The 57671-nt window shown below is 41.2% G+C and carries 49 protein-coding genes and 2 pseudogenes (1 of these 51 running past the window's edge); 31 read left to right on the forward strand and 20 right to left on the reverse strand.

Features of this window, described 5'->3' with window-relative positions; all coding sequences use genetic code 11:
- Window positions 1-71: 71 nt before the first annotated feature.
- From Q0L00_RS03610 to Q0L00_RS03650, 9 genes are all read right to left on the reverse strand, one after another.
- On the reverse strand, window positions 72-1358 hold the full coding sequence (locus Q0L00_RS03610; RefSeq protein ID WP_297335501.1) for a citrate synthase: 1287 nt from the start codon (window positions 1356-1358) through the stop codon (window positions 72-74).
- A gap of 243 nt (window positions 1359-1601) precedes the next feature.
- Window positions 1602-2024 carry a BrxA/BrxB family bacilliredoxin gene (locus tag Q0L00_RS03615; protein ID WP_297335502.1) on the reverse strand — a complete coding sequence of 141 codons (423 nt, stop codon included), beginning with the start codon at window positions 2022-2024 and terminating at the stop codon, window positions 1602-1604.
- Between the two features lie 20 nt (window positions 2025-2044).
- Window positions 2045-2383, reverse strand: a complete 339-nt coding sequence (locus tag Q0L00_RS03620) for a DUF59 domain-containing protein (RefSeq protein WP_092794291.1) — start codon at window positions 2381-2383, stop codon at window positions 2045-2047.
- Window positions 2384-2385: 2 nt separating this feature from the next.
- The gene (locus tag Q0L00_RS03625; protein WP_297335503.1) at window positions 2386-2814 is read right to left on the reverse strand and encodes a SufE family protein; all 429 of its coding nucleotides are present in this window, start codon (window positions 2812-2814) and stop codon (window positions 2386-2388) included.
- Window positions 2811-4034, reverse strand: coding sequence for a cysteine desulfurase (locus Q0L00_RS03630; RefSeq protein ID WP_297335504.1), 1224 nt, complete (start codon window positions 4032-4034; stop codon window positions 2811-2813). The genes Q0L00_RS03625 and Q0L00_RS03630 overlap by 4 nt, the downstream gene beginning before the upstream one ends.
- A gap of 5 nt (window positions 4035-4039) precedes the next feature.
- Window positions 4040-5308, reverse strand: coding sequence for a Fe-S cluster assembly protein SufD (sufD, locus tag Q0L00_RS03635; RefSeq protein ID WP_297335505.1), 1269 nt, complete (start codon window positions 5306-5308; stop codon window positions 4040-4042).
- 18 nt (window positions 5309-5326) lie between these two features.
- Entirely contained in the window at window positions 5327-6091 is a 765-nt protein-coding gene (gene sufC / locus Q0L00_RS03640; RefSeq protein ID WP_297335506.1) for a Fe-S cluster assembly ATPase SufC, read from the reverse strand.
- A gap of 46 nt (window positions 6092-6137) precedes the next feature.
- Window positions 6138-7583 carry a Fe-S cluster assembly protein SufB gene (gene sufB, locus Q0L00_RS03645; RefSeq protein WP_297335507.1) on the reverse strand — a complete coding sequence of 482 codons (1446 nt, stop codon included), beginning with the start codon at window positions 7581-7583 and terminating at the stop codon, window positions 6138-6140.
- A gap of 233 nt (window positions 7584-7816) precedes the next feature.
- The gene (locus tag Q0L00_RS03650) at window positions 7817-8293 is read right to left on the reverse strand and encodes an Lrp/AsnC ligand binding domain-containing protein (RefSeq protein WP_092794311.1); all 477 of its coding nucleotides are present in this window, start codon (window positions 8291-8293) and stop codon (window positions 7817-7819) included.
- Window positions 8294-8831: 538 nt separating this feature from the next.
- Between Q0L00_RS03650 and Q0L00_RS03655 the strand changes: the two genes are divergently transcribed.
- The 3 genes from Q0L00_RS03655 to Q0L00_RS03665 all read left to right on the forward strand — a co-directional run bounded on the left by Q0L00_RS03655 (window position 8832) and on the right by Q0L00_RS03665 (window position 14075).
- Window positions 8832-9242 carry a hypothetical protein gene (locus Q0L00_RS03655; protein WP_297335508.1) on the forward strand — a complete coding sequence of 137 codons (411 nt, stop codon included), beginning with the start codon at window positions 8832-8834 and terminating at the stop codon, window positions 9240-9242.
- 89 nt (window positions 9243-9331) lie between these two features.
- Window positions 9332-11251, forward strand: coding sequence for a M14 family metallopeptidase (locus Q0L00_RS03660; RefSeq protein WP_297335509.1), 1920 nt, complete (start codon window positions 9332-9334; stop codon window positions 11249-11251).
- Between the two features lie 10 nt (window positions 11252-11261).
- The gene (locus Q0L00_RS03665; RefSeq protein WP_297335510.1) at window positions 11262-14075 is read left to right on the forward strand and encodes a prolyl oligopeptidase family serine peptidase; all 2814 of its coding nucleotides are present in this window, start codon (window positions 11262-11264) and stop codon (window positions 14073-14075) included.
- 101 nt (window positions 14076-14176) lie between these two features.
- On the opposite strand, the gene Q0L00_RS03670 is transcribed toward Q0L00_RS03665, so the two are convergent.
- Window positions 14177-14908, reverse strand: a complete 732-nt coding sequence (locus Q0L00_RS03670) for a DUF1080 domain-containing protein (RefSeq protein WP_297335639.1) — start codon at window positions 14906-14908, stop codon at window positions 14177-14179.
- 195 nt (window positions 14909-15103) lie between these two features.
- Here Q0L00_RS03670 and Q0L00_RS03675 point away from each other — a divergent pair.
- Window positions 15104-15439, forward strand: a pseudogene (locus tag Q0L00_RS03675) (neutral zinc metallopeptidase); the annotation flags it as partial.
- 461 nt (window positions 15440-15900) lie between these two features.
- A pseudogene (locus Q0L00_RS03680) lies at window positions 15901-16347 on the forward strand (neutral zinc metallopeptidase).
- 40 nt (window positions 16348-16387) lie between these two features.
- Here the strand turns inward: Q0L00_RS03680 and Q0L00_RS03685 are convergent.
- The 6 genes from Q0L00_RS03685 to Q0L00_RS03710 all read right to left on the reverse strand — a co-directional run bounded on the left by Q0L00_RS03685 (window position 16388) and on the right by Q0L00_RS03710 (window position 23925).
- Window positions 16388-17308 carry a universal stress protein gene (locus Q0L00_RS03685; RefSeq protein WP_297335511.1) on the reverse strand — a complete coding sequence of 307 codons (921 nt, stop codon included), beginning with the start codon at window positions 17306-17308 and terminating at the stop codon, window positions 16388-16390.
- Between the two features lie 442 nt (window positions 17309-17750).
- Window positions 17751-19226 carry a polysaccharide biosynthesis C-terminal domain-containing protein gene (locus Q0L00_RS03690; protein WP_297335512.1) on the reverse strand — a complete coding sequence of 492 codons (1476 nt, stop codon included), beginning with the start codon at window positions 19224-19226 and terminating at the stop codon, window positions 17751-17753.
- A 167-nt stretch (window positions 19227-19393) separates the two neighbouring features.
- Complete coding sequence (gene feoB, locus Q0L00_RS03695) at window positions 19394-21529, reverse strand: ferrous iron transport protein B (RefSeq protein WP_297335513.1); 2136 nt, start codon at window positions 21527-21529, stop codon at window positions 19394-19396.
- 6 nt (window positions 21530-21535) lie between these two features.
- The gene (locus Q0L00_RS03700) at window positions 21536-21757 is read right to left on the reverse strand and encodes a FeoA family protein (protein WP_297335514.1); all 222 of its coding nucleotides are present in this window, start codon (window positions 21755-21757) and stop codon (window positions 21536-21538) included.
- Window positions 21758-21854: 97 nt separating this feature from the next.
- On the reverse strand, window positions 21855-22481 hold the full coding sequence (locus Q0L00_RS03705) for a hypothetical protein (protein ID WP_297335515.1): 627 nt from the start codon (window positions 22479-22481) through the stop codon (window positions 21855-21857).
- Window positions 22482-22659: 178 nt separating this feature from the next.
- Complete coding sequence (locus Q0L00_RS03710; RefSeq protein WP_297335516.1) at window positions 22660-23925, reverse strand: FAD/NAD(P)-binding oxidoreductase; 1266 nt, start codon at window positions 23923-23925, stop codon at window positions 22660-22662.
- Window positions 23926-24115: 190 nt separating this feature from the next.
- On the opposite strand from Q0L00_RS03710, the gene Q0L00_RS03715 reads away from it, so the two are divergent.
- The 6 genes from Q0L00_RS03715 (at window position 24116) to Q0L00_RS03740 (ending at window position 28390) form a co-directional block, all read left to right on the forward strand.
- Window positions 24116-24772, forward strand: a complete 657-nt coding sequence (locus Q0L00_RS03715) for a Crp/Fnr family transcriptional regulator (RefSeq protein WP_297335517.1) — start codon at window positions 24116-24118, stop codon at window positions 24770-24772.
- 231 nt (window positions 24773-25003) lie between these two features.
- Window positions 25004-25807 carry a universal stress protein gene (locus Q0L00_RS03720; RefSeq protein WP_297335518.1) on the forward strand — a complete coding sequence of 268 codons (804 nt, stop codon included), beginning with the start codon at window positions 25004-25006 and terminating at the stop codon, window positions 25805-25807.
- A gap of 231 nt (window positions 25808-26038) precedes the next feature.
- Window positions 26039-26848 (forward strand): sulfite exporter TauE/SafE family protein, encoded by an 810-nt coding sequence (locus Q0L00_RS03725; protein WP_297335519.1) that lies wholly within the window; start codon window positions 26039-26041, stop codon window positions 26846-26848.
- 12 nt (window positions 26849-26860) lie between these two features.
- A complete protein-coding gene (locus tag Q0L00_RS03730; RefSeq protein WP_297335520.1) occupies window positions 26861-27739 on the forward strand; it encodes a sterol desaturase family protein in 879 nt (292 codons plus the stop codon).
- Window positions 27718-27984 carry a hypothetical protein gene (locus Q0L00_RS03735; protein WP_297335521.1) on the forward strand — a complete coding sequence of 89 codons (267 nt, stop codon included), beginning with the start codon at window positions 27718-27720 and terminating at the stop codon, window positions 27982-27984. The genes Q0L00_RS03730 and Q0L00_RS03735 overlap by 22 nt, the downstream gene beginning before the upstream one ends.
- 70 nt (window positions 27985-28054) lie before the next feature.
- Window positions 28055-28390 carry a rhodanese-like domain-containing protein gene (locus tag Q0L00_RS03740; RefSeq protein ID WP_297335522.1) on the forward strand — a complete coding sequence of 112 codons (336 nt, stop codon included), beginning with the start codon at window positions 28055-28057 and terminating at the stop codon, window positions 28388-28390.
- 339 nt (window positions 28391-28729) lie between these two features.
- Here the strand turns inward: Q0L00_RS03740 and Q0L00_RS03745 are convergent, their stop codons facing one another.
- Window positions 28730-29014, reverse strand: a complete 285-nt coding sequence (locus Q0L00_RS03745; RefSeq protein WP_297335523.1) for a TIGR03643 family protein — start codon at window positions 29012-29014, stop codon at window positions 28730-28732.
- 39 nt (window positions 29015-29053) lie between these two features.
- Here Q0L00_RS03745 and Q0L00_RS03750 point away from each other — a divergent pair, with 39 nt between their 5' ends.
- Together Q0L00_RS03750 and Q0L00_RS03755 are read left to right on the forward strand one after the other, a co-directional pair.
- Complete coding sequence (locus Q0L00_RS03750; RefSeq protein ID WP_297335524.1) at window positions 29054-30523, forward strand: deoxyribodipyrimidine photo-lyase; 1470 nt, start codon at window positions 29054-29056, stop codon at window positions 30521-30523.
- Between the two features lies 1 nt (window position 30524).
- The gene (locus tag Q0L00_RS03755; RefSeq protein WP_297335525.1) at window positions 30525-30671 is read left to right on the forward strand and encodes a DUF2256 domain-containing protein; all 147 of its coding nucleotides are present in this window, start codon (window positions 30525-30527) and stop codon (window positions 30669-30671) included.
- Here the strand turns inward: Q0L00_RS03755 and Q0L00_RS03760 are convergent.
- Window positions 30659-31309: a sulfate ABC transporter permease gene (locus Q0L00_RS03760; RefSeq protein WP_297335526.1), complete on the reverse strand. Its 651-nt coding sequence runs from the start codon at window positions 31307-31309 to the stop codon at window positions 30659-30661. The two genes, Q0L00_RS03755 and Q0L00_RS03760, sit on opposite strands and share 13 nt — an antisense overlap.
- A 76-nt stretch (window positions 31310-31385) precedes the next feature.
- Here Q0L00_RS03760 and Q0L00_RS03765 point away from each other — a divergent pair, with 76 nt between their 5' ends.
- The 4 genes from Q0L00_RS03765 (at window position 31386) to Q0L00_RS03780 (ending at window position 35224) form a co-directional block, all read left to right on the forward strand.
- A complete protein-coding gene (locus tag Q0L00_RS03765; RefSeq protein WP_297335640.1) occupies window positions 31386-32588 on the forward strand; it encodes a tol-pal system protein YbgF in 1203 nt (400 codons plus the stop codon).
- Window positions 32589-32798: 210 nt separating this feature from the next.
- On the forward strand, window positions 32799-33281 hold the full coding sequence (locus Q0L00_RS03770; protein ID WP_092794366.1) for an Lrp/AsnC family transcriptional regulator: 483 nt from the start codon (window positions 32799-32801) through the stop codon (window positions 33279-33281).
- 61 nt (window positions 33282-33342) lie between these two features.
- Entirely contained in the window at window positions 33343-33885 is a 543-nt protein-coding gene (locus Q0L00_RS03775; RefSeq protein WP_297335527.1) for an NUDIX hydrolase, read from the forward strand.
- Between the two features lie 4 nt (window positions 33886-33889).
- Window positions 33890-35224: an MATE family efflux transporter gene (locus Q0L00_RS03780; protein WP_297335528.1), complete on the forward strand. Its 1335-nt coding sequence runs from the start codon at window positions 33890-33892 to the stop codon at window positions 35222-35224.
- A gap of 241 nt (window positions 35225-35465) precedes the next feature.
- Here the strand turns inward: Q0L00_RS03780 and Q0L00_RS03785 are convergent, their stop codons facing one another.
- Window positions 35466-36008, reverse strand: coding sequence for a hypothetical protein (locus Q0L00_RS03785; protein WP_297335529.1), 543 nt, complete (start codon window positions 36006-36008; stop codon window positions 35466-35468).
- A gap of 219 nt (window positions 36009-36227) precedes the next feature.
- Here Q0L00_RS03785 and Q0L00_RS03790 point away from each other — a divergent pair, with 219 nt between their 5' ends.
- Entirely contained in the window at window positions 36228-37586 is a 1359-nt protein-coding gene (locus Q0L00_RS03790) for a M24 family metallopeptidase (protein ID WP_297335530.1), read from the forward strand.
- A gap of 32 nt (window positions 37587-37618) precedes the next feature.
- Here the strand turns inward: Q0L00_RS03790 and Q0L00_RS03795 are convergent, their stop codons facing one another.
- Window positions 37619-38794, reverse strand: coding sequence for an MFS transporter (locus Q0L00_RS03795; RefSeq protein ID WP_297335641.1), 1176 nt, complete (start codon window positions 38792-38794; stop codon window positions 37619-37621).
- Between the two features lie 296 nt (window positions 38795-39090).
- Here Q0L00_RS03795 and prfB point away from each other — a divergent pair.
- The 13 genes from prfB to Q0L00_RS03860 form a co-directional block, all read left to right on the forward strand.
- Window positions 39091-40192, forward strand: a protein-coding gene (gene prfB / locus Q0L00_RS03800; protein WP_297335531.1) for a peptide chain release factor 2 whose coding sequence is annotated in 2 segments (ribosomal slippage) — window positions 39091-39150 and window positions 39152-40192 — 1101 coding nt in all. Because the reading frame shifts where the segments join, the coding sequence is not laid out codon by codon here.
- A 513-nt stretch (window positions 40193-40705) separates the two neighbouring features.
- Complete coding sequence (locus tag Q0L00_RS03805) at window positions 40706-41518, forward strand: polysaccharide biosynthesis/export family protein (RefSeq protein WP_297335532.1); 813 nt, start codon at window positions 40706-40708, stop codon at window positions 41516-41518.
- A 5-nt stretch (window positions 41519-41523) separates the two neighbouring features.
- On the forward strand, window positions 41524-43968 hold the full coding sequence (locus Q0L00_RS03810) for a polysaccharide biosynthesis tyrosine autokinase (protein ID WP_297335533.1): 2445 nt from the start codon (window positions 41524-41526) through the stop codon (window positions 43966-43968).
- A gap of 545 nt (window positions 43969-44513) precedes the next feature.
- Window positions 44514-44987, forward strand: coding sequence for a nucleoid-structuring protein H-NS (locus Q0L00_RS03815; RefSeq protein ID WP_297335534.1), 474 nt, complete (start codon window positions 44514-44516; stop codon window positions 44985-44987).
- Between the two features lie 24 nt (window positions 44988-45011).
- The gene (locus tag Q0L00_RS03820; protein WP_297335535.1) at window positions 45012-45590 is read left to right on the forward strand and encodes a hypothetical protein; all 579 of its coding nucleotides are present in this window, start codon (window positions 45012-45014) and stop codon (window positions 45588-45590) included.
- Window positions 45587-46432 carry a hypothetical protein gene (locus Q0L00_RS03825; protein ID WP_297335536.1) on the forward strand — a complete coding sequence of 282 codons (846 nt, stop codon included), beginning with the start codon at window positions 45587-45589 and terminating at the stop codon, window positions 46430-46432. The genes Q0L00_RS03820 and Q0L00_RS03825 overlap by 4 nt, the downstream gene beginning before the upstream one ends.
- Window positions 46419-48872, forward strand: coding sequence for a leucine-rich repeat domain-containing protein (locus Q0L00_RS03830; protein ID WP_297335537.1), 2454 nt, complete (start codon window positions 46419-46421; stop codon window positions 48870-48872). The genes Q0L00_RS03825 and Q0L00_RS03830 overlap by 14 nt, the downstream gene beginning before the upstream one ends.
- Before the next feature lie 885 nt (window positions 48873-49757).
- The gene (locus Q0L00_RS03835; protein ID WP_297335538.1) at window positions 49758-50264 is read left to right on the forward strand and encodes a winged helix-turn-helix domain-containing protein; all 507 of its coding nucleotides are present in this window, start codon (window positions 49758-49760) and stop codon (window positions 50262-50264) included.
- Window positions 50265-50656: 392 nt separating this feature from the next.
- A complete protein-coding gene (locus tag Q0L00_RS03840) occupies window positions 50657-51814 on the forward strand; it encodes an MraY family glycosyltransferase (protein ID WP_297335539.1) in 1158 nt (385 codons plus the stop codon).
- A 397-nt stretch (window positions 51815-52211) separates the two neighbouring features.
- The gene (locus Q0L00_RS03845) at window positions 52212-53351 is read left to right on the forward strand and encodes a DegT/DnrJ/EryC1/StrS family aminotransferase (protein WP_297335540.1); all 1140 of its coding nucleotides are present in this window, start codon (window positions 52212-52214) and stop codon (window positions 53349-53351) included.
- A complete protein-coding gene (locus tag Q0L00_RS03850) occupies window positions 53326-53970 on the forward strand; it encodes a sugar transferase (RefSeq protein WP_297335541.1) in 645 nt (214 codons plus the stop codon). Before Q0L00_RS03845 ends, Q0L00_RS03850 begins: the two co-directional genes overlap by 26 nt.
- Window positions 53971-54326: 356 nt before the next feature.
- On the forward strand, window positions 54327-56237 hold the full coding sequence (locus Q0L00_RS03855; RefSeq protein WP_297335542.1) for a nucleoside-diphosphate sugar epimerase/dehydratase: 1911 nt from the start codon (window positions 54327-54329) through the stop codon (window positions 56235-56237).
- 262 nt (window positions 56238-56499) lie between these two features.
- Window positions 56500-57671, forward strand: partial view of an FAD-dependent oxidoreductase gene (locus Q0L00_RS03860; RefSeq protein WP_297335543.1) — the 5' portion only. The gene runs 415 nt beyond the window's last position; only the first 1172 of its 1587 coding nucleotides appear in the window; the start codon lies at window positions 56500-56502; its stop codon lies off the right edge, out of view.

A 57671-nucleotide genomic window follows, 5' to 3' on the forward strand; every position in this document is an offset into this window, starting at 1 on the left:
GTACGGTGGTGTGAGAGGACAGGTAGGGAAATAATCCCTACCTTCCTACTCGATTTATCTCAAATTAAGATTTATCGCTTGTTCATGGATACGTAGTCTCGCTCATTGGCACCTACATACACTTGGCGTGGTCGACCAATCGGTTCCCCATTTTCCCTCATTTCTTTCCACTGGGCGATCCAGCCCGGCAGACGTCCTAAGGCAAACATCACCGTAAACATATCGGTTGGAATTCCCAAGGCTCGATAAATAATACCGGAATAGAAATCCACATTGGGGTAAAGCTTACGATCCACAAAATACTGATCATTCAAGGCTGCGTATTCCAGTTCTTTGGCAATTTCCAAGACAGGATCTTTGACACCGAGTTTTTCCAACACGTCATCAGCTGCTTTTTTGATAATTTTAGCTCTAGGGTCAAAGTTCTTGTAAACCCGGTGTCCAAAACCCATTAAGCGGAAAGGATCATTTTTGTCTTTGGCTTTGTCCAGGTATTTTTTAGCATCTCCACCATCTGCTTTGATTGCTTCCAGCATTTCAATGACCGACTGGTTTGCTCCTCCATGAAGTGGTCCCCAAAGGGCGTTGATTCCTGCTGAAATGGATGCATAAATCGAAGCTTGAGAGGATCCAACGATCCTTACTGTTGAGGTGGAACAGTTTTGCTCATGATCGGCGTGAAGGATCAGTAACGAATCCAAAGCCTTTGCAACTACTGGATCTACATCATATCGCTCAGCGGGCAAAGCAAACATCATTTTGAGGAAATTGGAGCAATAATCCAGCGTATTGTCTGGATAATTTACCGGATGCCCCATTTCATTTTTGTAAGCCCAAGCGGCAAAAGTCGGCATTTTGGCGATCAATCGAATGATGCTCAAATTAATCTCTTCTTCGCTTCTATTGGGATTGAGTGATTCCGGATAAAATGCCGATAAAGAGCAAATTAAAGAAGAAAGCACGCCCATTGGGTGGGCATTGGATGGAAAACCATCAAGTATTTTTTTAATGTCTTCATGAACCAGGGTGTGGTGGGTCACTTCACTTGTAAATGCCTCATATTGCGCTTGAGTTGGAAGCTCTCCGTAAATTAATAGATAGGCTACCTCCAAAAACGTGGACTTCTCGGCGAGATCTTCGATTCGATATCCCCGGTATCGAAGGATTCCTTCTTCGCCATCCAGAAAAGTAATCCCACTTGTAGTTGATCCCGTATTTTTATAACCAGGATCGATAGTAATTAATCCAGTAGCGCTTCTGAGTTTGGCTATATCAATTGCTGCTTCTTGCTCGGTTCCCGTAATTACCGGAAACTCAAAATCTTGTCCATTGTAGGACAACTTGACGGATTCAGACATATAGTTATTTTTTGTATTGCTTGGTAAAAAACCTTAAAAGATGGCCTTAAGTTAATAAAAACCCTGCTTTTTTATTGATTTTTTGTACAATGGGTGATATAATATTTCAAATAGAGAAGAATAAGATTTGATCTTTTTCTCTTTGGTAATCGTAGTCTATTTTAAATTAAAGTGGGACTAAAGAGAAATTTTGTCAACTCATTCACTAGCACAATTTTATAAAAAAAGCCCCGAAGGGCTAATTTAGTCACAGAAATGCTCAAATACCTCTACTAGATGTTCACCGATCATTTTCGCATTTCTTCCTTCAATATGGTGACGCTCAATAAAGTGTACCAATTCTCCATCCTTAAATAAGGCCATGGCCGGGGAGGAGGGAGGATAAGGAAGTACAATCTCTCGGATCTTGGCTACCGCTTCACGGTCATTTCCTGCAAAAACGGTAGCAAGGGTAGTTGGTTTTTTACTTGCATTTTCCAAAGCAAACCGTACTCCCGGCCTAGCTGCTCCGGCAGCGCATCCGCAGACCGAGTTAACCACCACAAAGGTTGTTCCCTTGTGATCTGGACCTAAGTGTTCGCTTACTTGCTCGGCTGTCCTAAATTCTTGAAAGCCTACATCTGAAAGTTCTGCTCGCATGGGAGCAATCAGTTCTTCGGGATACATATCTATGGTAATTTTTAAATTTATAAGAAACCTAATTCAAGTTTTGCAGCTTCGGACATCATGTCCTGTGAATAAGGCGGATCAAAAGTGACTTCTACTTCCACATTATTGATTCCCTGAACCTGCTGGATTTTATCTCGGACTTCAGTGGGGATATATTCTGCTGACGGACAGTTGGGGGAGGTCAACGTCATCAGGACAAAGACATTATTGACCGGATAAACGGTGATTTCATAGATCAAGCCCAACTCGTAAACGTCCACCGGAATCTCCGGATCATAGACTTGCTTGATGGCTTGAACCACCTTTTCTTTTAAATTGGCAATTTGACCTGTTGAGGTACTGTTTTCAGTTTCCATGATCAGGTGTTAAGTTTGGTTTGAAAGGCGATGGCATAAAGTTTCATTTGCTTGATCATCGAGGCCAGCCCATTGGAACGCTGACTGCCGATGATGTTACCCATTCCTATTCTATCGATAAAGTTCAATTCTGCATGAATGATTTCTTCAGGAGTCCGAAGATTCAACACCCGAATCAATAAAGAAATCAATCCTTTGGTGATGTCGGTATTGGAATCGGCCAGGTAGTGGACTTTACCGTCACTTTCCTCAGCGGTAAGCCAAACTTTCGATTGACACCCTTTGATGATGTTTTCATCTTTTCGCTGGCTTTCGGGGAATTCTTTCAAATTTTCTCCCAATTCCATGATGTAAAAGATCGTCGATTCACGATCTTCTCCGAGGATTTCAAATTCACTAACTATTTCTTCCTGAACTTCTTCTATGCTCATTTATTTTTGATTTTGGCGATCCTGGCGACGGCTTCAGCCCATGTTTCGATTTCCGTTTTGGAATTATAAACAGAAAAAGAGGCTCTCACAGTTCCTTCGATACCGAATCTTTGCATCAAAGGTTGGGTGCAATGATGTCCAGTCCTGACGGCAATGCCACGTGCGTCTAGCATTTGACCTATGTCAAACGGATGCATGCCTTTAATGATAAAAGAAAAGACACTTACCTTTTCTTTAGCCGTACCGATGGGCTCAACCCCTTTAATCGGGAGTAATAAGTCATTGGCATAGGAAAGAAGTTCGTCTTCGTGGGCTTTAATTGATTTTTTTCCTAATCCTGTAATGAAGTCCAAGGCAGGTTTGAAGGCAATTACATCAGCAATATTGGGAGTTCCTGCTTCAAATTTGAAAGGAATGTCATTGAAGGTAGTTTTTTCAAAACTCACCTCTTTAATCATTTCTCCTCCTCCGAGAAAAGGAGGCATGGCTTCAAGAAGTTCTCTTTTACCATATAAGATCCCCAATCCGGTAGGACCATATAATTTATGGGCTGAAAAAGCCAGGAAATCACAATCCAGATCTACTACGTTGATTTCCAAGTGAGAAGTGGATTGAGCACCGTCTAACAGAACCTTTGCCCCATAACGATGAGCCGCTTCGATGATGGATTTGACCGGATTGATCGTGCCCAGCGCATTGGAAGCATGAACTACACTGACTAATTTGGTTTTGGTAGAAAGTAGGCGCTCAAATTCTTCAAAAATGATTTCTCCGGAATCCGTTATCGGTATGATTTTTAGGATAGCCCCTTTTTCCTCGCAGAGCATTTGCCAGGGGACGATATTGGAATGGTGCTCCATGGTGGAAATGATGATTTCATCTCCTTGTTCAATAAACTTTCTGCCAAATGATTGCGCCACCAGGTTGATGCTTTCGGTGGTGCCCTTGGTGAATATGATTTCAGCTGACTCTTGTGCTCCGATAAAATTTTGGACCGTCTCTCTTACCTGTTCATACTCACGAGTGGCTCGATCGGCTAGGGTATGAGCTCCCCGATGAATATTGGAATTATCCAGTTCATAATAAGAGCGGAGTTTATCCAATACCGCCTTAGGTTTTTGGGTGGTTGCGGCGTTGTCAAAATAAATCAAGGGCTTGCCGTGTACTTCTTGGTGAAGTACAGGAAACAAGCCCCTGATCTGATCTATGGTTAAGTTCATGGGTTTCAGAATTTACTTCCCAGGCGATCGCTTACCAGCGAAATACAATAATCTCTAAAGCTTTCCTCTTCAATGTGTTCCAAAACTTCTCCGGCAAAAGCATAAAGTAATAACCCTTTTGCCTGTGTTTTGTCAATTCCTCTTGCCCGTAAATAAAATAAGGCTTCTTCATCCAACTGTCCGGTAGTACATCCATGCGAGCATTTCACGTCGTCCGCCCAAATCTCCAACTGAGGTTTGGTGTTGACCACCGCATCTTCTGAAAGTAAAATGTTATTGTTTTGCTGGAAGGCATTTGTTTTTTGAGCATCCTGACGGACAAAAATTTTCCCATTGAAAACTCCCCGCGATTGATCTGCCAAAATTCCTTTGTAGAGTTCATTGGATTCGGCATGCGGAATCGTATGATCTACATTGGTATGATTGTCCACGTGAGTTTTTCCATTGAGTAGATACAAGCCGTACATATTGCCCTCTGAATTGCTACCGATCAAGTTGAGGTTAAGGTTATTTCTTACCATATCTCCGGATAGGGAAACATTCACAGAGGTAAATCGACTGTGTTCTCTAATATCCGTTTCAAGCGTGGATACTTCAATCGCGTGGGCTCCTTCATTTTGAATGCGGTAATACCCAAGTTGGGAATTAACTCCACCTTTGATTTCTACCACTTTATTGATGAAATAGGGAGAATCGTCCATGCTAACGGAATGATCGATGAAACTAGCTTCTGCAAAATCTCCCGCCTCAATCCATACTCGGGGTTGAATAACCTGCCCTTCATTGGATTTATTAAAAGAAAGAAGTAAAACAGGTTTTTCGATTTTCACTTTCTTGGCCACAGAAATAAAGACGCCATCTGGGAAGCCAGCCTGATTGAGTCCTACGAAAGGATCTTTTTCAGCTTTGGCAATACTTCCTAAGGGTAAATCTTGCTGATCCGAGATTTTGGATATACTCAAATTCTCATCATAATTGGAGAGCTCTAAATTTAGTCTTCCATTGGTAAAGACTAAAACTGACCCATCAAATCCCGGGAAAATGGATTGATTCACCTGGTCGCGATCCAAATCAAAAACATGGGCATTCCTAATGTCGGAAATTGTCTGTTCGATCTTCTTTCTGATCAGGGTGAATTTATATTCCTCAGCTTTCAGTGCGGGCAACCCCTGGGTAAGGTATTGGTCTTTTCCCTGAAGTCTTTGCTCAAGAAAATTGGAGGGCGCTGATTCTAATATCGGAGTAAACGTATCTTGGGTAGTCAAGGTACTCATGCTTATTTTTTAAGTGGTTCAGACGATGGCTTTGGACTCAACTTCTTCTTTGATCCAGTCATAGCCTTTTTCTTCGAGCTCCAGGGCCAAATCTTTGGTTCCTGATTTGACAATCTGACCTTTGTAAAGAACATGAACATAATCCGGTACAATGTAATCCAAAAGCCGCTGATAGTGAGTCACCACAATGGTTGCATTTTCAGCAGATTTAAGCTGATTAACTCCATTTGATACCACTTTCAATGCATCGATGTCTAAACCAGAGTCGGTTTCGTCCAGAATGGAGAGTTTGGGCTCAAGCATCGCCATTTGGAAAATCTCGTTACGCTTCTTCTCTCCTCCTGAAAATCCTTCATTCAAGGCTCTGCTTAACAGTTTCTGATCTATTTCGACAAGTTTCATTTTTTCTTTCATCAAGGAAAGAAACTTGACCGCATCCAACGCTTCTAAACCCCGATGTTCGCGAACTTGATTTACAGCGGTTCTTAAGAAATTGGTGGAAGAAACGCCAGGGATCTCCACAGGATATTGAAAAGCCAAAAAGACACCTTCTCGGGCTCTTTCTTCAGGTGCCATTTCCAAAAGGTCTTTTCCTTGGAAGAGCACCGCTCCCTCAGTGACTTCGTATTCTTCTCGTCCAGCTAAAACAGAAGCTAAGGTAGATTTACCTGAACCATTTGGGCCCATGATTGCGTGAACTTCTCCGGCTTTAATTTCCAGATTAATCCCTCTTAATATAGGGGTACCCTCTATAGAGGCATGAAGATTTTTTATTGATAGCATGATTCTAATTTTACAAATTTAATAGTGCATTTCTCCGGGTCGAGATTTATCCCACAGAACCTTCTAAGGTCAAGGCAAGGAGTTTCTGGGCTTCTACTGCAAATTCCATTGGCAATTGGTTTAAGACCTCTTTGGCGTAACCGTTGACAATCAAAGCTACTGCGTCTTCAGTGGCGATTCCCCGCTGATTGCAATAGAAAATCTGATCTTCCCCGATTTTTGAGGTGGTTGCCTCATGTTCCACCTTTGCGGTTGGATTATGGATGTCGATGTAGGGGAAGGTATGAGCGCCACAACGATCTCCCATCAATAAGGAGTCACACTGAGAAAAATTCCTGGCATTGGTTGCTCGCTTCATCACCTGAACCTGACCCCTGTAGGAGTTTTGAGATTTTCCCGCAGAAATACCTTTCGAGACAATCCGTGATTTGGTGTTTTTACCAATATGAATCATTTTGGTTCCGGTATCGGCCTGCTGATAATTGTTGGTAACTGCTACGGAGTAAAATTCACCGATGGAATGGTCTCCCTTGAGAATGCAGGAAGGATATTTCCAGGTTACTGCTGATCCCGTTTCTACTTGCGTCCATGAGATTTTGGAGTGATCTCCCGCGCAAATTCCACGCTTAGTGACAAAATTGTAAATTCCCCCTTTTCCATTTTTATCTCCAGGGAACCAGTTTTGGACTGTGGAATACTTTACTTCCGCATGAGCTCCGGCATAAATTTCCACCACCGCGGCATGAAGTTGGTTTTCGTCTCGCTGCGGGGCAGTACAACCTTCAAGATAACTCACGTAGGATTCATCTTCGGCAACGATTAAAGTCCGTTCAAACTGACCCGTATTTGCCGCATTGATTCGGAAATACGTGGATAATTCCATTGGACATCGAACCCCTTTGGGAATGTAGCAGAAGGAACCGTCAGAAAATACTGCCGAATTCAAAGCGGCATAGTAATTATCTGTGATGGGCACCACAGAGCCCAAGTACTTTTTAACCAACTCAGGGTGTTCTTTGACCGCTTCGCTAAACGAACAAAATACGATTCCAAGCTTGCTAAGCGTCTCTTTAAATGTAGTCGCTACCGAAACCGAATCCAATACCGCATCCACAGCTATGCCTTGAAGCCTTTTTTGCTCATTTAACGAAATACCGAGTCGCTCATAAATTGCAAGCAACTCAGGATCCAATTCGTCTAAACTCTTTGGCTTGCTTTTTTGCTTCGGTGCTGAATAGTATTTTAAAGCTTGTAAGTCAATTTTGGGATACTGGACATTTGCCCACTCGGGCTCGGTCATCGACTGCCAAGTTTTGAAAGCTTTTAGCCGCCATTCGAGTAACCATTGGGGTTCCTCTTTTTTGACAGAAATCCAGCGTATAATATCTTCGTTTAATCCGACAGGGGCTTCATCGGCCTCGTAATTAACGGACCATCCGTGTTCGTATTCTTTGGAAGTAAACTCTTCTAAAATTTGGTTGTCTTTGCTCATGGGCTGAGTTATTTAGACTAATTACATTTTGCTTGCGAAGGTACAACATATAATCAAAATATTATGTTCGGAATGATCGGAAAAATCTATCAAAGATTCATTCCTTCAATAAAAAACGGTCCAAGCAGCTATTTTTTCGATAGTTTACCCGCTAATCAAAACGTATTGTTTTTGTTCAATTTAGTTGGGATTAAGCTAAATTTATTTATTTAGATTTAATCCAGATAGACTTTTTATTTCTTTTCCTTATCAAAAAATTGGATAGGACGGTTGATGCTTTCTTCCAGTACAATGAGCGTTTCGGTCCGATCTATACCATCCACTTTTTGGATTTTGTCCAATACTATTCTCAGGTGATTGGTATCTCTGCAGATTATTTTTGCAAAAATTGAATAATTACCCGTGGTGTAGTAGGCACTGACTACCTCTGGAATTTCCTTTAGTCGCTCGATTACATTATCGTAAAGGGAGCTTTTTTCGAGATATATTCCCAGAAATGCAGAAATGTCATAACCCAACTTTGAAAAATCGATATTTAACGTGGCGCTTTTGACCACCCCCATATCCTCGAGTTTTTTCATTCTGACATGTACCGTACCCGAGGAGACAAATACTTTTTTGGCTATTTCGGTGTAAGGAGTCTTTGCATCTTCATTGAGAAGAGAAATGATTTTTAGGTCTATGTTATCGATATCTAAAATTTTATCCATTTTTATGAGGTGGATTTAGCTGATTTATAATGAAGTGATCGGTAAATTAGAGATTGTTCAAAATATTGCAAAATTTTTTTTTCAATTTGTAATTTTTGACAAAATACATTTACTTTGAGGTCGGCTTCAAAAGCTATAAGAATATTTGGTGAAGATTTGATTTGAAAAAATTAAAAACCGATATTTCGATCTCAGCCAAATTTCAAGCCGGACAATAATTCGAAACTTTTAATCTCTAAAGTTATATTTGGGTTTATATTCTGAAAAGAGTCTCGCTTCTGGCGAGACTTTTTTGCTTTCCGATCGGTGCTGCCCTAGTTTTTTAAACCAATGATTCCCACTCCTCCTATGACTCCCATGGACTTTTCCTTTCAATCGGCAAAACGGGGTTTAAATTCCATGCTAAATAGGAAAAAAAGGACTTTTGACTAGGCCCTGGTACTGGAAATCCATCTGGGGAAAAGGATTTTAAAATTTAAACTGCAAAATATTTGCTTTGAAAATGTTTTTCATGCATTTTTGAATGTTCAATTAGGTGATGAAAAACTATTTTCTACATATCGCAGTTTTAGGGATGGCATTGATGGCTTATCCTGTTACTGGATTTGCTTCTTCTGTCGAAGAGGAGAAAGCATCTTTACGTGCTGTCTTAGAAGAAGAGAATTCAGAATCAGCGAGTTGGAAATTTGCAGACTTTACAGTCGAAATGATTGATAGCTATTCCCCTTTTATTTTTCGAACGAAAAAAAGTCAGCAACTCAATGAGGTAAAAGTAATCTTGGAAGTAAATTCCATGGGAGCAATTAGTGGATTTGAATTGCAGAATTCCGAGGATAAAGGCTTAAAAGAGCGGCTAGACTACGTGATTCGAAAGCTTCCCAAATGTGAACCCATTCCCGGAAAACAAAGGTATCAAGCTCAAACCTTTGAATTGATCATTCAAAAATAATAAGTCGGTTAAACCGACTTTTTTTTTGAGCGGTGTAGACGCACTCGAGTGCGGTTTTTATTTTTAGATTCTTAAAAACCACCGCTTCTATGAAAATCAAATTAGTTTCCATCGGACTTCTTTTCCTGCTTACCCTTTATGGTCATGCGCAGGTTAAGTCCTTTAAACCGGAGAAATTATTTCCTGAGCAAGACACTACGGCGAAATTTTATACCGTATCCGGTGAACGCCACGGCCCTTCCTTTTTTAAAAAACACAAATTTCCAGAGGTTGAGTACAGCCCTGGAGATCAACTTACTTTTGACAAGTATCATACCGTGGAGGTGATGTATTATTGGTACGAGCGATGGGCAGAAGAACATCCTGAAATTGTCGATCTTTACGTGGTCGGTCATTCACTGGAAGGGAGACCTGTCTACCAAATGACTTTGACCAATAAATCTACCGGTAAAGACACCGATAAGCCAGCTGCTTATTTTGAAGGGGGAAGACATTCTGGAGAAATTACCTCTAGTGAATCCATCTTGTGGATGACTCAGCATTTGATTGAACACTACGGCAAAGACGAAGAAATTACCCATTTGATTGATACAAAGGCACTTTACCTTCGCCCTCAAAATAATCCTGATGGGTCTAATCTTTACCTTTTTACCGAGCAAAGAAATCGGAGTTCTGTTAAACCCCACGACAATGATCGGGATGGCTTAGTAGATGAAGATCCTGAGGAAGATCTTGATGGAGATGGCATCATTTATCAAATTAGAAAAAAAGCCGTCACCGAGGAGGAAAAAAAGAAGGCAAATTATATTATTGATCCTGATCACCCTTCAGGAAAATTAATGAAACGAGTTTTTCCCGGAAAAGGGGAGTACCTGATTTATACTGAAGGTATCGATAATGACCAGGATGGCAGCTTCAATGAAGATGGGATTGGGGGATTGGATTTGCACAGAAATTATCCTGAAAACTGGCGTCCGGATATCGGGGGGGACTTAACCGGTAGAGGATATACCCAATATGGTGCAGGTGAATACCCTTTGAGTGAGCCTGAGACACGTTCAACCGTACTTTGGGTACTTTCGCATCCCAATATTTCAGTCGTCAATTCGATGGATACTCGAGTTCCAATGCACTTGAGGCCCCCTTCGACTTCCAAGAGTGAGGAGCGTATGTATCCTCAAGATTTGGAAATCTACCGTGAAATGGACGAGTTGGGCCTATCCTATACTGCCTATCCTTGGGCTGGGGATGTCTACGAAACCTACAGTACTCGATATAAAGTAAACTCCATGACAGGGGATCCGCTGAAACCTTCGCCTTTATTTGGGCATGGACCTGATTTCGGGTATTTTTACTATGGAAGTATTTGGTATGGGGATGAGTTATGGAATAACGGGGCGATGAAAGATTACAATGGCGATGGAATCTACAACGATTACGATGCACTTAGGTGGGATGAAGAGGAAAATGAAGGGAAAGGATTTAAATCGTGGACGCCATTTGATCATCCCCAATTGGGTGAAGTAGAGATAGGTGGATTTCATCCTAAGTTTTTTGGCCAAAACGGGCCTACCTGGCAACTTGAAAATTGGGCAAAAAAGCAAGCGCAATTTAATTTGGCCATGGCTATGCGACTCCCGGAGTTGAAAGTAAACGAACCTGTGGTTAAAAAAATCTCAGATAACAAATATGAAATTTCTATCTCTTGGGAAAATGTAGGAGGATTACCTGTGGCATTGGAGCAGGCAAAGTTGGTCAAAATCGTTCAGGAAGACCGGGTTTCGTTGGATTTCGAAAAGGAATTGCTCGAAGGCTACGAAAATGCCAAGGTCAAAATCACCACTCCCAAGCTTTACGATAAAACCATCTACGCCGGATATACTGGAAAGGCAGAAAAAAAATCGGCTACTTTCAGGGTTGAGGTCAATTCCAACGAAGAAATAAGCGGAAAAATCAAGCTTTCCTCCACGCGAGGAGGCTTATTTGTCAAAGAATTCAAATTAAACTAAACCTAACTATATGCTGAATTATACAAAACTGAAGGTATGGCTTTTAGCCTTATTGATTTATTCAGGGGCAGAGGCACAACAAAAGCGGTCCCTGACCCATGATGATTACGATGGCTGGGAGAGCCTTGGGGGAGAGAAAATCACCAAAAATGGAAAATGGGTAGGCTATTCGATTTCTCCACAAGATGGGGATGGCCTCTTGGAGCTTTTGCCCTTTAAAGATGTAACCAAAAAGACGGTAATCCAACGCGCATCAGGATGGGACTTCACACCTGATGATGCTTTTGTGGTGGGTAAAATCGTGCCTCAAAAAGATTCTGTTCGTCTGCTCAAATTGAAGAAAACAAAAAAAGATGACCTGCCGAAGGACAGTCTCTTTATTTATAATTTGAATGCTGGGGAATTAGAAAAAATAGCCAATGTGAAATCTTTTGCCATTCCGCAAGAAGAAGGCAGCTGGATTGCCATTCATTTTGAGAAAGAAAAACCGGCTAAAAAAGAGGAGGCAGATTCTACGGCAAAAGCAGAAAAGCCAATGAAAACGGATGGCACCAAACTACTGGTGAGGAGTCTAGACGGTGAGACAAGCTATGAATTTGAACGGGTAAAAAGTTATGGTTTTTCTAAAGATGGGAAATTTCTCCAGTATGTTTTAGCTGAACAGGATACCTTAGATAATGCGGCTATTCACCTTTTGGATCTGTCCACAGGGGAGAGCCTAGCTGTCCATGAGGGGAATACAGAATACTCCAAGGTGACTTTTTCACCCAAGTCATCCTATTTAACCTTTATTTCTACCAATGATTCATCCAAATCGGAGAAGCCGTATTATCAGCTTTACTTGACCCCAACCGAAGAGTTGGCTTTGGAAGAACTGGTCAATCAAAACTCAACGGGTTTGTTGGAAAATAGTCGCCTGAGTGAGCATGCTTCGATTCGTTTTTCAGAAGATGAAAAGCGGTTGTTTTTCGGAGTAGCGGACGATTACGTTGATTTTGCTTATGAATCGGATACTACAATCCTGGAGGAAGAGCGGGTGAGTTTGGACATTTGGGGCTGGCAAGATGCCGAAATCCAACCCATGCAGCTACGGAATAAGTCTCGAGAGGAGCGAAGGTCATACACTGCCACGCTGGATTTGGCAACTCAAAAAATTACCCAGCTGGAGACTAGAGAAATCAATAACCTAATTCTCGAAAATAAAATAGAAAAGGATTTTGCCTTGGTTTGGACTGATTCTCCTTATCGAAGAAATTATTCATGGGACATTCAGATTGGACGGGATGTCTACATCATTGATTTTACTACCGGAGAAAGGACATTAGTGGAGAAAGAACTGCCCGGTTACCCGAGTCTTTCCCCTGAAGGAAAATACATTACCTGGTATGCCAATACCGATTCCACTTGGATCGCTTACGATATTGCTCAGAAAAATAAAATAAACCTTACCCAAGCACTGGAGGTGGATTTCTACGAGGAATTGCATGATTCTCCTTCCCTTCCTGGAAGCTATGGTTCGGCGGGTTGGCTGGAAGATGATCAAGCGATATTGATTAACGATCGCTATGATATTTGGAAAATTGATCCAAAAAATCCTAGCCAGGCTGTCAATATTACACAAGGGCAAGGCAGAGCTAATTCGATTGAGTTTAGGAGATTAAGTTTGGATAGGGAAGAGCGTTCCATCGATCCGAAAGCTCCACTTTATCTGACGGCGTTCAATGAGGTCAACAAGCAGTCCGGTCTTTATCAGTCCAGCCTGACTACCCAAAATCCACCCAAACAGATTTTGATGACTGATCACAGGTATTTTGGTTTTAATAAAGCAAAGGATTCAGAAGAGATCACGGTAAGAAGAAGTACCTATCAGGAAAACCCGGATTTGTATTTAGGCGATTTGACTCTGAAAAATTTGAGAAAAGCATCCAATCTAAATCCGCAGCAAGCCAATGTAAAATGGGGATCTGTGGAATTGGTTAGCTACTTGGCCAATGATGGAGTACCGCTGCAAGGCTTGTTGTTTAAGCCTGATGATTTTGATCCGAATAAAAAATACCCCATGATGGTGTATTTCTATGAGCGGAACAGTAATGGCCTCCACAATTACCGAGCTCCGGCTCCTTCAGCATCTACGATCAATATTCCGTATTTTGTCAGCAACGATTACTTGGTTTTTGTACCAGATATCAAGTATGACCTGGGGCTTCCAGGTCCAAGTGCCTACAATTGCATTATTCCCGGTGTACAATCCATCGTTGCTAGAGGATTTGTGGACGTGGATAATATGGCGATTCAAGGCCAAAGCTGGGGAGGGTACCAAGTGGCCTACCTGATTACCCAAACTGATATGTTTAAGGCTGCTGGCGCAGGTGCTCCGGTAGTCAACATGACTTCTGCCTATGGTGGGATTCGATGGGGCACGGGGATGAGCCGCATGTTTCAATACGAGCAAACACAATCCCGAATCGGAGGAACACTATGGGAGAAACCTCTGTATTACATCGAAAACTCCCCTTTATTCTTTATGGATCGCGTGAATACCCCGGTGTTAATTATGCACAATGATGAAGACGGTGCTGTGCCATGGTATCAAGGAATCGAAATGTTTATGGCCCTAAAAAGATTAAATCAACCCGCTTGGTTGCTTCAATACAATGGAGAAGATCATAATCTTCGTCAACGAAAAAACAGAAAAGACCTTTCTGTACGACTGAGTCAGTTCTTTGATCATTACCTCAAAGGGGCTCCTGCACCACTTTGGATGACCGAAGGGCTTCCAGCAGTGGAAAAGGGAAGAACTTTAAAATATGAATTGGAAGATTGATTTCAAACCCAGTAGGACTAAACTCAAGAAAACCCGGCTCATGGAGTCGGGTTTTCTGTTTGACTAGTCAACTGACTTTTTCCTTTTGAGGATTTTGGAAATTAAAAATCCGTGCTTTTGCCATCCAGGTCCATTTCCTTAATCCAAATATTCCGATAGAGTACATCATGCCCTTCAGCTTGTAGTTTCAATCCCCCGGGTCTATCGGTAATTCCCTTTCCACCATCATTTCCCCCATCCAATCCGGAGTTAGGTCCACCCCAAACTTGTTGAATGCTGACATCTTCGTGGATTTTTTTGCCGTTGAAATAAACGGTCACCCGGGCTTTTTCTTTCAGTTCGCCATCTTCAAATCGAGCGGCTTTAAAAAGGATGTCATAGGCATTCCATTTTCCCAGTCCGTTGTAAGCGTTCACTGTTGGCAAATGCTCATTGATTACCGCTGCCAGTCCATGAAGTCCATAGTCTCCATCTAATATTTGGATTTCGTAGCGGTTTTGAAGGTAAACACCGCTGTTTCCTCCTTCGTTTTTGATCAGAAATTCGACATGTGCCCGAAAATCCCGGTATTTCTTTTTGGTGACAATATCGGCTGCACCATATTTTCCTCCTGAACCGGCGGGGTCATTACTGCTAATGGCTTTCCCTCCGGTGACTGGATCTTTGACTTCTGGCCATTTGATTGGGTCTTCAGCAGAAAAACGAGGGCCTTTCCAATAGTCCCAATTTTTCAATAGCATCTCCTTACTGCCATCTAACATGAGCTCTGAGCCTGCAATAGGGGCTACGCCTACGCCGGTTTGAGCATAAGTAAAAGAAATCATGCTGAACATGAAAGTGGACAACACTAGGGTTTTTAGGTTGAATTTGGGATTCATAGTAGAATTTAATTAGGGTTGATTCAAATCTTAAAACTCAATTTGGTTAATTTTAATCAAGCAAAAAAAGGATTTTATCTGAATGCGATTTTTATAAGGTCAGGATACATTATCGACAGGTAAGTTTTGAAGTGGTAAGGGAGAAGAAAAAGTACTCATATGGAGGACCGACGTGGCCGTTCCGGTTCGGGTGGAGGGGGAATCAACCCCCTTCTTTTAGGTTTTTTGATCAAGCTTCTTTTCTCCAAAGGCGGTTTGGTAATCCTAGGAATAGTGATCCTATTTTCAGTAGTCAAAGGCACAAATCCTTTGGATTTTATTGGTGGGTTTTTGGGTGGCGGTGGGCAGGGAGTAAACACCGAGTCTCCTTATCAGCCCAGTTCGGAAGTAGATGAGCTGGCCGAATTCACTTCAGTTTTTCTGACCGATACCGAAGGGGGATGGAATCAGCTGTTGGAGGATTATCGAGAACCTACTTTGGTCTGATTTACAAATTCGGTTTCTTCTGCCTGTGGCTAAGCCACTTCGGCTACCGGACCTTTTTATTTTCCTGCAGATGAAATCGAGCATGATGTACCCGTCACACACCGGGATGATTAGAATTGCGAGATTCCATATGACCGCTGAAGAACCAATTATAAACAGATGAAATACCCATGTCGAATAGTCGACACGCAGGAGAATGATTATCCAGGGTTTTCCATCTGACCGTTCAAAAACAAATTATAATCAGATGAAATCGAGCAAGACTAAAGCGACACACAGAGGGATGATTATAATCAATGCGAAGATTCCATATGACCGCTAAAAAAAAATTATAAACAGATGAAAAGTTTTACATCGATTTGAGTTTTTTTGAAGATATGGCCCAAATGCTCCATGCTCCCTAGGATTTTGCTCAAGCTTATGTGATCGCTCACGACGTGGGTCATCCTATTCAAAATCTAATGGGGATCACAGGCCGAGTTCAAAGTCTCCGCAGTCTAATCAGCCAAACCGAATACAAGCATTATTCGGTTTGGCTAGAATTCCAAGCGGATTTTCTAGCAAGTGTTTGGGCCCATCATAGCTAAAAAATCAGTGAAATGATGGAGCCTGGAGATTTCCAGGAAGCACGAAATGCAACCCATGCGATTGGGGATGACCGATTACAAATGCGTTTAGGGGGAGAGGTGATTCCGGGTTCTTTCATCCATGGTACATCCCAACAACGAATGAGTTGGTTCACTAGGGGGCTGAGTCCGGAGACCTTCGAGAAGGTGATGCATTTAAATCAGAGGATTTGTAACCAAAGCAGATTGACTTCAACCTGGGTTGGTTTTCCAGTTAGTATCCGGGGTAAAACGCTGTTTTTAAGTGCGGACTTTTCTTTTCCCCTGACTGGTACTGGCTAAATTTTTCTATTGCTGTTCACCCCCTGCAGTTCCCTTTTCTTTAAATTTCTAAAATGTAGTCCAAAATTCCCGCATTTTTTCCTTTTGGCCGAGTGACCAAAAGCGGAAGACTATCATTGTATTGAATTAAGCGTTCGGCCATACTTCCTATAAAAAGCGCTGTGGCTGCAGTTCTGCCTTTTGCTCCAATGATAATGCCATCTGCATTAATTTCTTTAGCCTTGGAAACTATTTCCTCCACTGGATCATCGTCATCGTCCTTGGTGTAAACCGGAGTGATGGAAATTCCTTTGGTGTCAATTTTACGGATAAACTTTTTATAGTTGATCTCGGCGTGCATCTCCATGATTTGGGTGAATTCCTCGAAGGTTTTACCTGTAAAATGATAACCGGAGGGTACCGAATACACATTTTGGCAAACAATTTCCACATTCCCATGCTTTTCGGCAATCATAACAGCTTCCTCAAGTGCATCTTTGGAATAATCTGAAAAATCGGAGGGAACTAGTATTTTATTCACTTTTGGTGTGGAATTTTCAGGAACGATCAAAAGGGAGCAGCTCGCTCTCCTTGCCAATCGAAGTGACGCAACACCCGTGCCGGGCAAGCTGACTTTTCTTCCGATAATGATCATGTCTGCAGATTTTTCCTCTGCAAGCTTTAATACTTTTTTGGATAAAGAGCCTTCTTTGACGATGTAATTTAACGAGATATCCTTTTTACCCTGGAAGTTTTCTTTTACAGCCAGCTCCATAGCCTGCTGTCGTTCATTGACCATGTTTTCCACCAGATTGGGAAATTCGGACAGCACCTCCTTAGGCACGGAAAGGTTTTTGATCACATTGACGAAATAGATTTTTTTGGTCTGATTGACATTTGCGATAAATGCCGCATATTGGATCAGTGTCTTGTCCAATGCGGTTTGGTCGAGGCAGACGATGAGCTTTTTGATCAAATACATTGTTTACTGGGTTTTGCGATGCAAATTTAAAGTTAAAAATAGAGATTGGAATAATTTATCTTTGAAATATAATTCTGCTAGTCGGATAAATTTGATTTTAATTAGGATTTATATTTTGTATTAATTTTATTTTTAGAATTTTATTTCATATTGTAGATCCTTTAGGTTTGGTTTGAATAGGTTTTGTATTTGGTAATTTTTTATCTTGAATCAATAAGCAGGGATAAGTCTTAACTGTGCGGATTTTATCTCGTATATTTGACAAGAGCTCGGATCGCTGACATGTTCAAACTTCACAATTAACAAAATACCGAGTGAAGCCCTCTCCAAAAACAGGCCTCACCCCGAATTTTCGGGGCCTCGTCCGCAAGGACAGGATAACAGTGGAAGTTTGCGGTTTCAAGGCAGCTCAAATCTTGTCTATAAGGAGGTTTGTAACACTCTAAGATCCGGGCTTTTTTATCTTTTTTCTGACCCAATCCAATTCTTCTTGGCCATAAATTTTCAGTAAAATTGCCAATCGGTAAACTCCCAATATCAAGGTTGTTTTAATTCCTATAGCTAGCAACGGATTTTCCATCGCTGGTAAATTGGCTGTTATAATTAGACTAAATCCTCCGATCAAAAGGATTTTTAAGGTGGTTTGATCAAAGGGTACAAAACCCAATTTTTGCTTCAAATAAAAATACTTCCAAAGATTAAATACCAGCATGACTAAAGCTGAAGCCATGGCCGCTCCCACAATTCCAAAACTCGGGATCAGCAGATAGTTCAACACAATGATTGAAAAACTCATCAAAATCGTGGCAGTTAAATTAAACCTGTAATACGCTGAAAAAACCAAAATCTCTGAATTGACTGAAAAGGCTACGTCGAAGAGTTTTCCCAAGCCGATTAAAAAAACTACCCATTTCCCCGTTTCGTAGATTTCCCGATTGGGAATAAAATGATAAATCGAATCGATATTAGCCCAAAGTCCTACAAATAACAAGAGGCAGATATAAAGCTGCCTACGGCTTACCTGTTTATAAATCTGGTTAATTTCAGCAAATTCATCCCGCGAAAAATGATCGGCAATTACCGGCATCACGACTTGGGATATAGCCCTACGAGGCATTTCGATGACCAAGGCCATACTGAATGCGATGGTATAAATGGCATTGGCTTCTAGACTGATCATTGAACTGACCATCACGCTGTCGATTTTCATAATGAGGGTAGAGGCAGCAGTGGCCAAAAAAGTAATCAGACTAAATCGAAGAAAAGATCGTCTGAAATTCGGAGGGAAATTATTCCATCGGATATCCAGTTTAAGGACGTTTAACCATCCTAAATATCCCAGCATTCCCACTAGTGGAATTCCATAAATAGCAACCAACCCTAGCATGAGTTGATCAAAGCTGATCCACTCCATTAGAAAACAACTAACCCAAAGTCCTATCAAAAGCCGGATAAATACCTCTCTGAAAAATGTAGGAATGGCTACTTTGAGAAAAGAACGACTGTAAGCATCCAGAATCGAATTCATCAGTGCCATGAATGTAATCAGTAATACGATCCCTAGGTAGGGTAAGATATCGGGGGAATTGACCGCAAATAAGGAGATGATCGACTGTTGGAAAAACCAAAAAAGTAAACTCACAACAAGGAATCCAGCCAAAGCCAAAAGTAAACTGAAACTCAGAAATGCAGATTGACCCTGTTCTAATTTCGGGAAAAACCGGGTAATTCCATGACCTAAACCGAGCTGTGCAAAAGGAACAAAAAGCAAAGCCATATCTTGAATGGTTCGAAAGGTCCCCAGCTGGGCCGCTTCCAAGGCATAGGGGTAAAGCCAAAGAACATTGAAGTAGCCAATTACTACACCCAGGTAAGAAAAAATAGTGGTTTGAATACTTTGGTTGGCGACTTTGCCCATGAGTTGAAATTATCAAAAAATTAGGAATCTTTTCCTTTCTTTTCAAAAATCAAGGTTTGGCGCATTTATCGCAGCCGGCGGCGGTTTTGGATTTGAAGAGGTATTTTCGGCCCAGAAAAATCAAGGCTGACAATACTAGTATTCCCAGGATGATTTCTTGCCACATATTAAGATAAGATTTGATAGGTGATCAATGCAGATACATAAGCTAAAATGGTCATGTATACCGTTTGTATTAACGGCCATTTCCAACCTTTGGTTTCCCGATAGACTACAGCCACTGTACTCATACATTGCATGGCAAAGGCATAAAAGACCATCAGTGAAAATGCGGTGGGAAGGTTAAAGGTCTTTTCTCCGGTGTTGGGATTGATTTGGGAATTGAGCTTTTCTCTAATCGTCAAGTCATCCTCTGGATCTCCGCCGATGCTGTAGATTGTGGCAATCGTCGACACAAAAACCTCTCTTGCCGCAAATGAAGTGATCAATGCGATTCCGATTTTCCAATCGTAGCCCAAAGGTCTTATCACGGGTTCAATGGCATGGCCCATGATTCCAATAAAGGAGGATTCAAGTAATTTTGAAGAGGTGGCTACTTCGATCATTTCTCGTTCTTCGGGCGTTTGGGCTAATTCCAGTTGACGATCTCGATCTGCTCGGATCGTTTCCATTTTGGACGGTGGGCCATAGCTCGCCAACACCCATAAAATCACTGAAATGGCTAAAATAACCTTTCCCGCTTCGGTGACAAAAGTGTAAGATTTACTATACATGGTCATCAAGACATCCTTCCACCTTGGAGTCCTGTAGCTGGGAAGCTCCACCATCAGGTAGCTTTTCTCGGAGGTTTTTAATATACTCTTAAGCCCAAATGAGGTGAAAAGAACTCCGACCACTCCCAAAACATACAATCCCAAAAGCGATAAGGCTTGTAAATTGACAAATCCAAAAACCACTTCATTGGGCACCACCAAACCGATAAGAATAATGTAAACAGGTAATCGGGCCGAGCAACTCATTAAAGGAGTCACCATGATGGTAATGATTTTTTCTTTCCAATTTCCAATATTCCGCGCCGCCATGACCCCTGGAATTGCACAAGCTACTCCAGAAACCAAGGGAACTATACTTTTTCCATGCAATCCGAAAGGCTTCATCCATCGATCCATCATAAAAACGACTCGAGACATGTAACCGGTATCTTCTAAAATCGCCAAAAAACCAAAAAGCATGGCGATCTGTGGGATAAAGATGACCACGCCTCCTATTCCTGGAATAATCCCTTCAGAAATAAGGCTAGACAGCACACCTTCAGGTAAGTTGCTGCTTGCCCAACTGGCCAATTGGGCAAAAAAACCATCAATCATATCCATGGGCACGGAGGCCCATGCAAAAATTGCCTGGAATATCAACAGCAAAATAGCCCCAAAGATCAGGTAGCCAAAAACGGGATGGAGAAAAGCTTTATCCAGGGTGTTTGTGGCCGGAGGGATAGCTTCTTTTTTGACAACCACCTTTTCGATTATCTCGGTAATTTTTCGGTAACGAAGCTTGGTTTCTTCGAGTTGAGCAGCTTCAAGATTCACCGAGATAGAAGCTAGTTTGTCTGCAATCCAAGCCCGTTTTTCTGGTGAAAGGGCCCGGTCTTTCAGCCCAAATCGAAGTAATTGATAAGCCTGGTAATCCGTGTCCAGTTCAAATTTTTCCTTCACATCCACCAATAGAGCGGGATCCAAATATTCGCTGACCTTCAAAAACTCTGCTGGTTTGGTAAAATTACGCTGATGAATCAGGTTTCGTATTTCGTCCAATCCCTTTGATGCTCTGGCATTTGTATTTAGGATGGGGACTCCCAAAGCTTTGAATAATTCAAACCCTTTGATTTCGATTTTCTTTTTTTCGGCCAGATCAGACATATTCAAAACCAAGGCCAGATTTAGACCCAGGTCGATCAATTGGGAAGCTAAAAATAAACCGCGAGAAAGCTGAAGTGAATCGATGATCATCAACACAAACTCCGGTTTTTCGATTTCACTTTGCTGGTTGAGAACCCGGTGGGCAATAATTTCATCCTCCGAATTGGGATAAAGCGAGTAAGTGCCAGGCAGGTCAATGAGTTGGTAACTGCTTCCCTCATGGTTCATGACCCCCGTTTTTTTATCCACAGTAACACCGGGATAGTTCCCGATTTTTTGATTCAGGCCGGTCAGCTGATTGAAAATAGTGGACTTGCCTACATTCGGATTTCCGATGATGGCGATTTTTGGGGTATTAACAGCAGTAGATTGAGTTGAGTCGGACATGAACGATCAGAGAAGTTGTACTTCCAACAGAGAAGCTTCATTTTTTCGTAAGGCCAAGATGGTTTCCTCAAGCAAAAATGCCATGGGACCACCGGCCGGGGCTACATGATGCAGAGAGATGATTTTCCCAGGTAAAAAGCCCAATTCCATCAGATTAATCCGTAGAGGTGAGTCTTTTACTTCCCGGATTACAGCTTGTTTGAGAAGGGGCAATTGGTCTGCGGTCATGAATTTGATGAGGTGATTGGAAACGAATAGGCAAAAATAACTTATCTGGAATGAATCTAAAGAAAAATAAATAAGATTTTTATCATATTTTACACGACTAGCGAATACTGAGGATTTCGTTGGGTAAGACAAAGCCCCTTCCACCCTCCAGTTCAATATGTAAATCAAACTCCACAACCATTTCTTTTCCGGGTGCTTTTTGCCAGACCAACTTAAATAAGTCATCCGTGTACAAGGTCAATCCTCCTTCCAAAAAATCTGAAATGGGATAAGTCTGGGAGGAGAAAAAATAACTCATCTCTACAAAGGGGTTGAGTTGGTCTCCAATTTTCAAGACGGTCCCGTCCGAAAGGATTTGTTCCTTTTTATTAATCAGGGAAATAGTTGTCATCCGTTCGACGGACTGAGGAGGAATAGGGCTACAAGCCATGGCCATTCCAGGAAATGAAACTCCTGAAGGTGGTTTCTGAGCGATCGTTTCAAATTGGGCAATCCGAAAGGATTTAGTGGTTTGGGTATAGGGTAAAATTGTGCTGGGGTCGATCCGCTGCCCATCTTCAGCTAAGGTTAAAGTTTCAAAAGCAGTTATTCTAAAATCTTTTACCTCAAACTGAGGACCGCATCCACAGGAATCATTGCAAAAAACTTCACAACCCATGGGTAGAAATCCCAAGCCTATGACCAAAATTAAGGTGCTGAAGAGTTTTTTTTGGACTGAATTCATGCCATTTATTGTCAGTCAGTTAATTTTCATTTCAACATGTAAATGGGTGGAAAAGTTGTCATCATCTTATCGAAATTTAGATTTGACCTTTTGAAAAAAGTGAATTCAGGGAAAATTGTCTCTCGATTTCTTCCAAAAAAAGCCCGATAACCTGCCATCGGGCTTCATTAAATTCACCCTAGGCTTTTCCCCTCAACATCAAATTCCAATACATGAACGGTAAGCCGTACTTCTTAAGAAGCCACATGCTCCACTGTTCTTTGGAGGTATCCACCAATTTTGAAATTAAAGGGTCACTATCCCGGATATTATCGTATTTGAATTCGGCCAAAACCATTTTTCCATAACCGGTGACCAAGGGACAGGAAGAATATCCTTGATAGGTGGCCTGACCGACTTTTTGGGTTTGGATAAGTTTCAATAGGTTTTCTACTACTACCGGCGCTTGTTTTCTAATGGCCGCTCCAGTTTTGGCGGTGGGAAGATGAGCAACATCTCCCAAGGCAAAGATATTTCCAAAACGCTTGTGCTGAAGGGTATGGATATCCACGTCTACCCATCCTTTTCCCGGGCCTTCCTGAATAGAAATAGCAGATTCCTGAATAAACTTTGGAGCAGCTTGAGGAGGAGCAAGGTGAAGCATGTCAAAATGAAGCTTTATTTCGGTATCCCCGGTCAACTCTTCACCAATGGGATTTTCTGCGGTAACTCCACAGTTGCTGCTTTCACCGGGCTTGATGTATTGGAAGTAGATGTCCTGTTTTTCTGCATCAATTTTTATGGGTGCATAAAAAGGTTTAAAAATGATGTCTCGTTCATGGATGATTTTGTTTAAGGTCCGGGCAAAATCCGGAACACCAAAAATCACAGTCCCGGGAGTGGCAAAAATCACATTGGTTTTATCCCGTAAGCCATTCTTTCGAAAGTAATCTTCAGCCAAATACATTATTTTTTGCGGGGCACCTCCGCATTTGATCGGTGTAGTAGGCTGAGTAAACACCGCATTTCCCCCTTTGAAATTTTTCAATACCTCCCAAGTATGCTTTGGATCGGTATAATTACTGCAAACGACACCTTTATCCATGGCTTCTTTAAGACCGGGAAGAAGTTCGGGAGCCATAACTAATCCAGGAGCAACGACCAAAAAATCGTAAGTGATTTCACCGCTTTTGGTGGTATGAACGGAATTTTTTTCAGGCTTGATATCGGTTGCTTTATCTTTAATCCATTCCACTCCCTTAGGAATATAATCAGCCTCATCTCGCTCGGTTTCGTTAAAGTCAAAGGTTCCTGCTCCGACTAGCGTCCAAGCTGGTTGATAATAATGTTTTTCTGAGGGTTCGATAATTGCGATTTTCAACGCTTTGTTTTTTCGTTTGAGTTGAGCGGCGACTGTAATTCCGGCAGTTCCCCCGCCAATAATTACAATTTGATAATGGTTCATAGCTAGATCGTTTTGGTATTCAAAAGGTAAGGATCCTCCCTAAAGATTTTGGTGACTTTCATCACCTTTCTTGGTTTTTTAGAAAAAACCTACAGTAAAAGCTTAACTATTAAAATGGGAAGATTCAGTTTGTGATTTTATCACTAATTTCACGGTTGTCGTATTACTAATTCTCGGTTTTTTATCTACCATGACTGTCGAAGAACTCAAAAGCGCATTACCTAATTTTACTGATCCAAAGCTTCTGGAGCTTATTCTGGAGAAAGGCCAACTCATGAAACTTGAGCCTGGAAAGGTCTTAATGGAGCCTGGGAAATTCATCAAGATGGTCCCCATCGTTCTTGAAGGCTCCATTAAAGTCCTTCGAATGGATGAGGACGGGAAAGAATTGTTTTTGTATTATTTGGATGCCGGTGAGACTTGCGCGCTTTCACTGACTTGTTGCACTGCCTCCAAACCTTCAGAAATCAAAGCAATTGTAGAGGAACCCACCACCTTGATCGCGCTTCCGGTGGCCGTTCATGAGCAGCTTTCCGATGAGTTTAAACAGTGGAAGGATTTTGTATCCTCTACCTACCAAAATAGATTTCAGGAAATGCTCATTGCCTTGGATGCAGTGGCCTTTAAACGAATGGATGAACGTTTGATGCGCTACATTGTCACCAAAATGAAGCAGCATAAAACCAACGAGCTTCACACTACCCATCAAGAAATTGCCAATGAATTGGGGACTTCCCGGGAAGTAATTTCTCGTTTGCTCAAGCAGTTGGAGAAGAAAAAATGGATCGAACTGGGAAGAAACGTAATTTATATCCGGGATGATTTTGAGGAGTTGATTAGTAAGTAGTTTTTGGGGGTAAGTGCCCAGCTATCTTTTCATCGTTGCTGGGAGGTGAGATTGATTGACGATCCTGATTTTTTCAGATTTTTGAATCTGTGTAAATCTCGATTGGGTGTTTATTCCAAACTCGAAATTCAGCCCTGCTTCTTGTTTGAAATAAAATTTATTTTCCGGTGACTTTTGTCCTGTTTATTTTATTCAAATAGCTGTATTTTAGGAAAGTAAATCAAAGAAGCCATGAAAATTTTAATTCCCGTTGATTTTTCCAAAAATTCTGAAAAAGCATTGCAATTCGCACTCAACTTAATCCCAGAGAAGAGGCTTGATATCATTTTAGTCCATGTGGTAGAACTGGTTTATGATTTTGCATCTCAGGCCGCTTTAGCTTTGGACAGTATGTATAAGGATGCAGAAAAGCTGATCCAAAGGCTTCAGGAAAAATATGAAGATGACCGAGTTCATTTGACAGGAAAAGTGCAGGAGGGAACTCCTTCCATCACTTTGGCCCGATTGGCCGAGCAGGAAGCAGTTAGCCTAATTGTGATGGGAACCAAAGGGGCCAGCGGGGTCAAAAAGGTTTTGATTGGGACTACGGCTGCTAACCTGGTCAAAGAGTCCGCTGTTCCGGTTTTACTGGTACCCGAAGAAGCAAAAATCAAGGGAATTACCCGATTAATTTTAGCTTTGGAATTTGAAGATCATGAGGAGAATTTCATTGATTGGCTGTATCATTTTTCGACGGATTGGCTTGCTAAGCCAGAAGTGTTGCATGTGCAGACTACCTTGGGCTTCAGGGAAAGGATACTAGCCTTGGGTTTTGAACACTATATACGGGATAAATTCCCCGCTCAGGCTTCTAAAATCCATTTGATTGAATCCGATGAGGTTAATGTTGGAATTGAAGATTTTCTCAATCAAGAAGAAAATATCATGTTAGCCATGTGTCATTCCCATCGGGGGATTTGGCATCAACTCTGGGCAAAAAGTAAATCCATTGAAATGGCTTATCATTCCACCGTTCCACTTTTGATTATGGTTTGAGAATTATCTTATTGTCTTTAAAGGGGATTGTTTGGTGAGGGGGATATGTCCACGTTTAACAGGGCTGGTTTTTAAACCTATCAGATTTCCCCTTTATCAGATTTATTATGTCGATTACACTGCTTTTGAAACTTCCTTTTCCGTTTTGTTTTTTCTACATGTGACATTTGTTACTGCTCCGTCCAATGGCATCAGGCTACTTTTGTGAGGTAAAACTTTAAATTTGAAATTATGGATATCATTGTCCTCATTGGATTTGCAGCAGCCGTGCTGATAGGAGTGAGTTTAGGCCTTATCGGAGGAGGAGGATCAATCCTCACGGTTCCCGTATTGGTATATATATTGGATGTGGATCCGGTTTTGGCAACGGCATATTCGCTATTTGTCGTAGGAACCACCTCTCTAGTCGGTGCAGGTAATTTCATGAAGCAAGGTAAGGTGGATTATAAAACCGCAGTGGTTTTTGCCATTCCTTCGTTCGTTGCAGTTTTCTTAACTCGTAAATTCCTTGTTCCCTGGCTTCCGGATCCCTTGTTTTCAGTGGGTGAGTTTGCCATCACTAAAAATATTGGAATTATGGTTTTCTTTGCGCTCATCATGCTTGCAGCTTCCTATTCCATGATTAAGGATAATAATAAGAAGCTTAAGGAGGAAGGGGAGGTTCAGGTGAAATTCAATATTCCAATGATTGCCTTGGAGGGCTCGGTGGTGGGCGTGATTACCGGAATCGTAGGAGCCGGTGGGGGATTTCTGATTATTCCTGCCTTGGTTCTTTTGGCTAAACTCCCCATGAAAATGGCTGTGGGGACTTCCTTGTTGATTATCGCTGCAAAATCGCTAATTGGATTTTTGGGTGATCTAGGCAATCAAACTATCGATTGGCAAATGCTGTTGATTTTTACCGGTCTTTCAGTTGTCGGTATATTCATTGGCAGTGCCCTGTCCAAAAAAATAAACGAAAAGGCTTTAAAAACAGGGTTTGGTTGGTTTGTGTTAATCATGGGTGTTTACATCATAGGCAAAGAGCTGATGGCGCTTTAACTTGGATTTAACTTGGAAAAATATATTAAAATAATTTTAGATGGCTATTATGGGTATTGGAATTACCTGACCTCGGAAATTCTCTATCCATCTTGGCATAATTACTTCTACTGGCTAACTGGACTTTCCATCGCAGTATTTGCTTTGGAGGTTATTGTGCCTTGGAGAAAATCCCAACCGATTTTCAGAAAAGATTTTTGGCTGGATGTGTTTTACATGTTTTTTAACTTTTTCCTGTTCTCACTTATTTTATACAATGCGCTTTCCAATGTAGTGGTGGAGCTTTTTAACGATTTTCTGGGCCTATTCGGGATTACCAATTTGATCGCTATAGAAATTAGTTCTTGGCCGATTTGGGGGCAGTTTCTCTTGATGTTGATTGTGGCTGATTTTATTCAGTGGAATGTACACCGTATGCTTCATCGGGTGCCTTGGCTTTGGGAGTTTCACAAAGTCCATCATTCGGTTGAACAAATGGGCTTTGCCGCTCACCTTAGGTATCACTGGATGGAAACCCTTGTGTATAAATCAATTCAATACCTCCCCTTAGCCATGATTGGATTTGGGTTGGATGATTTCTTTATCCTACATATTTTCACGATTGCGGTCGGACACCTCAATCACGCTAATCTTAAAATCACCTATGGGCCATTCAAGTATATTTTGAATAATCCGATCATGCACACCTGGCATCACGTGAAGCATCTGCCATCGGATCGTCCACATGGAGTCAATTATGGGATTACGCTGAGTATTTGGGACTATTTATTCGGTACGGCCTACATCCCTCATGATGGAGAAAACGAAGCCTTGGGCTTTGAGAAAGTAGAAGAGTTTCCACAGACCTTTTGGTCCCAAATCACCTACCCATGGCTAAAAAAGAAAGCTTGAAATCTTTAAATCCGCTCAATAACTGGATTACAGTTTTGATGCTCACAGTGATTTTGGGTTTGGCTCCTCTTTTGCCTGAACCTCACCTTTGGGGAAAACTCCGTTGGGTAGCAGGAGGGGCTGTGGGCATGAAATTGATGGATTGGGGCGACTTACTCTTTCATGGCTTCCCATGGGTTTTGTTGATTCGCTTAACAATCATTGAATTGAGAATGAAACTCAAAACGGTGAAAGCTGAGCTGTGACTTTTATTACTGATTTACATCAGGTTTGGGGGTAGTTTTGTATCAGAAAATTAAACTTATCAAAACAACCATGTTTGACTTCTTTAAAGCAAAACCTAAAAACTACGAGGATATTTCCGCAGCTGAATTTCATGATTTGACCCTGCAACCCAATACTGTAATTCTAGACGTGAGAACTCCCGGTGAGTTTTCATCTGGTAAAATCAGAGGTGCTCGAAACCTGGATTTGATGGCTAGAGATTTTACCAACCAAATTCAACACCTTCCTAAAGACAAAACCTATCTGGTTTATTGTCGAAGTGGAAACAGAAGTGGGCAAGCCTGCGGAATCATGGCAGAAATGGGTTTTAAAAATTGCAAAAATTTGGCCGGAGGAATTATAAGATGGCCTTTTGAAACCCTCTAAAAAGTGGAAATTGAACGATAAAAAGCAGCTGGAAGGCTGCTTTTTTATTAGCTATCAATTTTTTCAACTACTTAGGGATGAATGACTTAAATTACCCAACCAGAATCGATTTAAAAAGCATTTTTCCGTTCTGCCAATATTCCACTTTTACAAAGTTATAAGTTATACTTCCTTTTATTCTCCAGGGAATAATACTAAAACCATAGGATTGATTGGGGGTTCTCGAAGATGGTTTAAGGAATGCCCGAATTCCTATGTTTAGAATTGATAGTTTAAGGTCACCTGGAATTCCCTAGACAATTATTATCCTGCGGTGTATTGAGGCCTTATCATGGGGGGTTATCGCTTTGAAATTTTATTCAAACTGATTGATTTTTGACGACTGGAACGAAATCGGTCTAGGTCTTCTGGGCTCTTTTTTAAGTGTTTGGTATTTCTTCCCTGCACTCGGGCGCGCCACATTTTGAAGCTACTTTGTTTCATGTTTGACCGCATCAGAGCAATAACCTGAGATTCATTCACTCCAAATTGAGCTTGGATCGCTTCAAATGGAGTGCGATCTTCCCAGGCCATTTCAATAATTCGATCTAGCTCTGGTTCAGAAAATTTTACCTTTTTTCCCATGAAGTTCAAACCATGCGAGCCAGATAAGGTTTTTAGCATGTGCAAAAAATATCCGTCGTTTGGCTCAAGCGCGACCTGAGACTTCAGGACCATGCTCCGATTCTAGCTGCTGCAAATTCCGGCTTACCGGTTATGTTGATGTATATATTTGAACCTGCACTTGTTCAAGCCACCCAGAGCGATCAGCGGCACTGGCGCTTTGTGTGGGAATCTTTGGTAGACATTCAAGCCCAATTAAAACCCTATTCATCTCGACCGGTAATCTTTTACGAAGAGGCCCCTAAGGTTTTTGAGAAACTAGTTGAAAATTTCACCATTGATGAAGTTTTATCCCATCAGGAAACAGGTATTAAAGTCACTTTTGAACGGGATAAAAAGATTGCTAGTTTTCTTAAATCCAGGAAGATACCTTGGGTGGAATATTCACAGCAAGGGGTCCAGCGGGGAAGAAAAAATCGAGTATCATGGTCTCAATTTTGGAAGAAGTTTGTTTCTAGTCCCATCGCTCAGGTTGATTTGGAAAAGGTAAATTTTTTTTACCCATCCGAAACATTTTGGGCTTCTTTTCCTCAAAACCCAATTCCGGTGGAATGGCAAAAACCTAATCCATTCATGCAGCGTGGAGGGGAAAAATGGGCACATCGGTACCTTCAAAGTTTTCTTCAGGAAAGAATCAAAAACTACAGCCGGCACATTAGTAAACCTGAACTTTCCCGAAAGGGTTGCAGTCGTCTTTCTCCTTATTTGGCATGGGGTTGTTTGTCAATTAGGCAGGTTTACCAGCTTTCCCAGGACAGGAAGAAGGCAGGTGTTTACCCGCGTGATATGGCCAATTTTCAGTCCCGTCTTCAATGGCATTGTCATTTTATCCAAAAATTTGAGATGGAATGCAGAATGGAGTTTGAGGATATTAATCGAGGTTTTTTCAAAATGAAGGGGGAACCTGATTCGGAAAAATTAATAGCCTGGCAAAAAGGACTTACCGGGTTTCCGCTGGTAGATGCCTGCATGCGCTGCCTGATCGAGACCGGATATCTCAACTTTCGCATGCGGGCCATGTTGGTTTCCTTTTTGACTCACCATCTTGGGCAGCATTGGAAGTATGGCGCCAATCATCTGGGGCAACTTTTCTTGGATTTTGAACCGGGGATTCACTATCCTCAGCTTCAAATGCAGGCGGGTGTTACCGGGATCAATACTGTGAGAATTTACAACCCCGTAAAACAATCAAAGGATCATGATCCAGAAGGAACTTTTATAAAAAAATGGGTACCTGAATTAAGGGGATTGCCACCTGGTCTTATTCACGAGCCTTGGAAGCTGAAACCCTTAGAACAGCAGGAATTGGATTTTGAGCTCGGAAAAGACTATCCCTTTCCGATTGTTCATCCCGAAAAGGCGGCAGCTGAGGCCCGGGATCGAATATGGGCTGCACAAAAAGATCCGGAGGTCGTGCTGGAGTCTAAGCGCATTCTGGGAAAACACACCTTGTCAAAACGTTGGTCTTAATATGAAGAAAATACACTTGCCGAGTAAAATCTGTCCAGTTTGTCACCGGCCATTTTTGTGGAGAAAGAAATGGGAAAAAAACTGGGAAGCGGTCAAATACTGCTCAAAACGCTGTGCTGGGTCCTCGAAAAAAAATCAATCTCGGTAAACTAAACTAAACCAAGTCAACCAAATTGCCATGGGGATTAGGTACCCCGCAACGACCACCAAAGCAGATTTTTTCATGTTCTGCCCGCTCAAGCTATGAATGCCTATGGTCAATAGGACCATGTAAAGCAACTCGAATAAATTGAGGGTGGCTAATGGGTACCGGAGCCGAAGGGCTACGTTTTCATATCCGGCTAAAGATAAAACCGAGAGGGGACGATATGCTTTTATTTCGGAAAAAGATTCGGCTGTTTCGGGATTGATGTAGACCAAAAAACGAATTAACTCCGGAAAGATGAAAATAAATTCAGCCACTAAGACAAATTGCCAAAGAGACTTGTAGGGGATTTTATATCCCAGAGAAAACGCACCCAACCAAAGTAAAAATGAGATTAAGGTAAACTTCCAAAGCAATTCGAATGGGGTCCACAGGTAACCGAGTGTACTGTAAATGTAGAAAAAAGTGAAGGCTCCCTGATCCTTGACTTCCTGTGAATTGGGAACAGCTTCCAGGATTAATTCGTTGGTCAGGTAGCGAATCAAAATAAAAAGCAGCACAATACAGAAAAAATAAACCCGCTTGTCAAAATCTATTAAGTCATGCACTCGTTGTGCTAAAGGGGACAGGTCTTTTGGCATAAATTAACGGTTCGAGTCCACTAATCTACGGTATTGTCTGAGATAAGCAGTAATTTTGTCTTCCATTGTAATGAAAATGAATTTTACCCTTCTGCGTGTTCTACTATTCTTTCTTTGCCTGTTTGCAAGCGCAAACCTGTGGGCACAATCCCCTCCACCTGAAGAGGGAAAGATAGCTAATCAATCCCCTTATTTATTGCTGGACAGAGGCTTGCAATTTCGTGTGACAAAGTCGATCAATAGCATGTATGATTTTGACTTTGAAACCGCAGAGCGGGATTTTGGCGTGCTTTCCTATCAATATCCAGATCATCCTTTACCAGATTTTTTGATGGCATTGAGTTATTGGTGGAGAATAGAGGTTGATGTAACCAACAAAAAGTACGATGATATTTTTCTGGCCTACATCGATCGGGCAAATGAAAAAGCCGAGCGGATGTATGAGGAAGATGAAACCAATAAGGAAGCAGCGTTTTTTTTGGCGGCAGGTTATGGTTTTCAGGGGAGATTGCTTTCGGAAAGAAAAAGCTGGACACGGGCAGCCTGGGCAGGTAGAAATGCGCTAAAATACATGGAGTTGAGTAGGGGAGAGGAAGAATTTAATCCAGAGCTTCTTCTCGGCGATGCGTTATACAATTATTTTTCGGTATGGATTCCGGAAAATTACCCCCTACTAAGACCTGTAATGGCTTTGTTTGGCAAAGGGGATAAAGAGTTGGGAATCGAGCAGTTGGAGTATGTTGCCTCGAATGCATTTTATACCCGGATTGAGGCGATGTATTTTTTGTTTCGGTTATACGCTTCTGAGGAGAAAAAACCGTATGAGGCGCTCCGGATTTCAGAATATTTGCATGACAAATTTCCTAACAATCCCTATTTCCATCGTTCCTATGCCAGACATCTATATTCAGTTGGAAGGTGGTCTGAGTCTGTGAAGGAATCTGAAGAAATCCTTCGCCGAATCGAAAGAGGACAAACAGGTTACGAATCCACAAGTGGGCGATATGCAGCATTTTATTTGGCGCAATTTCATGAGCGGATCGGAGATCAGGCTGAAGCTAAGCGCTATTATTTACAAACTCTTTCCTACGGAGAGGAATCAGAATCCCAAGAAAGCGGGTATTACCTTCATTCCTTAGTCCAACTTGGACAGATTGCGATGAAAGAAAACAAGAAGTCAGAGGCCAAAGCATATTTTAAAACCGTCAAGAAATATGCAAAACGAAAACACCCCGCTCATCAGGCTGCAAGGAATTTTATCAAAAAGAATAAACTTTAATGAAATTCTTTACGTTTTTAGAGTTTAGAACAGGAGATAATTTGAAAAATACCTTCTCTGGAAGCTCTTTCGAAGCTAATCTTTGCTTAAACGCCTGAATGAATAGAGAAAATTTCGATTTCCGCTCATCAAAAAGCGAAAAATCATTTTAAAATTTTCCTTAAATATTATAAATTTGTGCCATATAAAATTTTGTAAATGCAAGAGATAATGGATAATAGCGTCAGAATCAAATTTGACAAAATAGACCGCAGGATTCTGGAAATTCTTCAAGGCAACGCGAAGATTACAAACGCACAACTGTCAAAGGATATAGGACTTTCTCCCGCCCCTACATTGGAGCGCGTGAAAAAGCTCGAACAGTCAGGAATCATTAAAAGTTACCACGCAAAATTAGACCCTGAAAAAATAGGGCTAGGGGTGAGTACCTTTGTATTGGTAAGTTTGATTGGGCATAATAAAGCTAATATCGATGCTTTTATGAAGGAAATCAATGGGATTCCTGAGGTAATTGAATGTCATCACATCACAGGTACAGGTGATTTTATTTTGAAAATTATTGCCAAGGATATCACTGCCTACCAAAAATTGATGTTGGAAAAGGTTTCTGAAATCAAAGAAGTGGACTCCATGCAGTCTATGGTGATTTTGTCTACCTTCAAGGATTCCAAGATTTTGCCAATTCCAATGTAATATGTAATCAAAAATCGAAATTGGCTGTCTGGAGTTTTAGACAGCCTTTTTTTTTATAGTTATGATAGAAAATCCCTGGAAAACCCTTAAAGAAACCACTGTTTATCAAAACCCTTGGATTAGATTGGAAGAACATCAGGTTTTAAACCCTGCTGGAAAAGAGGGTATGTATGGAAAAGTACATTTTAAAAATAAAGCGATGGCGATTATTCCCCTGGATCAACAGGGAAATACCTGGCTGGTTGGGCAATATCGGTATACGCTTAACCAGTATTCTTGGGAGATTCCTATGGGAGGTGGGCCCATCGGACAGGATCTTCTGGAAAGTGCCAAGCGGGAACTTAGGGAAGAAACCGGTCTTAGAGCCAACAAGTGGACAGAACTACTTCGGATTCATACCTCCAATTCGGTGACCGATGAGGAAGGAATAATTTATTTGGCAGAGGGATTGACGGAAGGAGAACCTGAATTCGAAGAAACGGAAATTTTACAAGTACAAAAACTGCCTTTTACTGAAGTAATTGAGAAGGTGATGTCTGGAGAAATCACCGATTCGATAAGTATTGCAGGAATTTTAAAAGCTGCCCGCGTTTTGGGTTTGTAAATCAATGACACTAAAAGAACATTTTTCCATCACTCTTCAACTGGCTTATCCTGTGGTTTTGAGTCAGCTTGGTCAGGTTTCTGTGGGTGTGGCCGACAGTATGATGGTGGGACAACTTGGAGCAGTCCCGCTAGCGGCAGCCTCGCTTGCCAACAGCATCTTTTTTGTTTTGCTTATGTTTGGAATGGGGGTTTCTATGGGGATTACACCCTTAGTTTCCATTGCCGAAGGAAAAACCAAAAATCTGAGAATAGGCCGGCTTTTTCAACACGGACTTTGGATCAATGTCGGGACAGCCTTGGTATTGACCATCGTTATTGTAGGCTTATCCCAAAGTTTACACTACCTCAATCAGCCGGAGGAAGTGGTGGACATTGCCATTCCCTATTTGTTTGTCATTACAGCTTCGCTGTTCCCATTTATGATTTTTCAGACATTCAAGCAATTTGCCGAAGGGCTTTCGCAAACCAGGCAGGCGATGTATGTGACTATTTTTTCCAATCTTGTCAATGTACTTTTGAATTACATGCTGATTTTTGGAAAATGGGGAGCACCGGAGATGGGTTTGATGGGGGCTGGATGGGCTACGTTGATCTCACGGATTCTGATGCCTTTGCTGATGGGCTGGTATGTGATGAACTCTTCCCGGTACAAACTCTTCAAAATTCAATGGACTGGGAAAAAGCTTAGCTTCCCCATGATAAATCGGATTTTGAAAATTGGAATCCCGACTGGATTTCAATACATCTTCGAGGTAAGTGCTTTTGGTTCGGCAGCAATTATGATGGGATGGATCGGAGTAAATGCGCTTGCAGGACATCAGATCGCACTCAATCTTGCATCGGTTAGTTACATGATGGCTGCCGGATTAAGTACAGCGGGTATGATTAGGGTAAGCAACCAAATTGGGAAAAACAACCGCCAAGGGATGCGTGAAGCCGGTATGGTGGTTTTCGGGATGGTGTTGATTTTCATGGCAATCACGGCCATTCTTTTTGTGAGCTTGCGTAATTTTCTACCTACCTTATATATTGATGATCCCGAGGTGATCGCCATGTCGGCAACCTTGCTGATTATTGCAGGGATGTTTCAACTTTCAGACGGGGTGCAAGTGGTTGGATTGGGTGTGTTGAGAGGCATGGAAGACGTAAAGTTCCCTACTTGGATTACACTTTTGGCCTATTGGGTTTTGGGTCTTCCTCTGGGGTATTTTCTAGCTTTTGAGTTGGAAATGGGAGCTGTCGGAATTTGGTATGGATTATTGATTGGGTTGAGTATAACCGCGGTGGTGTTGTTTTACCGTTTTCATAAACTCAGTCAACGGGAATTAAGGCCATGAATCGTAGCCAATTCCATTCTGAGAGATAAGCTGGTGGGTTTGCATTCTTTTGCTCCATGGATTGAAACCCGAAACAGGGATCAGAATGCGCATTCAAAGCTGACCCCTCACAGCCAATTAAAGCAATCGCTTGGCTTCCATTAACTCCTTTACTCGGCCAATCCCCAAGCCCATTGATCAAATGCTTGGTTATGCGGTGTTTTCAATACTTCCCAGGCTGACTTCTGCCCAATATTACAGGTTAAAAACTCCCTTCTTTTTTTGGACCATTCGATAGGTCAATTTCATTTTTTAAAAGAATCTGAAGTTGATTTCTTCCTTTGATTTTAAAAATTTTGTACCGTATGGGCAGCAATGCCAGACCCGTGCCTATCAGGATTCCAGAGGTTAACCCGACCCCCTGATCAATTGAAAACTCTCGCCTTTGATATATTGAATTGATGCTTTCTGCAGTCAATAAAATAATCCCTGATCCCAAAAGTAAGGCATTCATATTTTTTAAGGTGGAGTTTCGGCTGTCTTTCCGGCGGATATCGATCGCTTCAATGTCATCTAGGGAAAGGATGTTTTCGTTCAGAAATATGTAATCCTTGGAAAATTCCCGAATTTGATCTGTAACGAAGTAGCCTAATTTTTTACTTTTATAGGTTATTGATTCTCCTGCATAAAAGCGGATTTGTTTTTTGGGACTTACCCCTCTTTTGAGTAGAAGAAAATCCCGGGATTGGGCAAAGGTGCTTAGGTTTATACCTAGAAAAATAAGGAAAAGTAGGGTCTTTTTCATAAACTTATCTCTTGCTTAAAGATGCGGTTTTTTTTAGGTTTTATCCAGTTACCTCAGGTTTGGTGGTAGAAATTAACCTGATTTTACGTTTTCTTTCTTTGGTGGGATCAACTATGGCCTATGGCAGGGTAGATTTTCTTTGTAAAGCAAAGATTTTTATTTGTTCGTTGGGTTGTGCCCTCGAGAATCCCCTATATTCAAGGATCAAAATTAAATGCAATGAAAAAGAAATTTAGTGCTTTTGCCTTCTCCTTTTTGATGGCTTTTACGGCCTATTCTCAGGATTTGGCCGTTCTATCGCAGCGCGAACAAGCCGAATTGATCGATACCTGGTTAGAGGATAGGATTTCAAATCTTTTACCCAAACTAATGACAGAGACTCAAATTGATATGTGGGTGGTCATTTCACGAGAATATAATGAGGATCCGGTAATTCGGACACTTTTGCCGGCTACCTGGATGGCGGCCAGGAGAAGAACGATATTGGTTATGTTTCAGCCCAGTCCCAATTCTGCCGTGGAAACTTATGCAATCGCTCGATACGATGTGGGGAAGTCATTTAAGCGTGCCTGGGATCCGGATAGCCAACCTGACCAATGGGAGGCATTGATGGATTTAATCCAAGAGAAAAATCCTAAAGCCATTGGTTTGAATTTTGCCAACGATTACGGTCATGCAGATGGGTTAAGCTATACCGAGCGGGAAGCTTTTATGGATAAACTTCCGGAAAGCCTCCAGGGGCGAGTAATTTCTGCACAGAGGCTGGCTGTTCGCTGGCTGGAAACCCGGACTGAGGCGGAAATGGCAAGCTATCGCCATATTCAACAGCTGGCTCACGCCATTATTCAAGAAGGGCTATCTGAAAAAGTAATTACCCCTGGAAAAACTACAACAGAAGATGTAGTTTGGTGGTATCGGGAGCGGATCAAACAACTCAAACTCAACACTTGGTTTCATCCCACCGTGGATATTCAGCGACCAGACCCCGATTCAAATGAGGCATCCCGTTCTTTTGCAACCAGACCCTCGGAACTGACCATCCTGCCAGGGGATTTATTGCATATAGATTTTGGGATTACTTACCTTCGATTGAATACGGATACTCAACAACTAGCTTATGTTTTGAAAATGGGAGAGACTCAAGTTCCTGATTATTTGCAAAAGGCGTTTGAGGTTGGAAATCGCCTTCAGGATATTTTGACACAGAATTATGTGTCTGGCCGAACAGGAAATGAAATTCTTCGGGCTTCTCTTGAGCAAATGAAGTCGGAAGGGATCCGGGGGAGTATTTACACCCATCCTTTAGGGTATTACGGGCATTCGGCCGGACCGACAATCGGCATGTGGGATAATCAAGGGAATACTCCAGGGGCGGGTGATTTTCCGCTTCATCCCAATACAGGCTATGCCATCGAACTCAATGCGGTGGTTTATGTAGCCGAATGGAAGAAAGACGTTCGCATCATGTTGGAAGAAGGGGCCTTTTTTGATGGGGATAAAGTTCACTATTTCAATGGAAGACAAAAGAGGATTTTACCCATCCCTCGAGCTTCATCTTACCTAAGCAATGAGGAATAAACATTTAAAATCTAGTTGGAAAAATTGAAAATTTAGCGGTGGGGTGGGTAAGTTGCACTGCGGATAAAAAAGAGGAAAATCAAAGAGATTCCGGCAATTCCAGCACTAAATAAGAATACCAAAGGAAAATTTTCTGCCTTATTGGCATATAAAAAACCGGAGATGATTGCCCCTATGCCAATACCGGCTTCCAGAAAAATGTACATGGTCGCCAGCGCTCTTCCTCTAAATGCATCCAGGGAAAGATCAATCACCCAAGCCGCTGTTGTGGGACTATTCATTCCCACTGCACATCCAAATAAAACACCGGCTCCCAGAAGCGCCAACTGAGTTTCAGATAAAGCGATCATCACCATACTTACAACCATAAAAACAGTGGCTACCCGCAACACCGGAACTCTTCCGTATCGATCGGAAGCTTTGCCGGCGATCAAGCGAATTCCTAAACTGGAAAGGGTGAAAATGGCAAAAAACAATCCCTTATTTTGGATACCCAAATGAGCAGAAAAATCCGGGATTATTGTCAGTACGACCCCAAAAGAGAAAACTGAGAAAAAAAGAATCAGAGAGGGGATCAAGACCCGTTTTTCGATAAGCTCGTCTCGCTTGAGTTTAAATAAGCCTAAACGCATAGGTTCTTTTTTTTCTAGCGTTTCTTTTAGCCTGAAAAGAATCGCAATCGAAAGAATGGCAGTGAAGGACGAAGCGTAAAAAAGAATTTCAATGGGCCAGATACTAGCGATCCAACCACCGATAGCCGGTCCGGCCGCCATTCCGAGTGAGCCAAAAAGCGATTGGATTCCCATGGCTTCGCCCCGTTTTTGAAAAGGAACGATATCGGCCACGTATGCCGAGGTTCCGGTAGGAGTGAATCCGGCTGAAAATCCATGCGCAAATCGAAGAAATAAGAAGCCGCCGACAAAACTTAAAACCGGGTAGAGTAGGCTTATTACAAAGCAGACGCCCGCACCAAAAACCATCACAGGAATTCTCCCTATTTTATCGGCAAGCTTCCCACTGAAAGGCCTCGAAAGTCCGGCCGATAGGGTGAAAAGAGAAATAATCAGACCTTTATAGTCTTCCCCTCCCAGGGTGGTTAGGTAGTTGGGTAGCTCGGGAATGATCATATTAAAAGACGAAAAGAACAAAAATGAGCTTGCACAAAGGAGAAAAAAATCAATCGAAAAAAAAGAGGGGAGTAGTTTCATTTCTTCGCAAAGATAGTGGAATAACGTTCGTTTCACCAGTGCAATTTTACAAGATGGAGGAAGAGAATTTTTGGGTTGTAGGCTAAGGGTTTAGCCTCGCTGTATTCGAGGGCTGATCAAAAAACAGAAGGGGTGGGAAAAAATCACCAATTAATTAGTTTTTTTAGTCTTTTTCCGGTATCGATTCAGTCAATATTGGGCCTTCATTGCTGAATTTGCCAAAACATTCCTATTCAATCATGACAATCTGAGATTTTTTTTAGAGATTCGCATTCTTTAAATTTTAACTTAAAATCATGACTTCGGACCAACTGAAAGACTTGAAAGCTCGCACCTCGGCTTTAAGGAGGTATCTTTGACTACGATCGGAAGAAAGCAGAAATAGAAGATTTAGAGGCCGTTTCCTCTCAGCCAGAATTTTGGAGTAATCCGGAAGAGGCAGAAAAAACCATGAAACAAATCCAGGCTCGTAAGGGATGGACTTCATCCTTTGAAGATCTCGATAAACTTATCGGTGATTTGGAGGTGCTGTATGAATTTTATTCTGCAGATGAAGTGAGTGAGGAGGAAATTAAAGTGGAGTACGACAAGGCCAGAAAGGCTGTTGAAGAGCTCGAGCTCAAAAAAATGCTTTCCTCGGAAGAGGACCAACTGAACGCGGTTTTAGAAATCAATCCCGGAGCGGGAGGAACAGAAAGTAATGACTGGGCCTCGATCCTGATGCGAATGTACATCATGTGGGGAGAGAAAAACGGCTACAAGGTCAGGGAGGTGGACGTGCAAGAAGGCGAAGTGGCAGGAATTAAATCCGCCACCTTGGAGTTTGAGGGTCCACTAGCCTACGGATTTTTGAAATCCGAAACGGGTGTTCACCGCTTGGTTCGAATTTCACCTTTTGATTCAGGGGGCAGAAGACACACTTCTTTTGCTTCGGTATATGCCTATCCTGAAGTAGACGATAGTATAGAGATCGATATCAATCCTGCCGATATTGAACTCCATACCTCGCGTTCGGGAGGAGCAGGTGGGCAAAATGTAAACAAGGTGGAAACCAAGGTGCAGTTAACCCACAAACCCACTGGAATAGTGGTTGTCTGTCAAGTGGAGCGTTCCCAACTTGCTAACCGGGAAAAAGCCATGCAAATGCTCAAATCCAGACTTTATCAAATGGAGTTGGAAAAGCGAAATGCTGAAATAGCCAAAATTGAATCCTCTAAACTACGAGTTGATTTTGGTTCTCAAATCCGAAATTATGTATTGCATCCCTATAAACTGGTAAAAGATAATCGAACCGGATATGAAACTTCAGACACGCAGCATGTTTTGGACGGCGGTCTAAATGAATTTATGAAAGCCTTCCTACTCGCCCAAAGTGAGGAAGAGGCAGATAAGGGATAAAGAAGGGCATGCCCTAAATTTCTGTTCAACTTGAAAAAAGTTCTGTGGGAGGGTTATGCACTCCTGTCCACTAACCCCGCGTAAAAAATACCGATTTTTTATGCGGGGTGTTTTTTTTAACTACGTTCTCTGTTTTCCTATATGATTATTTTAGAAGAAAATGGCTAGCCGGTCAGCTAATTGGTACCCAACTTCTGCCAATTGCGCAGCAGGGGGATTGACCAGCACAGTCTCAACTTTTTTTCTTTCAAAAATATCTTTCATGATGGCAAAAGTCTAAATTCTTTTTCCATTCAGTTTTTCCATTTAGGAAGTTTGGAGAGGTGATTGGCCGATCGAATCCCCGGTAAATCAATTGGAAAGAGGTAGCTCAAAAAATAAAATGCATTTCATTGAGTATTAAATACATCTAATAAATTCTTCCTAATACACTTATACATTTTTCGTCCCTTTTTATCGGATTTTGCCTAAGTTTGCCCAGTTTTTGAGTAGACATTCAAAACTTTATCAATTATGCGGAATCTGCGGGCAGGGATTGCTTTGACCCTATTACTTTTCACGGCCGTAGGCTGTGTATCCAATGAGAAAATCATCTACCTCCAAAATTTGGAAGATCACCCTGAAATTCAGGAGGGAGAATTAATTGAATACGAAATCCCGGATTACAAACTCCAATACAACGATATCATCGATGTTAATGTCCAAACTGCTCAGGATATCATCGAAATGGGTTTTAATAATACTCCCACAGGAATGAACAATCAAATGGGGAATATGGCTGGACAGACTGGCGGGGATATTTATTACATGTCCGGTTATACCGTTGATAAAAACGGCGCCATTCGATTGCCTATCATCGGAGAGGTAAAAGTCAAGGACATGACCATAGAAGAAGCCAGATTGGCTATTGAAGAAAAGCTTAGAGAGTTTCTTAAAAATGAAATTTACGTCAAAGTAAAACTTGGAGGAATTCGTTACTCTGCCTTAGGCGAATTTCGCAGACCGGATAAATATGTGGTTTTACAGGATAGGATGACCATTTTTGAAGCTATTGCAAATGCCGGAGACCTGACCCCGATTGCTAAAAGGGATGAGGTTCTTTTGATACGACAGTACCCGGATGGGACCAAACTTCACCGAATCAATCTCAATGATCGAAATATCATCCGATCTCCTTTTTATTTTATTCAGCCCAATGATCAACTTTATGCAGAACCCATGAAGGTGAGGGAAGTGGGTGCTGGGGAAAATGCCGCCCAGTCCTTATCCCTGGTTATATCTGCAATTACCGTATCCGTGCTTTTGATCAATACCTTTACCAGATAAGACTGATGTATCCGAATCAACCGAATCCAACGAATACCAATCCAAATCCATTTTTAGTCAATCAAGAGGATGAAATCGACCTGAAAGTACTCCTTTTCAATTATTTACAATATTGGCCAATAATCCTAATCTGCATGTTTTTGGGGATTTTGACCGCTTTTCTATTTAATAGGTTCACCACCCCCATTTATAAAGTGGAATCCACCGTCCTGATCGTAGATGACAAGCCCACACTGGGTTCTGATCTGTTTGAATCTGCCGGCTTGGGATTGCAGAATAAAAGCAACATCGATAATGAGATTGGAATCTTAAAATCCTATACGCTCGCAGAATCCACCATCGGTGAAATGGATTTGAACGTGTCTTATTTTCAGGAGGATGTATTTAAGCCTCGTCAGATTTATGGCAATACCCCGATTTATGTTTCTGCAAAATGGGATCGAACGCAATTGGTTGGAGGTTTATTTCGTCTTGAGGTGATCGATGCGCAGAACTTCGAACTTACCATCGAAGAGGATGAATTTTCGGTTTTCATTCCTTCTGATCCCTTCTATAAAGATAGATTGGAAAGTTTTTCGCTTCCAAAATCCATCTATTCCTTCGGACAAGAAATCTCAGGGGAATTTTTTGCATTCACAGTCAATCAGGTTTCTACCCTTCCGGGAGAAATCTATTATTTTCGTTTAGTCGATACCCCTTCTCTGGCATTGCGCATGAAGGAGGATCTTCAAGCCAGCCCTTTAAATAAACAAGCCTCCATCCTGACGCTTTCTCTTGAAACTCCCCTTCGTCGTTTGGGGGAAAATTACATCAATACGCTCATGGAGGAATACCTTCAACGGGAACTCTATGAGAAAAATCAGGCGTCTGAGAATACGATTCGGTTTATTGAGGAGCAGCTGAGCGGAATTTCTGATTCCTTGGAATATTCAGAAAGCCAATTACAAGAATTTCGATCCAAAAACCGGATTTTCAACCTTTCCGAGGAGGGCTCTTTGATTTTTGAGCGGTTGACTGAACTGGAAAAAGAACGGAGTCAATTTGAGCTTAACCTCAAGTACCTGCAAACCTTGCAAACCTACCTAGATAATAATCAACTCGAGGATTTGGTGGCGCCTGCAATCGTGGGAGTGAATGATCCTTTGTTAACTTCTCTGGTTGAAAGCCTATCGGAATTGCAATCTGATCGTGTTCGGATTTCAGCCACCTTCAACGATCAGACCCCTCAAATGAGGGATATCAATTCTAGGGTTCAAAGTACTTCCAATGCCTTGAAAGAAAATGTCCGATCAGCAATCGAAAATTCACGAAATACCCTCGCCGATGTCAATAATCGGATTCGGATGATCGAACAAGACATCAATACGCTACCTGCTACCGAACGGAGTTTGCTCAATTACACTCGACAGTTTACCATTAACGAGAATATTTACATCTATCTCTTGGAAAAGAAGGCCGAGGCTGAAATTACCATGGCTTCGAACATGCCGAAAAATAAAATTTTAGATTTTGCCAAAGCGAGTCAAGCGCCTGTTGCTCCAAAGCGAAGTCTCAACCTGCTCATTGGAATGATTTTGGGATTAATTCTTCCGATTGGATTTATAACAGTGAGGGATTTTATGAATACTAAAATTGAGGATCCTAAAGAATTGGAGAAATCCATCAAGGTTCCTTTGATTTCCATGATTGGCAGAAGTTTAACCGAAGATAATTTACCTGTGTTGAATAATCCCCGCTCTACCGTTACTGAGTCATTTCGTTCCCTGAGAGCCGATATGTCCTACCTCAGCCCGAATAAAGAAAAATTCACGGTATTGTTTACTTCAACCATCTCTGGGGAAGGGAAGACCTTTGTTTCGATCAATATGGCCTCGGTATTCTCCTTGATGGGAAAAAGAACCATTTTGATTGGTTTGGATTTGCGTAAACCAAAAATTGCCGAGGATTTTAATCTTCCCAATGATAAAGGAATGAGTACGGCATTGAGTTCGGATATCTCATGGAAAGAAGTGGTTAAATCAACCGGACACAAAGATTTGGATGTCATTCTTTCTGGTCCCATTCCTCCTAATCCTGCCGAACTGTTACTTCAAGAAAAATTTGGGCAGATTATCAAAGAGATCAAAGAAGAATATGATGTAGTGATTTTTGACTGCCCGCCAGTGGGGTTGGTTTCTGAAACCAAGGAACTGTTTAATTTAGCTGATATTTCATTTTACGTATTTCGACAGGGGTATTCCATGAAGGGAAATACTGAAGTGCTCAATAATCTAGTGGAAAAAGGGGGCGTCTCCAAAATCTATGGAATTCTCAATGATGTCCATATTGACAAGGGATATGGCTATGGTTACGGCTATGGCTATGGCTACGGCTATGGCGGAAATTCGTATGGTTACCACGAAGAAATTCAGTTGCCTTGGTGGAAACGAGCACTGCGGAGGAAATCATAGAATAGAATTAGCGGAGGAAATCATAGAATAGAATTAAAGGAATGGGGATAAGTGATCAGGAGGATAGGGCGTTGAGAACAGCAAAATGAGAGAAGTCTGGAAAGGTAGATTGAGCAAGTCTTGACTTCATCCTCTTTGCCCTGGTCGGAAATCCTAAAACTTGCTTTTAAAATCAAAAATCCGGGACTGAGAGTTTTTTCCATTTGAAATCCCCTCTATTCATCCATTTCCTGGTCAAAAGGTAGAAGGGATGGGTTTAGTGCACTCAACGGGATAAGACTTGAACCTCTGCCCTTAACCGGTCTTAAATCTTGGGGGAGCAGGTGCTTTTAGGGTTTCTTATCTAAAAATTATCCAATCTCAAGGCCTGACCACTTACCGTTCACATCCATTTCAGAAATATTAGTACAAGGATTTTTCTTTTTGGAATATGGTTTGCAGGTTAATCATCTGTTTTTATTTACTTTGTCCCATAAATTAGAATGGCTCCTGAAAGCGGTGTTTTCTTTAGCCAAAACCAAACAAAATCTTAATCCCTCCCAAAAATGAAACAAAAGTTGATCTCATTTTCGCTTAATCGCTCCCTGATGATCGCTATGGTCGCATTGCTCGCAATGGGTGCCTGTAAGTCAAAAAAGAAAGCAGTTCAGCCCGAACCTGAACCGGCCCCCGTAGAGCGAGTAGACGAAACTCCTGCACCAGTTGAGACTGCGGCACCTACACCCGAGGAAGTAGCGGTTGAAAAACTGGAGTCGTCTTTTAATTCCCTGACTACTGCCTCTAACCCAGCGCTGGCTAATCAATCTATCGAGCAAACCTTAGCGATGTTTTCCAATCAAGACGCTCCTGTCCTAATTGTCATTCACGAGGAAAACGGAATCAAAGATTACGATGAACCTACGACGATTCGTAAATACCTCGAATACCTCAAGGACACCAAAAAGAACCTCAACTTTATCAGTGATATCCGTTTGGATGCAAATGGTAAAGTGTCCGAACTCGAATTGAGAAGAAAATAATTTCAACTAGAAAATCACCTTAAAATGAAAAATACATTTATTCTGTTTTTGGGCCTTTTCCTTGCATCTTCGTTGACCGTGTTTGCACAGTCAGATGATATCAGCCCGGCGAGAAAGCAAGCCATTGATTCCCTGGCTCTTGAAAAAGTAAAGGATCTTTCAAAATACATTGCCATTATCGGTAGCAAAGAAACTCAGTTTTCGGAAGCCAATAGGGTTATGGATCGGGCAGAAGAGCTTTTTGCTCCAGATGCTGAAATGGGCGTATCCAGTATTAATACCAGCGAAATCGCCTACTATAAAGTCCGACGATACTTTGAGCGATTGATGGCGCTAAACTATGACCGGGTAAATATTACCTGGTATGATATTCAATACATTTCTGATCTGGAAAGACAACCTGACGGACGATATGTAGGCGTGATTACGATCTATCAGCGTTTTGAAGGGACTTCCATCGAGACCGGGATGAACTACAAGGATACTACCAAAAAAGACATTACCATTTACGTAGAGAAGAAACAAACTCAAATTGCCGGTAGAACGATCGAGTTCTGGGATGTTTTGTTAGGCGATGTCCGAGTGACTGAAACCTCCGCATGAGATTAATCACCAGTTTTACGGCGATCTTTTTGTTCGCTATCAGTACCATTGTTTCCGCGCAGGGCCTCGGCTCTGCGTCGGGGACAATTAAAGATGACGGAAGACTAGCCGCATCTACCAAACAACTCAATCAGTTTTTTAGAAGATTCAACGCCGAGGAATCCGTAGATGGAAATACCCGATACAATCCAGGCGATTCTTTGTATAGAAATCCCGACTTGAGAAGGGGTTTCTTTCAGGTGATTTTTGACAAGGAAACCAGTACTATTCCTGATGATTTAAAAAATCAATTTCTTGACCAGGTGATGTCAAAGACCTACCCTCAGTATATCCGTTTTCACCAAGAGGGTTGGTTTTCCGAAGTACAGGCTGATTTTTTCTTTAAGGGAAAAAGAGAACGTGCCAGTATCATTTTCAAATTACAACCCCAGGGACTAGGCTACGAGTGGATTATAGATGCGGTAAGCTTTCCTCCCTTCAAAAATCTTTTCAACAAACCCCAAGGTGATGAAAAGGATTTTCTGCACCCCTTATCCCATGAACTTGGCTTTATGAATCTCAGAAGAGCCTTTGAAGATTCGGATCTTCCGGAATCTTTTACACGATCTTCCTTTGAACCGGATTTTTTGACACTGTTTTTGTATGAGATGAAACAAAACAATATCCGATTCGTCACGGTGACAGATGTGAAATTCCATTTCTTTCAAATAGAAGGTTGGTATTTCGAGGTCAGTCAATTCAATAGACCGGGTTTCAACACCGGCTGGTTGATATCTAGTTTGGTTAAACTTAACCCAGGGGATAAGGAATCGATACAACAGTATATTTATGATCAAAAATAAGTTTTTTTTTCTGGCTTTTATTCTCCTAGGGCTAGGAGGGAATTCTTCTTTCGCTCAAACCATCAAAGGCTACAGCGATGAAGAAATCGCGGATTTTTCCTCGAAAGTGGAAGATCAGATTCGTTTTCTCGAATACCTCTTTAATACCATCGGTGCATCCGATACCCCTGCCAGAGACAAGGATGTCATCATCCGAGAGAGCTACCTAAAGATTTTTCGGGATGCGGAAGTACAAGTCGAGGATGATTTACTTTTCGACCGTAAAGTCGTTACCAATAAAAATGTAACGGCTTATTTGAAAGACATTGAGTTCTTCTTTGAAGAGGCTAGATTTGAATACAAAATCAGAGAAGTAAAGCCAGCACAAAAGGACAATGGTGATATTTATTTTTTGGTTTCACTCGACCGGACAATTGAATCTGTCGGTAAAGACGGAAAGAAATTAACCAATACCAAGCCACGATTTGTAGAAGTGAATCTCAATGATTCCAGTCAAGAGCTGAAAATAGTCAGCATTTACACCACCAAACTCAGCAGGGATGAGGAGCTTTTGGAATGGTGGGAAATTCTAGGCCCGCATTGGAAAGCCTATTTTCAAGAACGATTTGAGTTGAATCCGATGGATTCAATTGATTTGGACCTTCTTTACAAATTTGTATCCCTGGATTCACTTGATATCTCAGGGACAGATTCTTTGCTTGACCTTAGTCCATTGGAAGCCTTAAGAGACCTCAAGTACGTGGACCTGAGCAGAACCAATATTACTGAGCTGGGACCAATCTCCAACGTGACTTTTTTGGAATACCTGGATGTGTCTCACACACCGACACAAGATATTCAGTTTATCAAATATTCGGATCGATTGAAACACCTGAACATTTCTCATACTCAAATCGAGGATATTTCAGATTTGGAAAATCTCAAAAAATTAGAAACTCTTCAGGGGGAGAAGACTCCCATCTTGAATTTTGTGGTGCTGAATGAATTCGAAAGCTTGAAAAAGCTGAATCTTTCTGAAAGTGGATTCAACAATGCTGAGAATATTCAAAAATTAACTCAGTTGGAAGAGTTGGATTTGAGTAGAAATTACATTGTTAATTTTGATCATCTTGCCTCCCTCCAATCCCTTAAAAAACTAAACCTGTCCGAAACCAATATACAGGATCTCAGTCCTTTGGCGAATTTGAATCAATTGGAGGAATTGGATTTGACACGAACCGAGATTTCTGATATTTCGGTGCTCAATAGCAAGAATTCACTTGTCAAGGTTCTGGCAGATGAGACCAGGTTGTCAGTCTATGCTGCCGATGAATTTAGCCGAACCAACCCCAAAGTTTTGTTGATTCACCACGTAAAAGATCTCGAGTCATGGTGGTCTGGCTTGTCAGAGGAGTGGAAAGCAGCCTTGAAGAAAGCTAACCCGGCGATTGTTTCCAATACGCCTAATGTTGAAATTCTTACTGAAACTATTGGGTTGGAATCCTTAGACCTAAGTAATTCTGGTATAACTAACTTAACCCCGCTTACCCGCTTTGTTAAGCTTGAGAGATTAAATTTCTCAAACAATCCGGTTTCTGATCTCCTCCCACTCTCAGAGGTGAAAACCTTGGTTGAAATCAACGGAAATAAGACTCAGGTCAGGGATTTGAATCCCATTCGAGGAAATGATTCCCTGCGTGAGCTTCACATGAGTAATAGTCCTGTGGAAAGTATTTTGCCGGTAATTGACCTTCCTAATCTTACCTATTTGAATGTCAATGGGGCCAACTTTTTCGAAGACGAGGTACCAGATCTTTTGATTAAAAAACCAGAGTTGACCCTGGTTTATCGAGTAGAAGAGCTGGAAACCTGGTGGGAAGAAATAAGCTCTGACTGGAAGGAGCTGCTAAGACGACAGTTTAGTTTGACAGAGAACCCATCCACTGAGCAATTACACAATCTGACGGCCAAATCGGAATTGAATTTTGAGCGGGTCAATGTGGAGGATCTTAGCCCAATTACGGCTTTTGTTAATTTAAGAAAGCTTTCCATTTTTGATTCCCCAATATACAATATTGGTGCAATCTCAGAAATGGTTCATCTCAGTGAGCTCAGGCTTGCCCAAGCCCCGATTACTGACTTTTTGCCTTTAAGTGCTTTATTTAATTTGGAACGATTAGATATTTCCAATACCGGACTAGAGGATTTGACTGCCTTGTCAAACCTGGTGGAACTGAAATACCTAAATATATCCGGCACTAACTTACGGGTTTTAAGAGGGTTGGAGACCCTGACTTTTTTGGAGGAGCTAGATGTGGCCAGCACGAATTTACGTTCGTTGAGGCCAATTGAGGGACTGGATAATTTAAAAAAGTTAACCTGTTTCAATACTCGGCTTAGCAGTAGAGCAGTGGATCGGTTTAGGGAAATTAATCCCGAATGCCAAGTGCGGTTTTACTAATTGCTTTATGGTTTGATCAGTTTGAAATAGCCTGAATTCGGTTGGTTACTCTCCGAGTTAAAGGGTTAGTACTTCGGATCCAAAATAGTGATTGATGCGTATTAAAGTTTATTGAAAGTCAGTGGGTTACTATCAAAAGGGCTACTAATTGTGGTCTAGCAAGTAGGGGGCTGGTTAAGGGTTTAAAGGCGCTTACAGCCTAGATTTATAAAGGAATAGATGGAGAAACACTTCATCCTTACCTAAGTATTGCAGTTCAGATGGATAGTTTGGGTTTAAGGATTTCATTAAGCTTCCATACAGCAATAGTCAGGTGATTTTCAAAGAAATAGTAACAAGTTTAGTCTTCAACCTCAATCGAACTAAGAAGGGCCCCAGAGATTTTCTCCTGAGGCCCTTTTTGGCTTTTAAACCAAGGTAATAAGGTTCAAAAAATTTGAAGAAAAGCTTCCTTATTTGGTTTTAGAAAAACGATGAGAAAAGTTGCTTAATCACCCGTATCAAAGGTAGCAGAGGAAGGTTAAAAAAAAATACCCAGTACTGGGTATTTTTTATGGTTTAGCATGAAAAGTTTTCCACATTATTTAAATTTTCTTATAAAATATATAATTATATAAATTTTTCTATTTTCTCATTTTAAAACAATAAGTATCCAGAAAAGCACAAAACCCAAAACTGTCCGGTGTGTTTTTAAGGCTTTTACCTGATCAGAAATAAGATTTTGATAACAAAAAAAGGGATATTGCTCTACTTTAACAAAAGAGACTTTAGGGCTTTTGTTTATTTTTCTTCTTATCCTATGCAGGTTTTTCAACAAACCGAGTAAATTTATTACTCAATCCATTATGAAAGGGATCACTTTCATTTTCTAAAAAACTTTTACAGGTGTTAGAGACTCTTGTTACTTCCAAAACCCGCATCAAACTCCTCTTAAAGTTTTTTTCGCATCGGAATTCAGGATATCTACGAGCGCTGGCAAAGGAATTTGATGAATCTACCAATTCGGTTCGCATTGAACTTAACAGACTGACTGAAGCGGGACTTTTGCTGTCTGAGGAAGACGGGAAAACCAAAGTCTACATGGCTAACCAATCCCATCCTTTTTTTACTGAGATCTCAAATATGGTTTCTAAATTTCTTGGATTGGACGAACTGATGGAGAAAATCGTCAAACGGATGGGGGCAGTTCAGACTGCCTACATTGTAGGGGATTATGCCATGGGAATTGATTCAGGAACGGTTCAAATGGTTCTGATTGGACAAAATTTGGACGTTGAATACCTGGATTTTATTCGCAATAAAACTTATGAGAAGATTCAGCGGAAAGTTGAAGTTGAAATTTTGCCCAGCGATCCCGGGGATATTCAAGGCATAAAGATATTTGGAGTGTAATTCATTTGCTGGTTAGGGTAATTTTAAGCAAGGTAGAAGCCAAGCTTGAGTAGGGGGGAAGCATTTCCTGTATTGAACAGTCAACCCCATATTAATCCTCGAATTGAACTCATAAATGGCTTTAAGTAGGAAGTTTAAATGTTTCCCTTTAGATTATGAAGAATACTAAGTTTTAAAGAATTTTTATTTAAAAAAAATGATCTGTCCAAATTAAAGAGGGGATTGACACAAATGAATTGATATTTGTGCTTTGTCAGTATAAAAAAGTGTTTTGTTCATTGATCAGTAATATTAAAATTTTCAATCAATAGATCAGTCAGTTATTTAATTGTTAATGGCAAGGCATTTGTGATGTTTTTTAAATAAATTTAAATCGCTAAACCGCTTTTATTATGTTTTTTTTCCTTGCAGCGCTTACCGCTTTTTCCGTTGGAATGATCAGCATGCCAATCCTGATTAAAATACTCCGAAAAGCTAAAATTGGAGATACTCCGGGGGGGCGAAAAATACACACTTCGTTTATTCCTTCCATGGGTGGAGTCGGATTCTTTATAGCTTCCCTGGTAGCCATGTCGATCTGGGCTTGGCAATTTCCTCTACCTGATATTCGATATCTACTTGGGGCGATAGTCATCATGTTTATTGTAGGTCTCAGAGATGACTTGATAGAGATGAAAGCTTCTCAGAAAATTGTCGGTCAATTAATAGCCGTCCTCCTGGTTGTTGTTGCCTCTGATATTAGAATTAAAAATTTACATGGTTTCTTGGGGTTTGAAGAACTTCCACTTTTGATTTCTTACGGGTTTTCTGCCTTTGTTCTCTTAGCCCTGACCAATGCCTTCAATCTAATCGATGGATTGGATGGGTTGGCAGGAACCATGTCCATGTTGGTTTTTGGATTTTTAGGGACTTGGTTTTTGATACAAGGGTTGGAAAGCTATGCCGTCCTCTCCTTTACCTTTTTGGGTGGAATTTTAGCTTTTTTGATGTTTAATTGGCATCCAGCTAAGATATTTATGGGAGATACGGGTTCACTATTGCTCGGATTTACCCAAGGTGCTTTAATTATAGCTTTTATGGAGTATAATGCTGGCCTGCCTAAGGATAGTTTTCTTCAGTTTGAACCTGTTTTCACCTCCGGGATTGTTTTGATGCTTTATCCTCTATATGATATGGCGCGTGTGTTTGCCCGAAGACTTTCTCAGGGAAAGGGGCCAATGACGCCTGATAAAAGCCATGTTCATCATTTTCTAATGAGAATGGGATTAAAACACAATCAAGTGGCCATCCTTCTTGGAACGATACAATTTTCTTTTATCCTTTTGATCTTTTTAATGGAGGATATTTCTGATCATTTTGCACTCCCAGTTATTTCTGCGGTAGCTTTATTTCTGGGCTACTGGTTGGATAAGGTTACTGTCAAGTATGTGAAACGGAAAGTGCATAAACAACCGAGAGTTTTGGAACTTAGAACTAGAGTACCCAAAAAACACAAGCCTCTTTCCCTAGACACCGAAAAATTAAAATCTTCAAAAATCAATTTGAATTAGTCCCGGGTTACTATTCTAAAGAAAGAAACTACGAGAGAAGGGCATATTTCGTGTTTTCAAATTTTCGTGGAGCATAAGACTTAAGCATCTTGCCAAAACCAAGAAATCTTTGAATTTTCAGTTCAAAAAATTGCCTTGTTGAATAGCTAGTATTTCTCTTACTTCTTTTCTAAGGAGGAACTTGCCCAAGCCCCAATCGCTCGCTTAAAAATTGGATTAGCCTCGGTTTTTTTGTAAAGAAAACCAAGGGTACCTATTCCATTGGATCAACTTGAAGCCTTACTTTTTTCTTAAAGCTTAGATAAATACAATTTTTTTACTCCTTAAAATTCAATTGGTTGGGTTTTTGATTGATTGTGTGTATGTTTAGATCGCTCAACATGGTATCCTATCATTAATGGCCTATCAAATAAAATTATCGGCTCCAATTTTTGCTGGAAATGAATCAACTTATATCCAGCAGGCTATTGAGTCGGGGAACATAGCCACACATGGTTCCTTTATTGGTCAGTTTGAATATAAGCTTGGGGCTTTAACCAAAACCCATCAGGCGGTTGCGCTCAATTCTGGTACTTCTGCATTGCATTTGGGTATGGTCTTATTAGGAGTTTCCCACGGAGATGAGGTAATCTGTCAATCGTTTACTTTTTGTGCTTCTGCTAATCCGATCATTTATCTGGGAGCCACTCCCATTTTTGTAGACAGTGAAATCGATACGTGGAATATGTGTCCAGAATTGCTTGAAGATGCTATTTTGAATCGGATAGCCTGTGGTAAGAAGCCAAAAGCTATTGTCATTGTACATTTGTTTGGGATGCCCGCTAAAATGAATGAAATCATTGAAGTGGCCTCTAAGTATCAGATTCCCATTTTGGAGGATGCCGCAGAGGCGGTAGGAAGTAAATACGCGAACCGTCATTGTGGAACCTTTGGAGAGTTGGGAGTTTTCTCATTTAACGGGAATAAAATTATTACCGCAGGGGGTGGAGGTGCCTTGATTTCCAATAATGCTTCTCTTTTACAAAAGGCGGAATACCTATCCATGCAGGCTCGGGAAGATCTCCCTTACTATCAGCATTTGGAAATCGGATATAATTACCGGATGAATAACCTTTCTGCCGCTGTAGGGGTAGCTCAACTGGAGCAATTGGATCTTGCGGTCAAAAGAAGGAGAGAAATAAACCGGAATTATCGGGAATTGCTCAATACGATGCCTGGGATTAGGTTTCAGAATGATTCGGATCTTTCTTCCTCCAATTACTGGCTGACAACAATTCTGATTGATGAAAAAATTACGGGGTTTTCCAATGATCAACTTCGAATTAAATTGATGAAAAATGGAATAGAAACCCGTTTTTTATGGAAACCGCTTCATTTGCAGCCAGTGTATAAAGGCATCCAGTTTTTTGGAGGGACTATCGCAAAATCTCTTTTTCATTCGGGTATTTGTTTGCCGAGTTCTTCGGATTTGACTTTCGAAGATCAATCCCGAATCGTAGAATTAATTCAGGATGAACTTGCCAAGTCATTCAAGTAACTCCTGGTATCGCAAGTATGGAAAACGATGGATGGATTTATTCTTATCCATTTTTTTATTTACCCTACTTTCTCCCTTGTTTCTCATCCTTTACACTGGTTTGACTATTCATTTTAAAGGAAAGCCAATCTTTGCGCAGGAAAGACCCGGAAAAGGGGGAGTGATTTTTAATATTCTAAAGTTTAAAACCATGAATGACCGCAGGGATACCTCTGGGGCTTTACTTCCCGATCGAGATCGGTTAACGACCTTGGGTGGCATAATCCGGAAATTTTCACTGGATGAAATCCCCCAGCTCCTTAATGTAATCAAAGGAGATATGAGCTTGATCGGTCCTAGACCCCTTTTGGTAGAGTATCTTGGGCTCTACTCGGAAGATCAATTTAAAAGACATTTGATCAAACCCGGGGTAACAGGTTGGGCGCAGATCAACGGAAGAAACACGATCAGTTGGGAGGAAAAGTTTGCTTATGATTTATGGTATGTGCAGCATTATAATTTTTTTCTTGACTTAAAAATTTTATTGAGGACTTTTTTTAATGTGATAGGGGGGAAAGGAGTTTCTCAACAAGGCCATGTGAGTATGGGGAAATTTACTGGCAATAAGTCATCGAAGTAGAATTGATTCTTGAAATCCTCCCTCATTAATGAACACGCGATAGGTCATTGTACCGTACGTTCAAATTGGATGGGAATTCTAATTTTAAATTTCCCATAGTTCATCTCACTAGCTCGTTTTATTTTCTTCCTTTCAAAGATTATAGGGATATTCCTCAATCCAAACGTAAATTTTACTACGTAAATCAGTAGAAACATCGTCCTAAACTTATTTAATTGCAAAGTAATATTGGAATTTGAAAAATATTGATTAAGTTTCTTTGGTCATAGTTTGCATTCTACGTAGTTTTGCCAAACTATTGGACTGGTTATGGTTGATGTCAATTAAAAATCTTACCATTTGATAAAATCTCTACTATGAATTTTTTGTCTCGGTTAAAAATCCTCCCCCGGTGGATCATAGCCACTCTCGATTCCCTGATTCTTTTCCAATGCGCATTATTTGGCTATTTGGTCCGCTTCAATTTTGAGCTTGCATTGATCGAGCAGAATGATGCCGTTGCTGGAAGTTTTACCTTTATGGTGGGTGGTCTTTTGGTCATGCAAAACACCCGTAGTTACGAAGGGATCGTTCGACATACAGGATTTAAAGATGGTTCCAACATTTTTAAAACGGTATTGATCAACTTTATATTATTTCTATTTCTGAATTTTTTTCATGGCAATTTTCTCAATGATCGGTTTCTGCTTCCAACTTCTGTTCTGATTGTAGCCAGTTTATCCTCGCTCTTCATGTTGATTTTTTACCGTCTTTTGGTCAAAGAAATGTTTGCCTATTTAAAGAACGGGATCATGCACCGAGAGATGAAAAACGGTGTAATTTTCGGCGCAGGTGAGGCAGGGATTATTGCCCAAGAAGCCATTAAACAAGATAGTAAAAGCCTATTTAATACCATTGCATTTCTGGATGATGACCCCAAGAAGGAAGGGAAAAATATTGCGGGAAAACGAATTTACAAGGGGATTGAGTCCTTGGAAAAGGTGGTTGAACTTTTTGGAGTTACTGAATTGATTATTGCGGTAAGGGACCTTTCTGTCAAGCGAAAAAACGAAATCATTGATGAGTGTCTTCGGCTGAAAGTGTCTGTTTCCATTGTTCCTCCCGTGGATCAATGGATCAATGGAGGGTTGACGGCTGGCGCTATTCGGGAGGTGAAGATTGAAGATCTTCTGAGTCGGGAGCAAATTAAATTGGATAACCCCAGAATCAAGGAAGATTTGATGGGTAAAATTATTTTGGTCACCGGGGCTGCCGGATCAATCGGTAGTGAAATTTGTAGACAGATCACCCACTACAGTCCCAAATTATTGATCATGGTCGATATTGCCGAATCTGCCCTTTATGATATTGAGCATGAATTCAAGGAAAATTACATCAACTGTCCGATAAAAATTATTCTGGGTGATGTCAGGAATAAAAAGAAAATGAAAGAGGTTTTTAGGATATTTAAACCTCAAGTTGTTTTTCATGCGGCTGCTTATAAACATGTGCCCATGATGGAAAATTATCCAGAAGAGGCTATTCATGCGAATGTAATCGGCACCAAAATCTTGGCTGACCTTTCTGTTCTGGCGCAGGTGGATCGTTTCGTTTTTGTTTCAACCGATAAGGCTGTCAATCCGACTAATGTCATGGGGGCTAGTAAACGAGCTGCAGAAATGTACGTTCAGGCACTCAATGAATATTTGGAGCAAAATCATAAGAAATACCACACAAAGTTTATCACGACTCGCTTTGGTAATGTTTTGGGTTCCAATGGATCGGTAATCCCCCTTTTTAAACGGCAGATTTTGCATGGTGGACCCATTACGGTAACTCATCCTGAAATTACCCGATTCTTCATGACGATCCCTGAAGCTTGTCAGTTAGTATTGGAGGCTGGAATCATGGGTAATGGAGGAGAAATTTATGTTTTTGATATGGGCGAGCCAATTAAGATTTTGGATTTGGCCAAAAAGATGATTCAGCTTTCCGGTAAAAAAATCGATGATGACATCAAAATCACTTTTTCAGGGCTTCGAGAAGGAGAAAAGTTGTATGAAGAGTTGCTAAATGACTTTGAAACCGTCAAAATCACCCATCATCCCAAAATTAAGATTGCCCAGGTTTTGCCAGCTTCCTATCATAAGATCGACGGGCAAATTGAATTGTTTCAAGATTTGATTCATAAAAATTCAGAGAATGAATTGGTATCTCACCTCAAAGTAATTGTGCCTGAGTTTATCTCAAATTCTTCCCGATTCGAAGTCCTCGATCGTTTAAATTGATCTCATTTTTAAGATTTAACTAAGTAGCTCTCCTTAATCAAGTCCTAAAAATCTGTTCTTTAGTTGAATCTAGACAGTTCTTTTTTGGCTTTGGTGAAATTCCTTTGAATTAACCCTGATTAAGGGTATTCAAACGCTGTGTCAAATTTACTTATTTGCCTTTTTTTCCGTACTGACTGGCTCTGTTTGCAGGGGTACTATCTGCATTTGTCACCGATATTTTTCATTATCTTTGCACTGATTTAAGGATAACTACCTTACCATGAAAAAAGAATTTAAACTACAGCTTTCCCCTGAGCAGGCATATCAGCCGGAGGTTTTTAAAAGCATTCTCCTAAAGCAAGTGGGACTAGAATCGGATGCTCCTCATACCTTTGCTCGCCAGACTAGACGATCCATTGATGCGAGAGGCAGAAAAGTAAAAGTGAATGTAGAGGCAGAACTTTTTATTAATGAACAGCCGGGAACACTTTTAGAAATCCATTCTGAATACAAGGATGTGAATCATTCAGATCCTCTGGTTATTGTAGGTGCGGGTCCTGCAGGTTTGTTTGCTGCTCTTCGGGCAATTGAATTAGGAATAAAACCCATTCTTATTGAACGAGGAAAGGATGTGCGTGCTAGACGAAGAGACCTTGCAGCAATCAACAAGGAGCATGTGGTTAACCCAGATTCGAATTATTGTTTTGGTGAGGGTGGGGCAGGAACCTACTCGGATGGAAAGCTCTATACCCGCTCAAAAAAAAGAGGAGATATCCGGCGAATTATGGAAATCCTGGTAGCACATGGAGCTACTGAGGAAATTTTGGTAGATGCTCATCCCCATATAGGTACCAATAAGCTGCCCGTGTTGGTTGCTGAGCTTAGAGAACGTATTTTATCTCATGGAGGGGAGATATTATTTAATACTCGCGTGGAGGATTTCATTCTGCAGGGGAATGAAATCAAAGGAGTAGTGACTCAAGATGGAGAAAATATTACCGGGTTGGGTGTGATTTTAGCTACTGGTCACTCGGCCAGGGATATCTTTGAATTGTTAACTAGGCGAAATGTCCTCATTGAGGCAAAGCCATTTGCATTGGGCGTGCGTATAGAGCATTCACAACAACTCATTGATCGAATCCAGTATCACTGTGAACTTGATCGTGGGCCGTATTTACCTGCATCTTCCTATTCGTTAGTTCACCAGACAGAGCTGAAAGGAAGGCGAAGAGGAGTGTTTAGTTTTTGTATGTGTCCCGGAGGTTTTATTGTTCCAGCTGCTACCGCACCTGGGGAGTTGGTTGTCAATGGGATGAGTCCTAGCAGAAGAGATAGCCGGTTTGCAAATTCTGGAATGGTTGTTTCGGTGGAGTTGGAGGATTTACCTAATTATCAGAAATACGGACCCCTTGCGGCGATGTATTTTCAGGCCTCCGTAGAAAAGCTCGCATG

The organism is Algoriphagus sp., assembly GCF_024305035.1.
Lineage (GTDB): Bacteria > Bacteroidota > Bacteroidia > Cytophagales > Cyclobacteriaceae > Algoriphagus.

Bases quoted from the DNA above. Each gene is read 5' to 3' on its own strand.
- Q0L00_RS03725 (WP_297335519.1), top strand. From the start codon at position 26,039: ATGGATATCATTGTCCTCATTGGATTTGCAGCAGCCGTGCTGATAGGA.
- Q0L00_RS03820 (WP_297335535.1), top strand. From the start codon at position 45,012: ATGAAAAATACATTTATTCTGTTTTTGGGCCTTTTCCTTGCATCTTCG.
- Q0L00_RS03790 (WP_297335530.1), top strand. From the start codon at position 36,228: ATGAAAAAGAAATTTAGTGCTTTTGCCTTCTCCTTTTTGATGGCTTTT.
- Q0L00_RS03705 (WP_297335515.1), bottom strand. From the start codon at position 22,481: ATGAATTCAGTCCAAAAAAAACTCTTCAGCACCTTAATTTTGGTCATA.
- Q0L00_RS03740 (WP_297335522.1), top strand. From the start codon at position 28,055: ATGTTTGACTTCTTTAAAGCAAAACCTAAAAACTACGAGGATATTTCC.
- Q0L00_RS03715 (WP_297335517.1), top strand. From the start codon at position 24,116: ATGACTGTCGAAGAACTCAAAAGCGCATTACCTAATTTTACTGATCCA.
- Q0L00_RS03855 (WP_297335542.1), top strand. From the start codon at position 54,327: ATGAATTTTTTGTCTCGGTTAAAAATCCTCCCCCGGTGGATCATAGCC.
- sufD (WP_297335505.1), bottom strand. From the start codon at position 5,308: ATGAGTACCTTGACTACCCAAGATACGTTTACTCCGATATTAGAATCA.
- Q0L00_RS03785 (WP_297335529.1), bottom strand. From the start codon at position 36,008: ATGAAAAAGACCCTACTTTTCCTTATTTTTCTAGGTATAAACCTAAGC.
- Q0L00_RS03660 (WP_297335509.1), top strand. From the start codon at position 9,332: ATGAAAATCAAATTAGTTTCCATCGGACTTCTTTTCCTGCTTACCCTT.
- Q0L00_RS03655 (WP_297335508.1), top strand. From the start codon at position 8,832: ATGAAAAACTATTTTCTACATATCGCAGTTTTAGGGATGGCATTGATG.
- Q0L00_RS03745 (WP_297335523.1), bottom strand. From the start codon at position 29,014: ATGGGAAAAAAGGTAAAATTTTCTGAACCAGAGCTAGATCGAATTATT.
- sufC (WP_297335506.1), bottom strand. From the start codon at position 6,091: ATGCTATCAATAAAAAATCTTCATGCCTCTATAGAGGGTACCCCTATA.
- Q0L00_RS03780 (WP_297335528.1), top strand. From the start codon at position 33,890: ATGACACTAAAAGAACATTTTTCCATCACTCTTCAACTGGCTTATCCT.
- Q0L00_RS03620 (WP_092794291.1), bottom strand. From the start codon at position 2,383: ATGGAAACTGAAAACAGTACCTCAACAGGTCAAATTGCCAATTTAAAA.
- Q0L00_RS03760 (WP_297335526.1), bottom strand. From the start codon at position 31,309: ATGCCAAAAGACCTGTCCCCTTTAGCACAACGAGTGCATGACTTAATA.
- Q0L00_RS03610 (WP_297335501.1), bottom strand. From the start codon at position 1,358: ATGTCTGAATCCGTCAAGTTGTCCTACAATGGACAAGATTTTGAGTTT.
- Q0L00_RS03665 (WP_297335510.1), top strand. From the start codon at position 11,262: ATGCTGAATTATACAAAACTGAAGGTATGGCTTTTAGCCTTATTGATT.
- Q0L00_RS03625 (WP_297335503.1), bottom strand. From the start codon at position 2,814: ATGAGCATAGAAGAAGTTCAGGAAGAAATAGTTAGTGAATTTGAAATC.
- Q0L00_RS03650 (WP_092794311.1), bottom strand. From the start codon at position 8,293: ATGGATAAAATTTTAGATATCGATAACATAGACCTAAAAATCATTTCT.
- Q0L00_RS03850 (WP_297335541.1), top strand. From the start codon at position 53,326: ATGAACTTGCCAAGTCATTCAAGTAACTCCTGGTATCGCAAGTATGGA.
- Q0L00_RS03685 (WP_297335511.1), bottom strand. From the start codon at position 17,308: ATGTATTTGATCAAAAAGCTCATCGTCTGCCTCGACCAAACCGCATTG.
- Q0L00_RS03755 (WP_297335525.1), top strand. From the start codon at position 30,525: ATGAAGAAAATACACTTGCCGAGTAAAATCTGTCCAGTTTGTCACCGG.
- Q0L00_RS03735 (WP_297335521.1), top strand. From the start codon at position 27,718: ATGGCTAAAAAAGAAAGCTTGAAATCTTTAAATCCGCTCAATAACTGG.
- Q0L00_RS03795 (WP_297335641.1), bottom strand. From the start codon at position 38,794: ATGAAACTACTCCCCTCTTTTTTTTCGATTGATTTTTTTCTCCTTTGT.
- Q0L00_RS03840 (WP_297335539.1), top strand. From the start codon at position 50,657: ATGTTTTTTTTCCTTGCAGCGCTTACCGCTTTTTCCGTTGGAATGATC.
- sufB (WP_297335507.1), bottom strand. From the start codon at position 7,583: ATGAGCAAAGACAACCAAATTTTAGAAGAGTTTACTTCCAAAGAATAC.
- Q0L00_RS03765 (WP_297335640.1), top strand. From the start codon at position 31,386: ATGAATTTTACCCTTCTGCGTGTTCTACTATTCTTTCTTTGCCTGTTT.
- Q0L00_RS03770 (WP_092794366.1), top strand. From the start codon at position 32,799: ATGGATAATAGCGTCAGAATCAAATTTGACAAAATAGACCGCAGGATT.
- Q0L00_RS03690 (WP_297335512.1), bottom strand. From the start codon at position 19,226: ATGGGCAAAGTCGCCAACCAAAGTATTCAAACCACTATTTTTTCTTAC.
- Q0L00_RS03615 (WP_297335502.1), bottom strand. From the start codon at position 2,024: ATGTATCCCGAAGAACTGATTGCTCCCATGCGAGCAGAACTTTCAGAT.
- Q0L00_RS03630 (WP_297335504.1), bottom strand. From the start codon at position 4,034: ATGAACTTAACCATAGATCAGATCAGGGGCTTGTTTCCTGTACTTCAC.
- Q0L00_RS03775 (WP_297335527.1), top strand. From the start codon at position 33,343: ATGATAGAAAATCCCTGGAAAACCCTTAAAGAAACCACTGTTTATCAA.
- Q0L00_RS03710 (WP_297335516.1), bottom strand. From the start codon at position 23,925: ATGAACCATTATCAAATTGTAATTATTGGCGGGGGAACTGCCGGAATT.
- Q0L00_RS03845 (WP_297335540.1), top strand. From the start codon at position 52,212: ATGGCCTATCAAATAAAATTATCGGCTCCAATTTTTGCTGGAAATGAA.
- Q0L00_RS03810 (WP_297335533.1), top strand. From the start codon at position 41,524: ATGTATCCGAATCAACCGAATCCAACGAATACCAATCCAAATCCATTT.
- feoB (WP_297335513.1), bottom strand. From the start codon at position 21,529: ATGTCCGACTCAACTCAATCTACTGCTGTTAATACCCCAAAAATCGCC.
- Q0L00_RS03815 (WP_297335534.1), top strand. From the start codon at position 44,514: ATGAAACAAAAGTTGATCTCATTTTCGCTTAATCGCTCCCTGATGATC.
- Q0L00_RS03670 (WP_297335639.1), bottom strand. From the start codon at position 14,908: ATGTTCAGCATGATTTCTTTTACTTATGCTCAAACCGGCGTAGGCGTA.
- Q0L00_RS03805 (WP_297335532.1), top strand. From the start codon at position 40,706: ATGCGGAATCTGCGGGCAGGGATTGCTTTGACCCTATTACTTTTCACG.
- Q0L00_RS03825 (WP_297335536.1), top strand. From the start codon at position 45,587: ATGAGATTAATCACCAGTTTTACGGCGATCTTTTTGTTCGCTATCAGT.
- Q0L00_RS03720 (WP_297335518.1), top strand. From the start codon at position 25,004: ATGAAAATTTTAATTCCCGTTGATTTTTCCAAAAATTCTGAAAAAGCA.
- Q0L00_RS03830 (WP_297335537.1), top strand. From the start codon at position 46,419: ATGATCAAAAATAAGTTTTTTTTTCTGGCTTTTATTCTCCTAGGGCTA.
- Q0L00_RS03700 (WP_297335514.1), bottom strand. From the start codon at position 21,757: ATGACCGCAGACCAATTGCCCCTTCTCAAACAAGCTGTAATCCGGGAA.